The sequence below is a fragment of the Peribacillus suis genome (assembly GCF_059384845.1).
Window position 1 is genome coordinate 4,151,075 of record NZ_CM182019.1, and the last position, 57,671, is coordinate 4,208,745.

The following is a 57,671-nucleotide window of genomic DNA, read 5'->3' on the forward strand; positions in this document are numbered from 1 at the left end:
TTCTTAAGCCCGAATGTCTGGTCTCCGGATGGGAATGCCATCTTTGTAGGGAATCCGCTCTTTCCTCTTGAAAATCCAGGAATCATCTCCATCCCGATTGGCTTTATCGCTGCAATCGTAGGAACCTTGTTGTCCAGTAAAAAAGCGGATGCCAAGAAATATGATGAAATATTAGTCAAGGCTAATACGGGGATGAAGGATTCAATTTAACCCAAATAGGAAAAGAGGGGGATCATTTTTCCCCTCTTTTCCTATTTGGTAACATTCCAGCTATTTCTATATCTTATTTAGCCTCTTTAATTTTCTTTTATTGTATTTATTCACTAACTGATTCATAACCTCAGCAAAAATCAAACCCATGGCAATCGCCCCTGCTAGCATAAATGCTTTTGCTGCCAGCTGGACGGCCATATTGAAATCATTTTCCACAAAATGCTTCATCGCATCATAGGATAGTCCCCCAGGCACGAGTGGGATAATCCCTGACACATTAAAGATTGTAATCGGTGTTTTATACCTCTTCGCAAAATATTGGCTGATAACTGCTACGAGGAATGCCGCTGCCAATGTAGCAGCAATGCTATTTATCTCATTTTCGACCAGATAATAATAGAGAAACCAACCTACCATTCCAACCGTACCACATTGAATCAACGATTTTTTTGGCACATTGAAAATGACTCCAAATGCAGCAGAGGCAATAAAACTTGTAATTAACTGTGCAATCATTTTTCTACCTCCCCAACATCATAGGAAAACAAAGGCAACCGCAATCCCAGTACCAATGGCCAAGGCGGTCAAACCTGCATCTGCTCCTTTGGACAGCCCTGAAACTAAATGCCCTGCAATTAAATCCCTTGCTGCATTCGTAATTAATAATCCCGGCACAAGTGGCATCACGGCTCCAATAATGATCTTATCCAACTGACTACCCAAACCGAATTGCACAAATAACATAGCGGCCATGCCCACAACTAACGAAGCGATAAACTCGGCAAAAAAACGGACCTCCAATAACCAATGCAAATACAGCAGGCAAGAAAACCCTAACCCTCCGGCGATACACGACCAGATAAAATCACTCCACTGTCCTTGGAACATAATTAAAAAACAACCACTTGATATGAAGGCTGCAAAAATCTGTACCCACACGGAATACCCCATGCCTTCCTTTTCTATTTCCTTCAGACGGGAATAAGCTTGCCGTGGCGTCATTTCCCGACTTGATATGCTACGGGAAATGCTGTTCACTAACGTCACCTTGTGTAAATCAGTGGACCTTTGGGAAACCCTGATTAGCTTAGAGGCGGGGTGTTCTCCATCCAAGGAGAAGATAATTCCTGTCGGCGTTGAAAAGCTATGCGATTCATCACAACCAAAAGCGGCCGCTATCCTAACCATCGTATCTTCCACCCTGGAGGTTTCCGCGCCGTTTTGGAGCATGATTTTCCCTGCAAGCAAACAAACATCTATAATTTCATTCGTCTGAAACTGACTTTCCATCTTATCCTCTCCATTACTTCCTATATAGGAAATGCTTGCTTTATAAGTAAAAACTAACCCTTCCAAATTCATTCCATGATAGCCTAATTTTCGAAAAAAGGATATAGCTAACCCTTCCTAAATAAGCCGATTATTCTAACATATCGCTCCCTATTATTTATATTCCTCATTACGCTAATCGACGGGTACCCCCTTTTCCACCTAGTAACCTCATCAAGCCTTCTACATCCTGAAAGGGCTGGTTCTTAAAGACTGGAATCCCACTAAACTTTCAACTGCCCCAACATCCACGGTACTTGGTAACAGGCATATCCGCCTCGTTGGCCAATTGAACATGTCTCTTATTTCAGTAATTTTATCGGATTCACCTTTTCTAATCCCTCATGGTCAACCAAATTGCCCCCTAGTCCTACCGATTTTTTCAAAGATTCTGATATTAATTGTTGCATAACACATGAGAGATTTCTCAAATGCAAACTGCTAACTCACCGCACTATTTTTATCTGATTATTCTTTTAACTAAACTTCCTTTAATTAATTATTGTCAAACTACGCTCTAAAGTTGATAATTGAGCGTGTAATTATTGTTAGCCACATCCTGAAAGGAAGGAATATTTCATGAAAAGCTTCTTTAAAAACTATCGATCCTCTTTAATATTGCTGACGGCAATTATTATTGGCGGTATAGCTGGTCTGATATTTGGAGAGAAGACCTCCATCATCCAGCCGCTGGGGGACTTATTTCTAAATTTAATGTTCACAATAATTGTGCCACTGGTATTTTTCAGTATCTCTTCGGCCATCGCCAATATGAATGGGATGAATCGTCTAGGGAAAATCATGGGCAGCATCGTCTTCGTTTTCTTAGCAACAGCTGCGCTGGCTGCCGTAATTGGCTTCGTTGGGACAACTATCATCAATCCATTGGAAGGCACAGATACCACTGCGATTAAAGAACTAATGGAAAATGGTGGTTCACAGGAGCCTGTTGAGGAGGTTTCATTACTTAGCCAGCTCGTTCAAACGGTTACGGTCTCCGACTTTCCCGAACTGTTCTCAAGAAGCAATATGCTACAGTTAATTGTCTTCTCTGTTTTAATTGGACTTTCCACCGCATTAGTCGGCGAAAAAGCCAAACCGATTACTGTGTTTTTATCAGCTGGTACGGCTGTGATGATGAAAGTCGTTAAAATTGTCATGTATTATGCACCGATTGGTCTAGGCGCTTACTTCGCTTCCATCATCGGTCAGCTTGGACCACAAATTTTAGAAGGTTATGCACGTACATTCGTTCTTTATCTCATTTTGACCGTGATCTATTATTTTGGGTTCTTCACTCTATATGCCTTTCTTGCTGGTGGCAAAGAGGGTATTAAATTGTTCTGGAAAAACGCATTCACGCCTTCCATTACAGCCATCGCTACCTGCTCGAGTGCGGCTTCGATTCCAGTCAACTTGGAATACGTCCGAAAAATGGGTGTACCAAAGGATATTGCCGAAACAATCATCCCACTTGGAGCCAACACACATAAAGATGGTTCTGTATTTGGTGGTGTCTTGAAGATTGTTTTCCTTTTCACCCTATTCGGCAAAGATATGACGAGTATTTCCAGCATTCTAAGCATCCTTGCCGTGGCCTTTTTAGTCGGTGCGGTCATGGGCGCCATTCCTGGAGGTGGCATGATTGGGGAAATGTTGATTCTAAGCGTGTTTGGCTTCCCTATCGAAGTCTTACCAATTATTGCTGTCATCTCTACCATTATCGATGCACCCGCTACACTTCTAAACTCAACAGGGAATACCGTGTGCGCTATGCTTGTCACACGGCTTGTCGAGGGTAAGAACTGGGTAAAACAGGCCTTTGTAAAAGAGGATCCTACTATATAAGCTTCGTATGAAATAGACTCCAAGAGATTTGGAGTCTATTTTTTTATTCCTTAATTATCTTCTAACAAGTTTTCAGCAGAAAAGGATTTTCCCTTCCTTAAATCGAATTAAAGGAGAAAGAACGCGAGGAGGGATAGAATATTGAATAAGTGGCTGCCTGCTGGAATTCTTATCATGGGCTTACTCTATATATTTTTCATACCTGAAGAACCGTTAGCTATAAAGATTCTATTCAAGATTATCCCCATGATATTGATCCTGTTTTATGCCTACACCAAAAATATGGATCGTATGACCCGCTATCAACAACTTGTATTACTTGGTCTATTCTTTTGCATGCTAGGTGACGGCTTATTAATCTGGTTTGTTATTGGCCTAACGGCTTTCTTGATTGGACACATCTTCTATATTGCCGCATTCTTGAACCAGTGGAATTTTTCATGGCTGCGCATGGCAAGCATTCTTCCCATTGGGGTCTATTCCACTTGGATTGGCCGGGAAATAGTCCTTTCTTTGACTGAGAAGGGGGAGAGCAGTTTGATCATTCCCGTCATTTGCTATATAACCGTGATTTCCATCATGGGCTGGACCGCATTCATGACTGGGAAGGCTGCCGCCATTATCGGTGGTGTGCTGTTTGTCATTTCAGACTCCATTTTATCCTGGAATAAATTCGTCGAAGATATTACCTTTGCCGGTCCCCTGATCATGCTTACCTACTATACAGCTCAATTCTTCATCGCTTCTAGCATTCGGCCAAAATATGCTTATCCTTCATTGATAAACAGAAAGTATGATGAACCGACTATATACGACTAATTTCATTCCTATTCGATACATAAAAAAGGTATGCACAGTCTTATTCCAGACCGTTGCATACCTACATAGGGATTTCATCCTTTGATTTTCTTGATAAATGCCACTTTTAAATAATTGCCCTCTTTGAAGTTCGAATTTGTTCTAAAATCGGTGGGGAGCGTGAACTCTTCCATCAATTCATATTTTCCATTCATTTCTCTAAATGCCGCGTCAATGAAGCTTTTGAATTTTTTCATATCAAAGGTGCTACAGTTCGTAGATGCAATAATCACTCCATTGTCCTCTGTAATGGCAATAGCATCTTTCAATAAGTTCGTATAGTCTTTACCAGCACTAAAGGTAAACTTCTTTGATTTGGCAAAACTCGGCGGATCCAGGATGACTATATCAAATTTCAGAGCTTTCTTCATCGCATACTTAAAGTAATTAAATACATCCATTACGACGATGTTCTGCGCTTCTGGATCAATTCCATTCACGTTAAATTGTTCAGTCGTTTTAGGCAAACTGCGGTTAGCCAAGTCCACACTTGTCGTTTTAATGGCACCGCCTAAAGCTGCAAATACAGAGAAGGCACCGGTGTAAGAGAACATATTCAAGACAGTTTTCCCTTTTGCATACTTATCCCTGATGGTCCTTCTAACATCACGTTGATCGAGGAAAACGCCTACCATTGCTCCATCGTTCAGGTAAACCGCAAATTGAACACCATTTTCCTTGACGATAAGTGGAAATTCCGGCTGCACACCCATGACAAAGTCATCTTCCTCTACATATTGTCCCTTTGTATCAAAGCGTTTCTTCTGATAGATGGATTTGACATTGACCGTATTCTGCAAGGCTTTAATAATATAGTCTTTAAATGAATAGATTCCCTTGCTATACCAGTTGATGACATAGTTGCCCTCGTAGTGATCAATGATTATCCCACCAACTCCATCTCCCTCACCATTGAAGAAGCGGAATGCCGTCGTTTCGTTATCTTTGAAGAAAGGCTTTCGATAGTCATAAGCAGCCTGGATTTTTTGATTGAAAAACTCCTGGTCAATGTTTTCGCCCTCTTTGTGCGTCAACACCCATCCATAGCCTTTATTCTGTCTTCCATAATAGCCCTTGGCAAGAAAGCGATTGTTTTCGTCGACCAATCGCAACAAGCATCCTTCTTCCTGAAGGTCATTGAGGTTGCCAATCGCCTCCTTGGCAATCAGAGGATAGCCTTTTGCGATTTTACTTACGAATTTAGTTTTAACTTTTACATCTATTTCTTTTATCAAATATATCATCCTATCTTTGGTATTGCTTTCCTCCCCATTTTACCCTAATCCCCACATAAATAAAAACCAGCTTGGTTCCCTGACCAAGCTGGTTTCTAAAACTCTATCGATTCATGAGATTTTCAAGTGAAGGTCCCCGGCATGGGCTTTCCCCATCACTTTCAAGGCCCGGTGTAAAACGATGGTAATTAAGGCAGGCAGCACCATCCCTACTGCCACATAGATAAGAAACGTATACAACCCTTGACCCGTCAGTACGGCAATCGGAGCGATTAAGGAGCTTAGCCCCATTCCTCCAAGCTCATAAGACACTTGAAAATCAAAGACCATCGTGGCAATTGGAGCACAGACAATAGCTGCCACGAATGGCGGAATGACGTATAACGGATTCTTTATTAAGTTGGGAAATTGAACCTTTGGAGTCACGACCATCTGGGCTAGAAAACCGCCCATATCATTATCTTTATAAGACATAACAGTAAAGCCAACAAACTGAACAGTGCACCCAATTAACGCTGCCGCACTAGAAACGGGATCCAACTGGAGCGCAATTGCTAAAGCAGCGGAAGAAGCCGGTGTCATCAATAAAATGCTAAAGACTAACGCAATGACCATGGAACCAATTAAAGGAGAACCGGAAACAGCGGCGGTAATTTGACCGCTTAACCAAGTCAGTAACGGTGTCGTAACAAGCGCAAGTCCATAACCTGACACCCCTCCGACAAGGACAGCAGCCAACGGGATGGCCATGATATCCAACTTGGTTTTCCCTATCAAACGTTTACCGACATACGTGGCAATCAATGCAGCCAGAACAGCACTGATCGGCTGACCGGTGACAATCGTAAAAGCCCCCTCTGCCGTTCGGTTAATTGCAGCTCCACCGACCGCACTTGAAGCCATCGCACTAAAGATGACCAACGAATTACCCCCGAGTTGGTATGCTATTCCAGCTCCTAAAGCTGGTGCCAACAAGACCTTAGTAGCCCCGCCGATTGCAAGGAAGACTTCCCAGTCTAAATACCCTCCTATTGATTCAAACAATAAACCGATCCCTAATGTTACCAATACAGCATTGGCGATTCCCGTTGAAGCCTTATACATTCGTTCTGTGATGTATTCTTTTCTGCTCACTGGATTCCACTCCTATTTTTTAAATATTCTAATATTAAATATCAAATAAAAAACTGACTACGCTAAGCCTATATAAAAGGTAGAATATACCCCAAACTATCCATCGTAAGATAGAGGTTAGACAATTAATTTTCTCCTTCATTAATTGAGCTTGTTCGTATAGTAACACGAATATTCTGAAAATGTAAACAGGATTTATATTCTAATAAAATAAAAACGCTTACAAAAAGGAATGATTTCTTCATTTAGCACTAACCATTTCGCTTCCACTTATTATCTTCATGACTATTTGGCACAAGGTTTATGGTTAAATTATCCATATAATCAATCCCTTCACTCCTCCGATTCCTTAGTTATTTTACTATAATAGACGATTTTTTCTTTCCTAACAAAAAAGAGAACCACTTTACAGCGGATTCTCCTTCTTTAGGTTTATGTCCTTACCTTTCCTACTATTGAAAGCCTTCAAGGGTAGCAAAGGTTTCTCTAAGAAATTTATAAAATAACTTTTCCGTTGGCATTAATTCTCTTTCAGTAGGAATGATAACACCAACTGCACGTGTTACGGAAGGTTCCTCTAAAGGCAATCTCACCGTGAAGCGAGGCAGGCTATCAATCAAAGAAATTTCAGGTATCAGCGTGACGCCAAGCCCGGCTGCCACCAACCCTTTAATAGCATCGGTGTCTTTCCCTTCGAAGGCAACCTCCGGCTCAAAGCCGTTAAGCTTACACGCCTTCATGACCAGTTCCCGCAGAACATATCCCTTAGGGTAGACAATGAATGGGTTTCCCTGTAATTCATTTAACTTGATGGACTTCCTCTTTGCCAATGGATGATTTTCCGATAGAAGGGCAACTAGCTGTTCAATAAATAACGTTTCTCCATGAATTTTCTTCTCATTGGGTGGTAACGGACCGATCAAGGCCATATTGATATTTCCTTTTATTACAGAATCTATTAAGTAGCGATAGGATCCTTGTTTTAATGTGAATTTAGCTTGCGGGTATATTTCCCTGAAGTCAGAAATGACCTTTGGCAATATATAGGAAGCTAAACTACTCGGAAAACCGATCCGAATCGTTCCCTTTTCCGGATCCAAGCTTTCAGCCATCTCCCGTTTTGCCCGTTCAATCATGTCGACTGCCTTCTGCATATGTATGAGAAAGGTATTTCCTATGGGGGTCAGCTTGATTTTCCGTCCTTCACGGATAAATAACTGCACACCCAGTTCTTCTTCTAAATTATATATTTGACGACTAACCGCAGATTGGGCCACATGCAACGCCACGGCTGCTTCAGTCATATGTTCTCGTTTTGCCACTTCAATGAAGTACTCGATTTGTCTTAATTCCAATGTTGGTTCCTTCTTTCATATCAAAACAGCATGTAATTTATCTAATATTCAGATTGTTCTTTTAGAATTTAAATTATATCATGAAACTATCACATAAGAACCCATCGATAATACTACTTATAATTATTTTACTAAATAACAAAAAAAAGGGAGCTAAATGAAGATGATAACATCCCAAGAAATCCAGCAAGATGAATTGCAAGTTGCAAAAGAATACGTAAGCGACGTATATGCAAAAGTGAAAGAACGCAATCCCCACGAAAGTGAATTCCAACAAGCTGTAAAGGAAATCTTCCTTTCGTTGGTACCGGTATTTGCACAACATCCGGATTATATGAAAAACGGGATACTAGAGCGGATCGTTGAACCAGAGAGAATGATCACCTTCCGTGTCCCTTGGGTCGATGACCTAGGTAATGTACACGTGAATCGAGGTTTCCGCGTACAATTCAATAACGCAATCGGACCCTATAAAGGCGGCCTACGTTTCCATCCAACGGTAAATGCAAGCATCATCAAGTTTCTAGGATTTGAACAAATCTTTAAAAACTCTTTAACAGGTCAACCGATCGGCGGAGGTAAAGGTGGCGCCGACTTTGATCCAAAAGGAAAATCAGATGGTGAAATCATGCGTTTCTGCCAAAGCTTCATGTCAGAACTTGGATTACATATAGGACCAGACACCGACGTACCGGCTGGGGATATCGGAGTGGGAGCCAGAGAGATCGGGTATCTGTTCGGTCAGTATAAGAAAATGCAGGGAAGCTACCATGCCGGCGTTTTAACCGGTAAAGGCATTAGTTACGGAGGCAGTCTAGCACGTACAGAAGCAACCGGCTATGGAACGGTTTACTTCGTTGAAGAAATGCTAAAAGATAAAGGACTACAATTCAACGGCAGTACTGTTGTCATCTCGGGATCTGGTAATGTTTCCATCTATGCGATTGAAAAAGCAACACAATTAGGTGCCAGAGTAGTCGCTTGCAGTGATTCCAATGGATACATTTATGATAAAAACGGTCTAAACCTAGATACGATTAAGCGACTAAAAGAAGTAGAACGGAAACGCCTATGTGATTATGTTAGTGTTCATCCTGAAGCGGAATACACTGAAGGCAGTTACGGAATTTGGTCTATCCCATGCGACATCGCCCTTCCTTGTGCAACACAGAATGAAATTGATGAAGATGCAGCAAAACTGCTGATCAAAAACAATGTAAAAGCGGTCGGCGAAGGTGCTAACATGCCTTCTACCCTTGAAGCGATTGACGTATTCCTTAACAATGGTGTCCTCTTTGGTCCAGCTAAAGCTGCCAATGCAGGTGGCGTAGCTGTTTCAGCCCTTGAAATGGCACAAAATAGTGCCAGAATGCCTTGGACGTTTGAAGAAGTCGACGAAAAACTGCATGGCATCATGAAAAATATTTACAAAAATAGTATAGAAGCAGCTGAAGCATATGGTGTTCCAGGCAACTTAGTTGTCGGTGCCAACATTGCAGGATTCCTTAAAGTAGCAGACGCTATGATGACTCAGGGAATACTCTAAGAGCTAGTGAAGGAGGCGGTCCAAATGGACCGCCTCCTCTTCATTGTAACATCCCACAACAAAGGAGAGTGCCGGACAAAATACCGGCACTCTCCTTTATTACATACACTTTTATTCCTTAGTCACTAGCTTCAATGGAACAGAAATCGTACTATCCACTTTTTCGCCTTTCAGGACTTTTTCAGCCGCATGAACTGCTTCTTCACCGATAAGGACCGGTTGTTGAGCAACGGTTGCTTGTAATTCACCGTTTTCAACCGCTTTTAGAGCATCCTCGTTTCCATCAAAACCAACGACAATGACGTCTTTTCCGGCCGCTTTGATTGCCTCTACTGCTCCTAATGCCATTTCATCATTATGAGCAAAGACCGCTTGGATGTCTTTTTTCCCTTGCAGGATGTTTTCCATAACGTTAAGCCCTTTTGTACGGTCAAATTCAGCCGTTTGGCTTGTCAGAACATCTAATTGCTCATCTGCGATGTTATGGAACCCTTTCCCCCGCTCACGCGTTGCAGATGCTCCAGAAACCCCTTCTAATTCCACAACTTTTGCCTGTTCTCCAAGTTGTTTAACAAGATATTCAGCCGCTGTCTCTCCGCCGGCTACATTATCTGAAGCAATGAACGTTTCAATGTCGCCTTCCTCGGAAGAACGGTCAATTGTTATGACGGGAATGCCCGCTTCATTAGCCGATTGAACCGCTGATGAAATCGCAGCCGAATCCGTAGGGTTGACGAGTAGTATATCGACGTTTTGAAGAATTAAATCTTCAATCCCGCTTATTTGCTTCGCTGTATCATCTTGTGCATCGACCACTGACACTTTCATGCCTTTTGCCTTTGCTTCTTTTTCAATCCCATCTTTCAACGCAACGAAGAAAGGATTATTTAACGTAGAAATGCTGACTCCAACCTTCACGTCTTTCATGGACTCTTTTATTTCTTTTTTATTATCGTTGAATCCCGATTCCATTGAACATGCTGCTAATACCACTAAAGACAGAACCATGAATAACGAAAGAACCTTTTTCATTTTGATACACCTCTACTTATGATTTTTTACGATCAAGTAAAACAGCAACCAATATAACTGCGCCCTTTACGACTTGCTGGTAGAAAGAGGACACATCAAGTAAATTCATTCCGTTGTTCAATGTACCGATAATCAAGACACCGACTAGCGTACCGAACATCCGGCCCTTTCCTCCTGATAGGCTTGTCCCGCCTAATACAACGGCAGCAATGGCATCCATTTCGTAGGATTGACCGGCAGTCGGCTGTGCTGAATTCAAACGAGATGTTAGAATAGCACCGGCAAGCGCTGCCATTGTGCCTGCAAGCCCATAAATAGCTACCTTGACCCGGTCCACTTTAATTCCAGAGATACGTGAAGCCTTCTCGTTTCCACCTATTGCATACGTCTTACGTCCAAATGATGTTTTATGGAGCAAGAACCAGAGAATGATGAAAGCGATGATCATCACAACCGCTGGAACAGGAATTCCAAAGAAATATCCCCTACCAAACAATTGGAACATCAAAGAGTCACCAATACCCGTAATCGGCTTACCATCTGTATACACAAGCGTTAATCCACGGAAAATGGTCATCGTTGCCAATGTGACAATGAAAGGCGCCATTTTTCCTTTCGAGATAAGAATCCCATTAATTACACCCATTATGGTACCTAATAAAACACCTACTAATATAGCTAAAATAGGGTCCAATCCTGAAACCATCATGCCAGCCATAAGTGCACTGGATAGAGCTAGAATGGAGCCGACCGACAGATCAATTCCGCCAGTCAAAATAATGAAGGTCATCCCAAACGCAATCAATGCATTAATGGAGGTTTGACGCAATAGATTCAAGATGTTACTCGGTTCCATGAATGATGGGTTTAAAACGGTTATTACGATAAATAAAAGAATCAAAGCAAGTAATGGACCAAATTTCTGCCAGATTCCAGTTTTCCCTGCAGCCTCAAGTTTCATCCTAGTTTCCTCCTGTTGCCAATGCCATAATTTTTTCTTGTGTTGCTTCCTTATTCTTCAATTCCCCGGCAATTTTACCTTCGTGTACAACAAGAACTCTGTCACTCATTCCCACAATTTCAGGAAGTTCTGATGAAACCATAATGATGGCGATGCCTCGTTCTGTTAATTCATTCATCAATTCATATATTTCACGTTTCGCTCCGACATCGATTCCCCTTGTCGGCTCATCCATGATCAACACTTTAGGAGAAGTTCCAATCCATTTGGCAATGACCACTTTTTGTTGATTTCCTCCAGACAAGTTGCCAATAATCGCTTCTGTAGACGATGTTTTCACGTGAAGACGCTTGACCATCATCTCCGCAAATTTTTTCTCATCAGCTGTCTTTACAATTCCATTAGGGGCAAAGCTCTTTAGGTTTGGAAGACCGATATTTTCGCGGATAGAAAAGTCCAGGATCAACCCTTCTTCTTTACGATTTTCCGTGATGAAGGCTAAACCATGCCGTACTGCATCTGTAGGTTTACGTATGGCTACCTTTTTACCCTCTATCTTTAACTCTCCACTACCTATTTGATCAATTCCGAAAATGGCACGCATGATTTCCGTTCTTCCTGCTCCCATTAACCCGGCTACACCCACAATTTCACCTTGACGGACAGCAAAATGAATATCTTCAAAGAGTCCCTTTTTAGTGAGTGCTTTCACTTCAAGTACCACTTCTCCAGGGGATGCCTCACGATGAGGGAAACGGTCCTCTAGCTCACGACCGACCATCTTCTGGACCACTTCATCAAAATTGGTATCTATGATTCTTTTGGTATCCACTGTTTTACCGTCACGCATGACTGTGATCCGGTCACAAATGGCAAAAATCTCTTCCATTCGATGAGAAATATAAACAAGTGATACTCCTTTTTTTATAAGGCCTTTCATCACTTCAAACAACTTCTCAATTTCCCGATCGGTCAAGGCGGCGGTTGGTTCATCCATGATGATGACCTCAGCATCCGTCATCAGCGCTTTAGCAATCTCTATCATCTGCTGTTCGCCAACCGAGCAAAGACCGGCTTCTTTATCAAAAGGAAGCGAAATATTAAGCGTCTTAAAAATCTCATTGGCTTTAGCCTTCATTTGTTTGTTTTTCAACACACCGAAAGCATTGACCATTTCCTTACCGATGAATAGGTTTTCTAATACCGTCATTTCTGGCCAGATATTCAACTCTTGTCGGATAAAGGCCAATCCTGCTTTTTCCGCTTCCTTCGAGTCCTTGAAGGAAACCTCTTTGCCATTGATTGTGATTGTTCCCTGGTCGTGTTTATGGAGTCCGGTCAAAATATTCATCAAGGTTGACTTTCCAGCTCCGTTTTCCCCCATAAGTGCGTGGACTTCCCCTGCCTCTAAAGAAAACTGTACGCCCTCTAATACCTTGTTCTGGCCAAATGCCTTATAGATATTACTCATTTCAATTTGCATACTTTTCACCTCATTTCGTTAAAAGAATACGCCAGACTGCAAAATGCAATTGGAATACGGCGTCGTTTCTCCGGTACGGATGACTGCCTTTGCTTTACGCGTCAACACTTTGAATTCCTCGTGGGAAATATAATCAATCGATTCTCCGAATTCTTGTTTCATGAAAAGATGCTGTTCTGGATTTTTTTCTATGATTTCATTAGCCGCGATTACCTTTTCAATAACCATATCGTCGTGAACGGCACGAACGACATCTTGAAAAGAAGGTGTTCCCGGTGTTAATGCTACATCTATTTTGAGCACTCCCTCTGGAACTGGCAGGCCTGCATCTCCAATGACGATATAATCTGTATGTCCAAGATCGACTAGTACCTTGGCGATTGAACTATTGATGATTCCATGACGCTTCATGAATTAAAGCTCCCTTCGACTTCTTCCCTTGTCGGCATACCGCCCTGTGCGCCAAACTTCGTTACTGAAATAGAGGCTGCTCGGTTAGCAAAGAGCAAACACTCTTCGAAACCTTTCCCTTCTGCAACAGCCACAGCAAATGCGGCATTAAACGTATCTCCGGCCCCTGTTGTATCGACTGCCTCGACCACGAAACTTGGAACCACTCTCTCTTGTTCCCCATCGAAATAGCGCACGCCGTCTTTCCCTTCTGTGATAAATAATTTATTAGGGTATTCGGCCAAAACTTCACTCCGATTCCTTCCCTTGAAAAGAATGTCGAATTCGTGCTCATTCGGGGTGATGAAGGATGAGCGCTGAATAACAAGCTCACTAATCTCACGTGCAGGTGCAGGGTTCAACAGTAATTTTTTCTGGAGCTTATCGCATAATTCAGCAAGAAATTCCACAGTTTCCTCCGGTATTTCTTGTTGAACCAGAACGATATCGCTCCCTTCTATAATTTTCATTGCCTTTTTGACATAATCGGGGGTGATGGAATCATTAGCACCTTTAACAACTATAATGCTATTATCTCCCTCTGAAAGCGTTATATGGGCAGTTCCGGAAGCTTCACCTGCAACCGGTTCCACATAATTGGTAAAAACACCGTTGTTTTTTAAATTTTCGAGGATAATTTCTCCATAGAAATCATCTCCTACACAACCGATCATCGTTACTTCAGCACCCAAACGGGCTGCTGCAACGGCTTGATTGGCTCCTTTTCCACCTGGCACTGTTACAAAGGAATCCCCAAGCACCGTTTCACCTGCGATCGGACGCTTAGGCGATGTAACGACTAAGTCCATGGAGGAACTTCCGACTACCGCTATTTTTATCATGACTCCGCCTTCTTTCTCGTAGTTAGTCTTTCAACAAATGTAACTGGAAGCTTTCTATGTGTCTCTTCTATTACTTCTTGATTGATTCTTTTAATCAATAACTCTGCTGCCTGTTTTCCCATCTCATAAGCTGGCTGCCGAATAGTCGACAGAGGCGGGTGTAATAATGCTGTGAAGGCAATATCATCGTACCCGATCAATTGGATGTCATCAGGGATTCGTTTTTCACTTTTTAAGATTTCCTGCAAGACCGCTGCCGCAACAATATCATTACAAGCAATGACCCCATCTGCTTGTGGATATTTTTCAAATAATTCTTGCGCACAGACCTGACCACCTTGAATGGTAAGCGGCGAGTCCACAACATGGAACTTCACCTTTGCAAGCCTTAACTCTTCCATTGCCGCTACATACCGGTCATACACAGGTTTTATTTCAACAGGACCCCTGATTAAAACGATGTCCTTACTTCCTCTATCTATCAATATTCGGGCCGCCAGTTGGCCACCCGCCCTTTGGTCGGAATAAACCGCGGGCAGTCCCTCTACCATCCGGTCCAGCAAGACGACGGGGATTTCCAGGTTGCTAAAACTTTCATTTCCTATCTCACTTGTAGAAGCAATCATTCCCACTACATTGTTTTGCAAAAAAGTATCTATATATTCCATTTCCTTACTTCTCTTCTCATCACTATTGCCAAAGATTAACCGATATCCATATTGTTGGAGATAATCTTCTACCCCCCTTGCCATCTCAGGAAAGAAGGGGTTCGTAATGTCAGGTAAAATAAGGCCTATCAATTTAGATTTACGTTTATAGAGGGATCTAGCCACTTCATTCGGCTTGTAATTCAATTTTTCCACAGCTAACATGACGGCTTTTCTTGTATCTTCATGTGCGTACCCGCTGTCATTTATCACTCTAGAAACCGTCGCTACGGAAAATCCTGCTTCCTTTGCAACATCCCGAATAGTCGCCAATACATTCACCTCAATGTGTTATCTGTAACCGTTTCCACATTAGCTTATCATCATTTTATATGAACGGCAAGTCCTATTATCTTAGCAATTAGTAGGTATAAATAACTAAAAAGTGTAACACAATCCACCATCCTTTAAAATTTACACTGATAAAATGTGATTACCTTTCTAAATCCTGTCCTAGGATGCATATCGATGATCTTTTTCTTTCGCTGTTTTCATAACAAACTCGTCGGTTTCTCACTCGATTGGGTGGGATATATGAATCATTTATGAACTGTGCGGTGCCGCTCCTAACATGGGAGATGGGGAAAATGGTATAGCCATGCAGCCTCCTGGTATGAATCGAGATTTGGATTCACGTGGTGGAATTAACAGCAGCTATTCCAAGGAAACCATCATTCTATCATCTGCCCTCCTTTTATTACTATTCGGTGCGATAGCCTTTGCTCTCTCCTTTAGACGCAGAGGAAGAAAGGGATAATCGTTTATAACTTCATCACAATCAGGTATCCCGAGTTTGGGATGCCTTTTTCCAAGTTGCAAACATACGACAATAGGGAGAAACCCAATCTCTATAACTTCGCCTTATTTTTTTTCAAGCCGAAACGCTATATCCATTTTTATTACAAGGTAGTAAAATAATAGGAGGATGAATTTTATTTTCATCTAAACATTTTCAGTTGTTTATTATTTTTCTATAAAGGGTAAAGATTTCCATTATCACTTTTCCGATCGTTCTATATGTATCTTGTCAAACGTGTCGGTGTCAGGGGGGAAAGAATGAAAAGAAATCATACGATGATGCAATTTTTCGAGTGGCATTTAGAAGCGGATGGAAAGCACTGGGAAAGATTGAAATACGCGGCCCTGAAATTGAAGGATACAGGAATTGACTGTATATGGCTTCCACCTGTTACAAAGGGCCAATCCCTAGAGGATAATGGGTATGGTATTTATGACGGGTACGATTTGGGTGAATTCGACCAAAAAGGAACCGTGCGTACAAAATACGGGACAAAGGAAGAATTGCATCAGGCGATTGCCGCCTGTCATAACTACGGGCTATGCGTATATATCGACCTGGTCATGAACCATAAAGCTGGGGCTGATGGCACTGAAAAGTTCGAAGTCATCGAAGTCAATCCAGAGAACAGGATGGAAGACATATCGGAACCATTTGAAATAGAGGGATGGACAACATTCGATTTTCCCGGACGTAATAATCAGTACTCCTCTTTTAAATGGGACCATACTCATTTTAATGGAACAGACTATGACGCCAAACATGACAAAATGGGCGTTTACCGGATAACAGGCGAAAATAAGCATTGGAGTAAGCATGTCATTAATGAATTTGGGAACTACGATTACCTGATGTTTGCCAACATTGACTACAGTCTTCCAGAAGTTCGGCAGGAGATGATCACCTGGGGAAAATGGATGGTCGACACATTGAAATGCGATGGTTTTCGTTTAGATGCTGTAAAGCACATTGATTATGAATTCATCAATGAATTTTTACAAGAACTCATCCCTTACACAAAGGAACATTTCTTTATGGTGGGTGAATTCTGGAAGGCAGACGTAAATGCCTGTCAAACTTTTTTAGACCAAACGAATCATGACCTCAACCTATTCGATGTTTCCTTGCATTATAAATTTCACGAAGCCTCAAAAGCAGGATCTGACTTCGATCTCTCAACCATCTTTGATCATACCCTCGTTCAAACTAATCCGGCACAAGCCGTCACTTTTGTCGATAATCATGACTCTCAGCCCCATGAATCACTTGAATCATGGGTTAAGGATTGGTTCAAACCCTCGGCATATGCCCTAATCCTGCTTAGACTTTGTGGTTACCCTTGTGTCTTTTATGGAGATTACTATGGAATTGGCGGTCCTTCCCCGGTTCCCGGTAAAAAAGACATTATCGACCGGCTCCTGCATGCAAGGTATGAAAAAGCCTATGGTGAGCAAAAGGATTATTTCGATGATCCCCATACAATCGGTTGGGTACGCCTAGGCGTAGAAGAGCTAGAAGGATCGGGATGTGCAGTCGTCGTCTCCAACAGCGATCAAAACAGTGAGAAAAGGATGTTTGTTGGCGAGCACCGCGCCGGTGAAATCTGGACCGACCTAACCTTCCATAGAGATGATCACATTACGATAGAGGAAGATGGGTATGCAACGTTTCCCGTTCATGGAAAAAGCGTATCCGTATGGGCACTCAATCAATAAGTGATTTGCCTCCTACAGCAAAAACAGTAAGGTTCATCATCATCCTACTGTTTTTGCTGTTGTTTCTCATGGAAAAAGAAACCCCCATTACACCATTTCAAGCATGCACGAAGATTTCTCCATCCACAGCAACCATGGTAAGATAAGGGAAAAGGAGTTGGATGAATCATGAAAGATAAAATCATTGAGAGGTTTACATCTTATGTGAAGGTGGATACACAATCAAACGAGGATGTTTCCAGTTGTCCTTCCACAGCTGGGCAACTGCATTTAGCCCAACAGTTGGTGGAGGAGTTACAAGCTATCGGAATGTCCGATGTCACCATTGATGAAAATGGTTATGTCATGGCAACTTTGCCTGCCAATTCAGAAAAGCAGGTTCCGACAATCGGCTTCCTGGCCCATGTGGATACGGCAACGGATTTCACAGGGAAAGATGTGAAACCTCAGATCACTGAAGCCTATGATGGTAGTGACCTCCTATTACATAGAACATTGAATGTCATTCTATCACCTGATGACTTTCCCTCCCTTCATGACTACAAAGGACACACATTAATCACGACGGATGGAACAACCCTTCTTGGGGCGGATAATAAAGCAGGCATCGCTGAGATCATGACGGCTATGGACTATTTACTTCAACATCCAGAAATCAAGCATGGAAAAATCCGCGTGGCCTTCACTCCCGATGAGGAAATTGGAAGAGGTCCCCATAAATTTGACGTGGAAGCCTTCAATGCCCAATTTGCTTACACAGTGGACGGTGGCCCGCTTGGTGAACTCGAATATGAAAGCTTTAATGCTGCGTCTGCCAAGATTACCATAAAGGGCACGAACATCCACCCGGGCACAGCCAAGGGAAAAATGGTCAACTCCGCTAAAATAGCCATGGAGCTACATAGCAAACTGCCTGTTAACGAAGCACCGGAATACACAGAAGGATATGAAGGCTTTTATCATCTTAGCTCATTCCATGGAGACGTAGAAGAAACTAAACTATCCTATATCATCCGGGATTTCGATAAGCAAAAATTTAATGATCGTAAAAACTTCATCAAGCAAATTGTCGCCGAGTTAAGTGATAAGTATGGACATGAACAAGTCAAACTGGAATTGACTGACCAATACTACAATATGAAAGAAAAAATAGAACCGGTCAAAGAAATCGTCGATATCGCATACGAAGCCATGGAAAGGCTCGGGATTGAACCAAAAATCTCTCCAATCCGTGGAGGGACAGATGGGTCTCAGCTCTCTTATATGGGACTGCCTACCCCTAATATCTTTACAGGCGGCGAAAACTTCCATGGAAAATATGAATTCATCTCCGTCGATAATATGGTGAAAGCAACAAATGTCATTATTGGAATTGCTTCAATCTTTGAGGAAAAGGCGGTTTAATCGCTTTAACCACACGCGAAAAGCCCAGACTCTATACAGTCTGGGCTTTTGCATGTGGAGTATTCTTATAGTGCACGTGACCAATGTCGATGTTGGGCAATCGCCTCAATGAAACTAGCAGTGGATTTACCCTCTGCATCTGCAGTAATCGTGACAACTCCTGTAATAGGATCACCTGCTGGTATTCCTGCCTGGATCAGAATATCGGCTGCTTCTGTCCCTGCCCCAATCGCTTTGAAATGGTTATAAGCTTCGTCAACAAAATAGATGGCATCTTTTACAGCTTTCAATTGCTCAATGCTTTTCTTGCCACCCGCCACATAAACGGCATCATATAAAACCGAGTCTGCAGTCAGGAAGCTTTGACTCACCTCTAGTTGTTGCCCTTCTTCACTCGTAATCATTCCGCGATTCGTACTGATGATTTCAGCCATGATTCCAGCTGTTTTAAATGCGTCCATGACTTGGTCCATTTCAGAGCCCTTAAATCCATCGGCAGCCAATACAGCCACTTTACGCGTTGCAGGCGTAATGATCTTATTTTGCTCCTGGCTTAAAGCCGGTGAAGCCAATTCTACTTCCGATTCATTTTTATTGGTAGGAGGGTTTACACCGACTCCTTCCGCAATTTTTTCAGCCAATTTCAAGTCCACATTGCTGAACATCTCAACAATTTGTTGTTGGAGATCTTTACTTTTCACTTTACCCACTTCAAAATGGAAAGCTTCGATTATATGTTCTTTTTCCACGTCCGTCATACTATTCCAGAATAGTTTCGCTTGGCTGTAATGATCTTTAAAGCTTTCACTACGCTGACGCACTTTTCGGCCATCTACCTTCTCTTGGTAGTGAGCATATCCACCTTCCGCTTCCGATGCAGGTTCGGGAGAGTTATTGGCTAGCCCATTTTTATGGTAGCTGACTTGTCCTTGGTTGATCGTCATGCGATGCATACCATCACGTTGATTATTGTTAACCGGTGCTACTGAGCGGTTAATCGGAATCTCATGGAAATTCGGTCCACCCAAACGTGAAAGCTGGGTATCTGTATACGAGAATAGTCGTCCTTGAAGCAACGGATCATTGGAGAAATCAATGCCCGGTACGACATGCCCAGGGTGAAAAGCGATTTGTTCCGTCTCGGCGAAGAAATTATCCGTATTTTGGTTCAATACCATTTTCCCGATAATTTTCACTGGAATCTGTTCTTCCGGCCATAGTTTCGTAGGATCTAGGATGTCGAAGTCGAAGTTGAATTCATCTTCCTCCTTAATCATTTGCACACCAAATTCGAACTCGGGGTAATTTCCTGCTTCAATCGCTTCCCACAAGTCTTGACGGTGGAAATCAGAATTTTTCCCGGCAATCTTCTGAGCCTCGTCCCATACAAGGGATTTCACACCAAGAACAGGCTTCCAATGGAACTTGACGAAATGGGAGACGCCTTCTGCATTCACAAAACGGAAAGTATGGACACCGAATCCTTCCATCATGCGAAAGCTTCTAGGAATGGCTCTATCCGACAAATGCCACATTACCATGTGGGCTGTTTCTTCATTGTTCGCAACAAAATCCCAAAATGTATCATGGGCGCTTGCAGCTTGAGGTATTTCATTATGGGGTTCTGGTTTAACAGCATGGATCAAATCGGGGAATTTAATCGCATCCTGTATGAAAAATACCGGGATATTATTCCCAACCAGGTCATAGTTCCCCTCTTCGGTGTAAAACTTCGTTGAAAATCCACGGACATCCCGGACGGAATCTGCTGAGCCGCGTGAACCCGCTACAGTCGAGTAACGTACGAATACTGGTGTCTTAACAGAAGGGTCTTGTAGAAATTTTGCCTTTGTAAATTCCTTCATTGACTCATACACCTGGAAATAACCATGTGCGCCTGATCCACGTGCATGTACAATTCGCTCAGGAATACGCTCATGGTCAAAATGAGTCATTTTTTCACGGAAATGAAAGTCCTCCATCAACGTCGGACCACGGTCACCCGCCTTCAAAGAATGCTCATCTTCGGAAACCCGCAAACCTTGATTGGTTGTCATCTTTTTCCCGTTATCATCCACTCTATATTGTTCCAACTGTTGGTTCTTGCTTTGTTCATTATCTTTTTTCATCCTTGTCTTTCCCTCCAGTACCTTGTCGATAAAAGTCGATGTATAGTCCATTTCATGATGTATGTATGCTAAATAAGTATCTTATTCTTTAATACCACCCTAATTTCATCGATAAACAGGAATCACAAAAGTTATAGGACAAGAGTTCTTTAAAAGCTTAAGACAAATGACGACCTAGAGATGTATCCGCTACTCCTTCCATGTTTTTTTATAAAAAAATGGCTACGGAGATGCTGTTCTCCATAGCCATTACTCATGATAATCTTTTTGCTTCTTACACTTCGCCTTCCGCAAGCCAAGGGAAAAATCCATCTAGGAATTTCTCGGTCGCAGGCATGAAGTATGAGCCGTAATGATAGTCGGGGTCAAGTGTCATGATTACCCAAGTACCTTTTGTACTAACCTTGTCGATGTATAGGACAGCTCCGCCATCTTCCGTTGAAACCAGGATATCTGTCCCTGCCGGAGGCCAATACACCCCGTGTTGGTGCCATGTCGCATCGGCAAGTGTAAGATAGCGACTGAATAAATCATGATCGGGACGTTGCAACACTAAACCACTTTTGGCATCCTTATCAAGCCACCACCAAAAGTTCGTTTCTCTGAATTCCCAATTATGGCCTGGTAGCCATTCATTTAACTGTGGTCCAAAGGAAACGATGATCCCTCCCTCATCAGCAAAATCCATAATTTTCTTCATGGATTTCATGAGTAGGCCCATATGCAACTGGGAAGGAAGAAGGATTACATCAAATTCATCTATAGACGTTTTTTCTAAATCGGGAAGATAAATAAGTTTCTCAATGTATTTTCTGTATTTCGGTTCGGTATATGTCCGATTATGTTGCGAACTGCCTCCATCGATGACTGCAATTTTTCTCATCCCATTTCACCTCTCTCCTGAAGCGTTGAATACTCATCCCGTACCCATTGTATGAGTTGTGGACCAATGCGCTTTTTCGTTCCACTCGCATTCATCGCACCAAATAGGTCACTACCTGCATGAACCAAAATAGTGCCCTTTGTACTATTCCTGTCAATATACGTGATAGGTTCTCCGCCAGGTAAGGTCAACAGAACTTCCGCTCCTTCGGGAATTGGATGGTGCCCCCTTGCGAAAAATCCCGAAACTCCTTTATTATAAGTCATATCATCTTCCTCTACCCCGTCAAAGATTGGATGGCGATGATCGATTGAAACCTCATAATCCTTGTAACTATGAATGGTTTTAGGGATGAAGGAAGAACCTCCAGGTAACCAGTCCAAAAACAAATTCCCACTGAAAACGACAATCTTCTTATCATCCAAAAACTCACGAATGACTTCTTTATGTCTAAATAAGAATTTCTGATCGATTAACCCTTGAACGACCAAGCATTTATAAGGTTTTAAGTCTATATTGGGCAGTTCATATGTATCAACAAAGGTAAAGTCATCCTGATATTGCGGGTCATTCACCCTTGCCTTTCCAAAGTAACTTCCTGTGTCAAGCATCAGAAAGTCCGTTCTATTCTTATTCACTTTTTTTCCTCCTTCGTGTTGCTCTAACTCTAACAATGCTGTTGTGAGACTTTGTGTGAATAGATCCTTAAGGGGTACAAGATTGGGATGTTCCCCTGTACTTTACTGGAAAACCCTATCCGCCAAAGAAGGGACTAAAAGGACTTCCCTATAAGCATGATACGGACTATACAGTAATCGTACTTTAAATTTATCATCGTTGATAATCATTATCAATGGAAGTATTTTTTCCTTTTATAAAAAACCTCCAATTATAAAGGTTTCATGTCGATTATTATATTCTAGAATCGATTTATTTATTTTTTGAATAATAAAATTTGTGACTTTAGCAAGAAAGGATCTTAATTCTATAAAGCCATTTCCTTTGGAACCAAAGAAAAAGGATTTCTCCCCATGGAAGAAACCCTTTTTCTTTATTCCCGCTTTGCACACTCTTACAAGCCCTTGCTACTGTCTTTGCGATTCCATTTGAGCAGTTTTGGATCTTTAATTTTCATTTCCTTTTTATTCTCCCAATCCTCTTCCGTTCCGTCAGCCTCATACTCCTTAATTTCTTCAATAATCCATTTCTTCTTATCGGCATTATAAATCATGGAAAAGTCACGCACCGCTTTATAAGAAAGGTCATCCATTTTCTTTTTGTTTTTGAGTTTCATTTTGCTGTTATAGGACACTACAGCTACCGCTTCCGCTCTCCACTGATTATCAAAGTAACTGATATCCAAATCATCCAGATTAATGACGGCCCCTAAATATTGTGAATGTACTTCATCGACATAATTTTTGACCTGTTCAAAGTTTTCCGCAACAATGGAGGTATCATCTTTAATGTCATCTGAAACATTGGTAAGCTTCTTGGTATCAAAACTGCTGGTTTCAAATACGGCCCAGTCATGATTGAAAACATCGACAGCGGACATGACCGATTTTTGTACATCTTTATCATTTCTAGCCAAGGAATCAGGATCCACTACAAGCGTGACTTCCTTAGATCCACCCCAGACATCTATCTTATCCTTTTTCATGAAAGTACCCAGTTTGTTCTTTACTGTAGTGACCGTGTTATACGTCCCAGGCAAAAATGGACCATACGTGCCCTTCTTACTCTCTTTTACGGATTCCTTCAAGTCATCTACAGAAAGGGATAGTTGATCTTCATCATTTTGTCCCGTCACTTTAATGAATCCGGTTTTGACTCTCATTTTGTATTCCTTGAAAATGCCCCATTTTTTCCCCGACTCCACCAAGCTGACTTGCTGGTTGGTTGCCGAAAAATCCTTATCTTCTACTTGTTCATCCAATCCGTCCTTGATGGCATCAAAACTCGAGTCATTTTTGTTTAAGTACGTAGCAAATGCCTTAATGGATGCATTATTTACCACCGTTCCCTTTTTATCAGGATCGAGTAACTCCTTAAGTTGGTCCGTATCTTTCTTTTCAACTGCTTCTGTAAAGGATGCCACTACTTTTTTGGGTTTATTGTTTTGTTGAACGAAAAGCATGGTGACCAAGACCACGGCAATTAAGGCAACAGCGGAGACCCCACTTATAATCCAAGCTTTTTTCGACATATCTCACTGCTCCTTTAATATTTTGATCCTGCAGCAAAAATATTCGTTAATCTTTCTTGACCATCTTGTGATGAATTAACGTTCCACTTTCCATCCTCTTCTATCATATGAATCTTTAAATCTTCGCCTTCTTCTACTTCTTGGTTATTTATGATTTTATCGAATTTAGATATTAAATACTTTTTGGTACCTTTTTCATCGTATTTTTTCGTTTTTTCTCTATATTCATATTGGTATTCTGAAAGGTCTTCATATATGTTTCGCAATGAAACCGTTGAGAATTCATTTAGCACCACGGCTTTTCCATTTGCCTTGGCAGATGTGACCGTTTTAAACTCGGCCTTTTGTGACTGAGCCGATTTATAAGCAGCATAAAGTTTATCTACTTCTTCATCAGTCAATTTCCCCACAAAGTACCTTTTAATTTTCTCTTTGAATACCTTTTTCGCTTCTTCCTGTATAACCGCTTTATCAGCAGATACTAGTTTTTCATAATCACTATTGTCTTTATCCAGGTATATCGAATCAATATAAGCAGCTAACGCTTTCGCCGGGTCTTGAAGGGCATCAAAACTTTCAGCATAATCTGCCGTATTCACCTTAATGATCACTTCTTCAATTTTCTTTTCATAGTCTTCTGAAGCCGCTTTTATCCCTATTTCATACTCTTTATCTTTTTCTACTTCAAAAAAGCCTGTGGTCGTTTTCGTTTTGCCGGCACCCAAATCGCCACTAGACTCAAACTCAATCCCTACGTTGGTGTTATATGCATCTGAAATGGCATTTGTCTCTTCATCGCCATCGTATAACTTAAATCCATCTCTTGTTGAGAGTCGAATGCCATCCTTTGATTTATTACTCAACTTAAATTTAACAGCCAGGACTCCTTTTTCTGTACCTTCTTCAGCCACACCATCATCTTTTCCAAGTAGCACAAAAGATGCATCCTCAATGGATACCTCTAAATCCTTATTCTTACTCTTGCTATCGCTCTTTTTTTCCGAAGATCCACTAGAACTGCTGCATGCAGATAACAACAGCATACAAATAAACAATAGCGAAATACCCCTTAACTTAGACACCATCAAAATTCCCCCCTATAAATAAGTAAAAGACCGCACACTTTCCAGCGAGATCTTTGGATAGGGAAAAAGAATACCGAGAACCATTAGTTAATGCAGATCAATGATTTAGACTGGTATGTATTGGATTCTTTTTCCACTTATCTTTATTTACCTCTAATCGACCTACCACAAACCCAAAAACAACCTATTTTATGAATATTTTGGTATAATTTTTATAGTTGAACAGGCATAAAGTATATAGGTCATATCCACTTCTTTACTTTCATGAGCCATTTTAACCATTCCCCTATTAAACCAGAAAGCCCGCTACGATTTTTTCCCATAAATTAAAACTGCACACAAAAAAAGATCATCCCTTAGGACGACCTTTATATCAATTGCTAACACTATGTAACTCACGGTAATAAGGTTCTTTGTATCTTCGCACATGTTTTTCGCGGGAAAACCAAGGATAGGATGTCCAGTGAAGTCTCCGGGTAGCTTCTGATGTGCCACTCCGTAAGAAAGGTGAATGTTTCCGTTGTTTCACTAGTATTAGAGCGAACCTGGCCTTACAAGAATCAGAAAAGATATATGTACGTCTTTTCCGATTCTTCCTGCCATTTATCGTTTATTTGCCTCGGAAACCTTCAAAACCTTGCCTTTGACTTTCGTATTCTTCATCACTTTCAAGACCAGCGGACCTTTTCCATTCAATATCTCTACATAGGAAACATTATCCTGAATGGTTATAATGCCGATGTCCTCTGCATTTACTCCATCTATTTTTGCAATGGTACCCACGAAATCTACGGCCCTGATTTTCTTTTTCTTGCCGCCATTAAAATACAGCTTCATAATTTGTCTGTTAAGCTGTTCACTTTTACTTTTTTTAATTTTTGGCCGTGTCTTTAGCTTCGCTTCAAAATCATTCTTCATGTCCAAGATATATTCTTTTGATGGAGCCGGCATGGTAGGGATCGTAAATCCGATATAGCTTTGAATCTCGGTGAGGAACTTACCTTCGAATGGAGTCACAAATGTGATTGCCTTCCCCTGTTTACCCGCACGTCCTGTTCTACCTGTACGATGGACATAGCTTTCCTTTTCAAGTGGTAGGTCATAATTGATGACATGGGTAATATTATCAATATCAATTCCACGTGCCGCTACATCGGTCGCGACTAGATAGCGGAATTCACCTCTTCTGAACTCGTCCATCACTGCCAGGCGGTCCTCCTGAAGCATCCCTCCATGAATCATATCGCATGGATACTCTAATTCCACTAACTGCTCACATACTTGGTCGACCTTGTCTTTTGTGCGACAGAAAATGATGCAGCTATCTGGATTTTCGACAATCGTAACATCTCTAAGCAGGGTAAACTTGTCATCTTCCTTGACTTCAATAACAGCATGTTCGATTTTTTCAGTCGTTAAGCCGGTTGCCTTTATTTCAATATCCAAAGGTTCCTTCATATATTTATGGCACAGTTTTTTAATGCTATCTGGTAAAGTAGCGGAAAACAGCATCGTCACACGATCCTGCGGCAGTACTTTAATGATGGCTTCCACTTGCTCGATGAATCCCATATTTAACATTTCATCGGCTTCATCGATTACCAAATGGGATAATCGGTCTAAAGCGAATGTACCTCTTTCAATATGATCAAGGACACGTCCAGGCGTACCCACAACCACGTGGCTCTTTTGCTTCAACTCCGCTTTTTGCTGGGCAAAGGGAGACTTCCCATATACCGCAGTTGCTTTAATCCGTTTAAATCGACCAATATTCGTAATGTCCTCCTTAATCTGTACGGCAAGCTCTCGCGTTGGTGTTAAAATGAGCGCCTGTGGCTTATTCTCCTGCCAATCGACCATATCACAGAGCGGTATGCCGAATGCAGCCGTTTTTCCGCTTCCCGTTTGCGACTTCACGACCAGGTCCCTTTTTTGCAAAGCAACAGGAATCACTTCACGTTGCACTTCCGTTGGATGCTGATAGCCTAGGCTTTCCAACGCCCGAACTATTTCATCACTTAATTTATAATCAATAAACTTAATTTCCGTCATATAACAGCCTCTTTTATTGTTTAGTATCTTGCTTTATTGTTTCCGTAATTGTTATTTCCTTATACTAAATTCTATTATACGCGATATGCATCAATAAACCTTATAATTCCTAAACCAATTCCCGCTTAAAAAGACTTCCCTTCATGCCATCCGGGTATAATACTTTTTGAAAGACAAATAATAAGATGGTTCGATATATACTCAAAACAGCAAATCCAGTATAGAATTCATTATCAACAGTTATTGATTAATCAAAATGGATTATAAGCTTAATAATGTGCTAAAATATGTATGTAATGAATCAGTTAAATAACCTTAAAAGGAGAGATTAATGATGATAATCGTAGCAAATAAAATCAAAGTAAAAAAAGGAATGGGAGCAGTAATGGCACCAGGCTTTACGGCACCAGGCCCTCTAGATACGACAGAAGGCTTCGTTAAAGTTGAAGTATTGTTAACACAAAACTTAACGGACTACGACGAACTAAACGTGAATATGTACTGGGAAAACATGGACAGCTTTACTGCATGGAGAAACAGTGACGCGTTTAAAGCTGCACATAAACGTCCAGAACCTTCTTCAGATGAAGCTAAAAAAGAATCACCAATTATCGGTAGCGAAATTGTCACATATGAAATCGCTTCTGTAAAAGAAATCGCTAAATAATCAACTTCTCATTTAAATGAGGCTGTATCCTTACAGCCCCATTTTTCTTGTTTTTAGAAGCATGGCCGTTCATCTTTCAGCATAAAAAAACAGTATGTGTGCAAAAACATACTGTTTTTTCTATACATGGGGCCTTTCTCAGTTGGCCTCTGCTTTTTTGATTTGTTTACTTCTTAACTGACCACAGGCAGCATCTATATCCGTACCATGTTCCTGACGGATTTTACAATTCACGCCTCGTTTTTTCAGCGTATCATAAAATGCTAGCACTGACTCCTTCTCGCTTCTTTGATATTGACTGTGTTCATCTACAGGGTTATATGGAATCAAGTTTACATATAAACGATGTTTCTTGTCATCAAGCAATTCGGCAAGTTGTTCGGCTTCTTCTCGATGATCGTTGACGTCCCTCAATAGGATATACTCAATCGTAATTCTACGATTCGTTTTTTCCAAGTAATAATCCAATGACTTCATTAATTTTTCGATTGGAATGCCACGATTTATTTTCATGATTCTCGTTCTTAGTTCATTATTCGGGGCATGTAAAGAAATGGCCAAATTAACCTGTAATTGAGTATCGGTGAATTCATAGATTTTATTAGCCAGCCCACTCGTGGAAACAGTAATGCGTCTTGCTGCAATAGCCAACCCTTTATGGTCCATGATGACCTTCAAAAAGTCGATCATATTATCGAAATTATCAAAAGGCTCGCCAATCCCCATTACGACTACATGACTGACGATATCCCCTTGTCCCAACTGATCAAGATGGAGTTGAACATTCATGATCTGTTCCACTATTTCTCCAGCAGTTAAGTCACGGCTCTTCGCTAATAAACCGCTTGCGCAAAAACTACAGCCTATATTACAGCCTACTTGGGTAGTGACACAAACGGATATCCCATACTTATGGCGCATCATGACCGTTTCAATCAGGTTACCATCCAGTAATTTGAATAGAAACTTGATTGTCCCATCCGCCGACTCCTGTTTAACATGTTCAGTCAAAGTCTGGATGACAAAGTTTTCTTCCAGCAGTTGAATGCACTCTTTATTAACATCTGTCATATCAGAGAAATCCGTAACGCGCGTCCGATAAAGCCATTCCCAGACTTGGGTTGCCCGGAATTTTTTATGGCCATGCTCCAAAAGCCAAGCTGTCAATTGTTCAAATGTTAATCCATAAATGGACTCTTTATTCATATGGTTACCCTCTTTTCATAACGTTAAGATTAAATTCTTTACCTAGCTAACGCTACCACCCATCATCGATTGGGTGATTATTTATGGTATGGCTCATTTCTATTTATCCGAAACGCCCGATAGATCTGTTCCAACAAAACTAACTTCATGAGTTGATGCGGAAAGGTCATTTTAGAAAAAGAAAGGGCATAATCGCTTCTAGAAATCACATCGGCACTAAGCCCCAGTGAACCACCAATAATAAAGGCAAGTTTGCTTTTTCCATAAGTGGCAAGTTGGTCAATATGGGTCGCAAGTTGCTCAGAAGTGAGCTGTTTCCCATTGATTTCAAGCGTAATCACATAAGTATCCTGGCTAATTTTCGCCAAGATCCGTTCACCTTCTCTTTGCTTGACGATATCCATATCCGCTGCACTCAAGTTTTCTGGTGCCTTTTCATCAGGCACTTCTATAAAATCTATATTAGCATAGGCTCCTAGCCGTTTTGTATATTCGGCCATTCCTTGCTTTAAGTATTTTTCTTTGAGCTTGCCAACCGTAATGATCGTTATCTTCATATATATCCTCTGACTTTCCATATGTTTTTAGTTCAATTGTTGGAAGTACCTCCTATTATCATACCTTAGAGAGACCCATAAACAAAACAAGCAAATCCTTTCCAAATCCAAAAGTTAAGATTTAAGAGACTTACCTATAAAGAATATTGGACTATATTTGCTTCCTAAATAACAAAAAACCAGCCCTTCTAAAAGAAAGTGCCGGTGGTTTTTTGTTATGACTTTTTCCAGTATTTTAGTCTTTCAAAATAGGTTACGAACAGGTTATCCACAAAACTTATCCACATATCCACAATTTCTATCCACATCTTGTATGGGAATATTAGTTCCCTACTAGATATATTGCCACGTTTCGACAATATTCACAGGTTGTTGATAACTTATTTTCTTCTGAAACCAGCGTTAATAACGGATACGTTTCACACTCATATACAACTTCATCGAGCGCCATATCAACGTGTTCCTGACAACAATATAGGTTCATTCCTCATTCTCCTTTTCATTTTTTATTGGCCAATCTTTTGATGCCACTTATCCACAATTCGTTTAGTATTCATCATATTCGGCAAAATATCCACAAGTAATGGTATCAAACGATAATAAAAACACAAGCAAAAAAACAGGGAAAGCAAAACTCCCCTGCTTTATTGCTTTTAGATTTCTCCACTTGAAAGCTTAATTTCTGCGGTTTCCTTTTTCCCATCTCGGTAATAAGTGATTTTTACAGTGTCGCCAATTTTCTTTTCATTGTACAGGTACTTCCTCAATTCAACGATATCATGAATTTTTTCATTATCCATACCAACAATTACATCAAATTCCTCTAGGCCTGCTTTTGCCGCTGGTGAGTTACTTTGAACGCCAGTCACAGCCACACCAGATGTTACTTTGTTTGGCAATTTTAATGTATTCTGCTGATGATACTGTGAAATTTCCTCCACTGATGCCAGGTTGACGCCTAAGTAGGCACGTTTCACTTCACCATATTTCTCAATATCACTGATAATAGGAATCGCTGAATCAATCGGGATGGATAGACCAATGCCTTCTACAGCATTTTCCGCAATCTTCATGGAATTGATCCCAATGACCTGACCGGACATGTTCACGAGGGCCCCGCCACTATTTCCTGGGTTAATTGCCGCATCGGTTTGGATAACTTCTGCATTCCAGTCTACCTGCCCGTCCTCATCGATATCCACTTCAATGGTACGCTCTACTCCTGAGATGATTCCTTGTGTAACGGATCCAGAGAATTGAAGTCCTAATGGGTTACCGATCGCTATGACTGGTTCACCTGGCTTTAATTTTTCGGTTGTGCCAAACTCTGCTACCGTCTTAACTTTATCCGCTTCCACTACCACGACAGCTAAATCCGTCCAAGGGTCACTTCCTTGTAGCTCGGCAGGTAGCTTGGTTCCATCACTTAACGTGACCTCTAACTCATTAGCATTCTCGATAACATGATTGTTCGTGACAATATAGGCTTTGCCACCATCCTTTTTATATACGACTCCAGATCCAGTACCCGCTTCGGCTGAACTGCTTTCGTTGCCTTTTCCGCCCCAGAAGGAAGTTTCCTGAATATTGGAGATGCCAACAACTGCATCGCTTGCCTTATCAACCGCACCCGTGACAGCACTTGTGACCTCTACGGAAACTTTCTGCTGAATTGGCTTGGCCTCTTCACCATCCGTTGAATTTTCCGTCTGGTTTGGGTTTGTTTCATCATTTAATACCCCACCGCCCGGGAATGCTAATAAAATCAGCAGAGCCCCAATGATGGCGCCTCCTAAGCCTGACAGAAAATAACCTGTACGGCTTCCTTTTTTCTGTTTATTTTGGTTCTCTTCGTTCTCCAAGACCGCTCCATCCTCTCTTTTTAGGAATGAATTATAGCAATTACTAGTGTTTGATATCCACCCTTAATTATACTCAATTAACAAGAAATATCTAAAAAAATGTATGCCATATTTAGCTTTCTGGTATTATCCCCTACAGGTAGACGGAGTAAAAAGAGAACATGATAAAATGTTCTTAACAGTCTATCTGGGAGGGGATTTTTCTATGGCAAAAAAGGGGCAAATCTTTCAAACATATACAGAAGAATTAAAGCGAGAAGTTGTTCGTTTGAAGTTAGAGGAAGGCTGGTCATATCGTCGGCTTCGTGAGCGATTTGGTATCAAAAGTGATGCACAAATAGCGAATTGGGTAAAGAAAGTGCAGAATAATGAGCCTTTTGAAGACCAACGTGGTGTATGGAACCGTAAGAATTTTACTAGTGTAGAAGAAGAAAATGCTTATCTGAAAGCGCAGGTGGACTATTTAAAAAAGCGCAATCCAAATCTACATGGGAAGGAATGGTCCTGAAAGCCGAAAGGTTTCAAGTGATTGATGAATTGAGGAAAGTACACCCACTCACGTGGCTAATAAAAATCGGTGAAGTTTCAAGATCTGGTTATTATAAATGGCGGAAGACTCAGTCTAAACGATCTCTAAGACTTGAGAAAAACCTATGGATAAAAGAACATATATTAGCCATTCATAAGATACATCCATACTACGGATATAAGCGAATGACTCGAGCTTTATTTAGAGAGGGAATCGTTGTAAATCATAAGCGTGTGCGTCGCTTGATGAGAGAATTGGGAGTTACATCTGTAATTCGAAAGAAACGCCCTTTCTATGGTAGAAGAGGATCCGTAGTATTTAAGAATGTTTTAAACCGTGAGTTCTATGCAGAGTCCATGTTTCAAAAGTTAGTAACAGATATAACCTATGTGCGGATTGGAGACACGTTTGCCTACTTATCTGCCGTTTTAGATTTGTATAATAATGAAATTGTCGCATGGGAAGTTTCTTCTCGAAACGATCTTGAATTGGTTCATAATACGTTGAATCAGTTAAGGGATAAGTCATTCGAAAAGGGTGCCCTTCTTCACTCTGATCAAGGATTCCAATATACGACGAAATCATACGAAAAGCAGATAAAAGAACTCGGTATCCAAGGAAGCCACTCTCGTCGTGGCAATTGTCATGATAACGCTTGTATAGAAAGTTTCTTCTCGCATTTAAAAACAGAGAAGTTATATTTGGTAAGCCTAAAAACAACAGAGGAAGCTTATATAGCTATTCAGGAGTATATAGAATTCTACAATACGGATCGCTTCCAAGAAAAATTTAACGGCCTTTCCCCGATTGAATATCGAGAAAAGGCCGCAGCTTGAAATACTCTTTTTTTATTGTCTACTTGACAGGGTTATGTGCATTCTGCCTCTTTTTTTATCATCATTTTTCTATTCATTCAGTACTAACCAACCAATACCCTTTTTAATCCCCTTACTAACTAACCCATTAAAAATAAAAAAGGAATGAAGCAGGTTTCCCCACTCATTCCTTTACTCATTATAGTGTAACAAGCTCTGTTGGTCTTTTGGGATCCGTATCGTAGAGCGAAAACTGCTCGCCAACAATAATCCCTTTCGTTTTTAAGGTTTGCTCCACTGACATTCTTGCAAGGTCTTTCATATTATTATCCATACTTAAATGGGCTAAGTATATCCGTTTCGTCTTGTCCCCTGCCACTTCACTCATGGCAAGAGCAGCATCTTCATTGCATACATGTCCAACATCGCTTAAAATCCGGCGTTTGATGCTCCATGGATATCGACCCATCCGAAGCATGGACACATCATGGTTGCTCTCAAACACATAGGCATCGGCATTCGTGATGATGCCTTTCATCCGATCGCTGACATAACCTGTGTCGGTTATGACCACAAGTTTTTTTCCTCCCTGATGGAACACATAAAACATCGGCTCGGCGGCATCATGAGATACACCAAAGGATTCAATATCAAGGCTTCCAAAGGTTTTGACTTGTTCCATTTCAAAGGCGAATTTCTGTTCAGGAGAAATCTCCCCGATGGAACGCTCCATTGCTTGCCATGTCTTTGTATTCGCATATATGGGGAGCTTATGTTTTCTAGCGACGACTCCCAGACCTTTAATGTGGTCGCTATGTTCATGCGTAACCAGGATTCCAGAAAGCTTGGACATATCTCGGCCGATATCCTGAAATAATCCTTCCAAGGCTTTCCCACTCAATCCCGCATCGACAAGGAAAGATTGGTCCTCCGTCTCCACGAACAAGGCATTTCCCGTACTCCCACTTGCGAGTACACTAAAATGCATAGTCATCTATACTCACTCCAGTATTTTTTCTTCTGTATTTAACTCAATCACTTCGCCATCGAACGCATTTACGAATAAATCCGTTTCATCGTTCACGACTACCCACCATGTCGGTACAAGAAGATGTGAGAACGATGTGGTTTGCAACGAATTATAAAATCCAAGCTTTACGTCCGTAACTTCGTCTTTTGATACGATATCACCATGACTATATAAGGCATAAACAGCATCCAGGTCGGAATACAGCTCTTTCGGTTTATTGAACTTTTCAATTCCCACTAAATATGTCTGCTCATAGGAGGTCACTTCGGCTTCCTTATTCAGATACAAAGTGACCTTTCCTTTACTGTTGTTAAAAAACATCTTATTGTCGGAAACCTGATAGCAAATGATGGTTTGATTATCCTTATCATAGCTCCAAAACCCATATTCACTTCCGTATAAAATGTGATCCTTCAGGAATATGGTAACATCCGCGGGATGAATTTCTTTGCCTAAACTGATGGGCGTTTTTAATGAACCGACCAGCTTATTCCCATCTATAATATTTACTTTCTGGTTGTTTAGATTCTTTAGTTCTTTCTTATCAAATGTTTTACTTTTTGCAATTAAGAATTGATCCTTTACCTTTTGCTTCGAGAGCGGAATGGTTTTGATCTCGTCTTCTTTTAGAACTTCCTCATAGGAAGACTCTGCAATGAATTCATATTGGTTATCATTGATTTTCTCAAGAAACTGATACAGTAAAAATATATTCAATATGAAAAATACCATTATGAATATGGATTTTGTATTATTCCAATCCATCGTTATCGCCTCCTGCATTTTCGTCAACAGGCGCAATCAACCACTTTTCACCGGAACGGTAATACCAAGTTGGTTCCAATGTAACGAGAGTAACGAGTTTAGAGTCCAACGATTTGTTTAACTTATAACCTATTGAAATATCTTGCACACTATCGAGGTCGATGTTCCCGTTCTCTTCCAGCTGGTTCAACACTTCATTTCCTGTAGGCAAGGTCACTACAGATCCTTCTGATGGCAAGACGGAAGCCAATGAGAAGTAGGGACGTTGATAACTATAAATATCTTCCTTCCCCCAAATCTGCTCGATTTCAGTCATTCCATATTCGTTGAAAGCTGGATAACCATCTATAAATAAACGGAATACCACACGCTGCTCATTTTCCGACATATAATCAAATCGGTAATTACTACCTTCCCACCCGGCATGATCATTGATGAAATCAATGCTTTTTTCCAACAGCTCACTAGAACTGCCGAACACTTTACTCTTTTGGGCAGGGTTTATATACGAGAGAATATAATTTTCATTGTTGACTGACAACAGTCTTGTTCCGTCGGAGTATTCCTCGCCTCGGGTGACCGTTTCTTGACGAACATATTTAGGATTACTGAATAAGGCATCTTTCAGATTCTTAACGTCCAGATAATCTATATAATATTGATATCGGTTGACTTCCACGGGCTTTTCCGGAACAAAAATCGTCCTTTTATCATGTAACGTATGAGCTGTATAGGTAGGATAACTTTTATTATAGAACTTCTCACTGAACTTTCTAAGGTCCTTAGTAGGGACCATTCCTTGATGGATTTGTTCATGTTCATAAGAAACGAAATAAACGGCTGATTGGTCACCGCTGATATCCTTCTGCTTGATCACGATCCGGTCAAAGGTAAAGCTCGCCATATCTTCGTCCTTTACATCCAGTACCGTTTTATATAAAGACATCGGTACATCATCGGAAAAGTTGATCTCGATTGATCTATCCTCATGGACGAAATCATCGAAGTCCCTTTGAATCATCTTCAATGACATCTGCTTTATATCACTAAACGTCCATTGGGAAAACTCTTTCTCCATTCTTTCGATTTTTTCGGGATCGATTGTCTGGAAATGCTGTCCGTTACGATGAAAAAGAACACTGACGGGTTTTATGACATCACTGACAATTTGTTCATCACTCTTGATTTTAATCAGATCGGATTCATCGATTTTTTTATATTCAGGCTCGTACGTCCAAATACTCCATGTCAAGAAAACGCTTGTCCCAACTAAAATAATCAGTATGATACTTTTCGCACGTTCAAAATTCATGCCCAATCATCCTCTTCTTCCTGTTCGTAAGGAAGTGTAAAGAACACCGTAGTTCCTTTTCCATCCACACTTTCCGCCCAAATTTTGCCTCCATGGGCAACGACCATTTCCTTTGCAATCGCCAGCCCAAGTCCAGTCCCTCCAAGATTCCTTGCCCGCGCTTTATCCACTCGGTAAAATCGGTCAAAAATCTTATCGATCACTTTCTTAGGGATACCGACACCTTGATCGGTTACGCTAATCACGATAAAGTTTTCCTTTGGCCTGATACGGAATGTCACTTGACCTCCTTCAGGAGAATACTTCAAGGAATTCGAGATGATATTATAAAGAACCTGGGTGATCTTGTCTTCATCAATGTCGACAAAATACGCGTCCTTTGGTATGTCTCTTTTAAAAGTAATATCGTCATTTTTCGTCATTTCAAAACGATCGATAATATGGTCATAGAACTTATTCAGATTCACCCATCCGGTTTTAAGCCGGTAATCTTTACTGTCCATTTTTGAAAGCTGTAACAGGTCATTTACAAGCCTGATCATCCGCTCCGTTTCATTTTGTGTGACACTTAAAAAGGCAGGGGCAATCTCTTCATCTTTCCAGGCACCTTCAGCCAATGCCTCGAGATAGCTTCTCATCGTCGTGAGTGGCGTACGCAACTCATGGGATACATTAGCGACAAACTCTCTTCGCTCCCCTTCTATCTTTTCCTGCTCCGTAATATCATGGAGCACTGTAATCAAACCATTAACGAAGCCCGTTTCCTTTTGGATGACGGAAAAATTCCCTCTTAAAATAAACGGTTGACCCTTTTTGCTGTAATCAAGGATGATGGACTCCCTTTCTTCCAGTAAATCTTCGAATTTATATTCTTCCTCAAGTCCCAACAATTCGATGATTGGTTGGTTCATGACGGCTTCACGTGAGACATTCAAAAGCTGTGCGGCAGGTTCATTTATCAAATTCACCCGGCCACGCCTATCCGTCGATATAACGCCATCCGTCATGTTGGTGAGAACAGATGAAAGCTTCCGTCTCTCCCCTTCCGTACTCGATTGCGACTCTTGAAGTTTCTTAGTCAAGTTATTGAAGGTAACGGCTAGCTGCCCTATTTCGTCATCGCCATATACTTTTACCTTTCGTGAGAAATTCCCTTTGGCCATCACCAACGCCTGTTTCCTCATATCAGACATTGGCCGTGTGATGGTCCGCGCAAGCAGAATCCCCAAAATGGCTGTTATGGCCAGAGCGATGGCCGTGCCAGTCATGAAAATGGCGTTGATTTCATCCATTTGTTCGAAGACATTCTCCATCTCCGCAATGACATAGACCGCTCCTATCACCGTACCATTCGCTTCAATGGGTGTTGAAAGGACCCATACACGCCTGCCAGTATTCGGATCTCTATATATTTCATGATCCTCGCCACCATAAGTCAACGTGTTCTTGATGATCGGCAGTGTCGTTTTCTTTCCTACAATCTCTTGGTTACCGGGATCGGACGTCCCAATCACCCGCCTGCTGCGGGTATCGATAACGCGCACTTCCGAAATATCATTCGTTGAGTTGTCGCGATCTTTCAATACCGTATTAATGGCTTCTTCGAGGGTAGGGTCTTCCTCCCCCCTCGATTTCTCCATTTCTTCCCCAATGCTATAGGTAAGCAGGTTAACATGGCCCTTGATCGACTTTGTGAAATTCCCGACGAGATTTTCTTCCAATTCCCCGACAAAATACACCCCAATTATTTGCATGGCTACGAAAATAAGCAACACATAAATCAGGACGAATTTAAAATGAATTGAACGAAAAAAACCAACCTTTTTCATAGATATTACTCCTGTTCAGGGTTACGCAGGTAATAACCGACCCCTCGTCTAGTTACGATCCAACCTGGGTGACTTGGGTTATCCTCAATCTTTTCACGGAGGCGTCTAACGGTTACATCGACAGTTCGGACATCGCCAAAGTAATCATATCCCCACACAGTTTGCAATAAGTGCTCCCTTGTCATGACCTGGCCAATATGTTTAGCTAAATAATGAAGCAGCTCGAATTCTCGGTGCGTTAACTCGATCGTCTCTCCACGCTTAGACACGACATATGCATCAGGATGGATGGTAAGATTGCCTATTGTAATTTCTTTTGGCTCATTTTCTTGATCTGGCACCGGAACGGCTTGTTGACGTCTTAAGTTTGCCTTTACCCGAGCAATTATTTCCCGGGTACTAAACGGCTTCGTCACATAATCGTCCGCACCAAGCTCTAATCCTAAGACTTTATCGATTTCCGAATCTTTTGCTGTTAACATGATGATTGGCGTTTCATATTTCTTTCTTACTTCTCTGCAAACTTCCATCCCATCACGCTGTGGAAGCATGATATCGAGTAAAATCAAATCAGGTTGAAGCTCTTCCACCATTTTTAGAGCTTCATTGCCATCATATGCACAGGAAACATCGTACCCTTCCTTTTTTAAATTGAATTGTAAAATATCTGCAATCGGCTTTTCATCGTCCACTACTAGAATTTTCTTATCCATCTACCTATCTCCTTTTAAAGCTAACTTTACTCTATAAAAAACATGTCCTTATCCGGGACGTTTATTCGTATTGTCCTGATGTTCATACTGACCTTCGTACTAGTAATGCAAATCCTCACACTATATATTCCCTAAAAAACGGTCAAAACACCTAAATCGAGCACATTGTACCTCTTCTACTTTATCATTTTACAGGCATTAAATCATCTTTTACCTATTATTCTCATCTATGAAGATAGCAGAAGAAGTCTTCGAAAAATGTCTCGAAGACTTCTATTGGCTTATATAATCTAACGGGTTTGCGAGAACACCATTTTTATAGATTTCAAAATGAAGGTGAACGCCAGTGGAGTTGCCTGTCGAGCCCATTCTACCAATAGGCATTCCTTTTTCAATCTTCTGTCCTGCTTCGATGTCTATTGATTCTAAGTGAGCATAATCCGTCTTGTACCCATTGTTATGGTTGATGGTCACCTTATTACCATAACCCCCGGCGTTACCGGCAAACTCAACAGTGCCATGATCAGCTGCCGTAATAGTTCTGGTGGTTGGCCTAGCAATATCTATTCCCTTATGAAGCTTGCCCCAACGATGTCCTTGTTTGCTTGAAATATAGCCCCCATCAGCAGGCCATGCAAAGGTTCCGCTCCCTTCTGAAGGAATGATTTTCGTGCCTTTTCTAGTTATCTCATTTTGTGTTGCCGCGGTAATTTCCTTTTTCACGATCGTTTCACTTAAGAGCTCACCGTTTGTTTCAGTGAGTTTATACGTGAATGCCTGAACGCCTTCCTGTCCTTCTTGCTCAACGACAGATTCTTCCTTCAATAGGTTCTTATCCTTTATTACTTTTCTCTCGAAAGGAATTTCAGTTTCTTTCAATACTTCTCTTTCTACCAGCACATTCACAAAAGGAGCTACCTCCGTCACACGGACCTTTTGCCCTTTATGAAGCCTCTTGCCCTCTTCTAGTTCTGAATTAAGCTGTAAAAGCTGTCCTAGGGACATATCATACTGATCGGCAATCTCCTCAAGTTCTTCATCTCCAGTTGCCTCATAGATGACTTTTTCCTTCTTTCCTTTTTCTATCAAGGAAATGGCATCCTTCACAGTCATGAGCTTATCCGGTTCCATAATCGTTTCCTTCCAGGAGATCGGCTTTGAGTATTCAATGGACATTATCCTGCTTCCTTGCTCGTATAGAGCCATGGGCTGATTTAAAACTCCAGCTTCCTGACTCTCTTCATATTCGGCCAATTCACCCTCATCTATATATAATAGGTGAATCTCTTTTAAAACCTCCTGTGCATCCTCCTTGGAGGGAACGTAAGCAACTACTTGATTATCAATGGCGATTTCATAAGCCTCCGCTTTTACAGCAAACTCTTCCTCGAGTACCTTTAAGGTTTCTTCATCATCTATTTCTGCATTAAATACATTCTCTTGCACATATGTCATCTGTGCTTCCTTATCGAATGTGTATTCGGGATAATCCGCCTCTGCTTCGACTATTTTAGCTAGTATCATTTTTTCTATTTCGGATTCATCACTCACGCTGCCAATGAACTCGTCATCAACATATACATGCTGAATGGAGGAGATTTTTTGAATTTCCGCAGCCGTAGCACGATTCCCTGCAAGCAATAAGATGATGGAAACCATCAACAGGAAACTTCCTTTGCCTTTTGAGCTGAACATTTATTGTCCCCCTTAACGGCCCGTGGGCCCCTTAAGAAACTAATCAAAAAATTAAGATAAATTACCTTGTTTTCAAAATTTATATACACATGATTAATTTCTTTTTTTCCACTCATAACTTTACCATAATGAAAAAAAAATCAAGAAATAGACTTCGTATTGTAATATAAATGTATAAATAGTGACAACAAGTGCCAAATCGCTCTTTTTGCAAAAGAGCAGCGAAGGTATGGTTTCCACGTGGAAAGTAGGTCCTGGTTGGGGTGACGAGTCGATGGTTACTAAGGGTGGCATTAACATTGTTACAATCTAATAACAAACACTTAACAGAAGTGCCATCAAAGAGATTTCCTTTAAAGGGCTAAGACAGTTTAATTTTAAAGCAAACAAAAAAAGCGCCCTAGGGCACTTTACAAAAGAATGGCTCAGGACGGAATCGAACCGCCGACACAAGGATTTTCAGTCCTTTGCTCTACCGACTGAGCTACTGAGCCAAATATTCCATTTTTCATTATGAAAGAATCATGTAAAAAATAAAATGGCGGTCCCGACGGGAATCGAACCCGCGATCTCCTGCGTGACAGGCAGGCATGTTAACCGCTACACCACGGGACCATCAAACATATAATTAAGAAGAAAAGTGACCCATACGGGATTCGAACCCGTGTTACCGCCGTGAAAGGGCGGTGTCTTAACCGCTTGACCAATGGGCCGAGAAAAATGGTGAGCCATGAAGGATTCGAACCTTCGACCCTCTGATTAAAAGTCAGATGCTCTACCAACTGAGCTAATGGCTCGTACTAATGAATGTAATCCGTATGTCTTGCAATGTCGCTTAACGTTGTTCTACTGTGACGACGCTTTTTATATTATCATAGTATTTATGGTTTGTGCAATAGTATTTTAAAATAAATTTAAATTCATATATTTTTATATATATCTAACTCCAATTAAACAGGTCTTTTTTTACCAACTAAGTAAAAAAAGAAGCCGCACTTAGTCGACTTCTTTATACCTCTTATGCTAAACGCCAAGGGCTTCTTACGATGTTTGTTTGATTGCGGTCAGGACCGACGGAGAATGTAGTCAACGGAATGCCTACTAATTGAGATACGCGCTCCACATAGTGACGGGCGTTAGCAGGTAATTCATCCAATGATTTGCATCCTGTGATGTCTTCTGACCAACCTGGTAGCTCTTCATAAACGGGCTTACATTCTCCGATTGCTTTCAAAGTAGCCGGCACTTCATGAATGATTTCACCTTTATAATCATAAGCTACACAAATTTTCACCGTTTCAAGTCCTGAAAGCACGTCAATGGAATTTAACGATAAATCAGTGATTCCACTTACACGACGGGCATGGCGAACGACTACGGCATCAAACCAACCGACACGACGTGGTCTACCCGTAGTTGTTCCGTACTCACGTCCAACTTCACGGATTTGATTGCCAATTTCGTCTTGTAGTTCTGTCGGGAAAGGACCATCGCCAACACGGCTTGTATAAGCTTTACACACACCGACAACATGGTTGATTTTCGTTGGTCCAACACCTGAACCAATTGTTACTCCACCTGCGACTGGATTCGAGGAAGTAACGAAAGGATATGTTCCTTGATCGATATCAAGCATGACTCCTTGAGCCCCTTCAAACAAGACGCGTTTCCCTTCATCAAGTGCATCATTCAATACAACGGAAGTATCACAAACATACTTTTGCACTTGTTGTCCGTACTCATAATATTCTTCAAGAATATCCTCGATTTTAAAACCTTCCGTTTCGTAAAAACGTTCAAACATGCGGTTTTTCTCCACAAGATTTTGATTCAGTTTTTCCTCGAAAATTTCACGGTCCAAAAGATCTGCCATACGGATACCATTACGAGCGGCTTTATCCATGTAAGCAGGGCCGATTCCTTTTTTCGTCGTTCCAATTTTATTTGCACCCTTGCGATCTTCTTCCACTTCATCCAATTTAATATGGTAAGGAAGGATGACATGAGCACGGTTCGAGATGCGAAGATTATCCGTGCTTACACCATGACTATGTAAATAAGCAAGCTCTTCTACAAGTGCTTTCGGATCGACTACCATTCCGTTCCCGATGACACAAATCTTATCACTATAAAAAATTCCAGAAGGAATTAAATGCAGTTTATATGTTACTCCGTTAAATTTAATCGTATGTCCTGCATTATTACCACCTTGGTAACGAGCTATGGCTTCTGCATTCTGGGATAAAAAGTCCGTTATCTTACCTTTACCTTCGTCTCCCCATTGTGTACCAACTACTACAACTGATGACATCTGAAAAAAGCACCTCCAAAGGTTCACGTAATACCGATTCTTAACCGGTTCTTATCAAACAAACCTATTTTATCAATAATCCCAAAGGGAAGTCAACATAAAATACGAACATTACATAAATTAATAATAAATTTGTTCGTTATTAAGTGACTTTCATACTTTACTTATACACTTTTTCATCCCCAAATAAGGAATCCGTGCAACTTTAGCAAGGACTCACTTTCTCCCCTGGCGGTTCTCCTTATTCTTTGCCCAAACTCCTTTAAACTTTCACCTTATTGTAAAAAAAGCCCACCAGAGATAGTGGGCTTTGTTCCAAACAATATAGAAAGTCAATTAGGCTCCTGGAGACATCGAATCATCATCGAATCGCCGTTCGAGGTTCACGAATTTATTGTACTCTTTGACGAATGCCAGTGAAACCGTGCCAACTGGGCCATTCCTTTGTTTTGCAATGATAATCTCAATGATATTTTTATTCTCGGACTCTTTATCATAATAATCATCACGGTACAGGAATGCTACGATGTCGGCATCCTGCTCTATACTTCCTGATTCCCTAATATCCGACATCATCGGACGTTTATCCTGCCGTTGTTCCACTCCACGGGATAATTGGGAAAGGGCAATGACAGGCACTTGAAGTTCACGGGCCAGGGCCTTCAGTGAACGGGAAATTTCCGATACTTCCTGCTGTCGGTTATCGCCTGAACGACCATCTCCTTGAATCAATTGTAGATAGTCGATCAATATCATCCCAAGACCATGTTCCTGCTTCAAACGACGGCTTTTAGAGCGGATTTCCCCAATACGGACTCCTGGGGTGTCATCAATATAGATACCGGCATTCGACAAACTTCCCATTGCCATAGTCAGCTTGCGCCAGTCTTCATCTGTTAAGGCACCAGTCCTTAAATTTTGAGCATTGATATTTCCTTCGGCACAAAGCATACGCATGACGAGCTGTTCGGAACCCATCTCCAGACTGAAAATCGCGACGTTTTCATCCGTTTTGGTTGCGACATTTTGGGCAATGTTCAAAGCGAAAGCCGTTTTACCAACAGAAGGACGGGCTCCAACAATGATGAGGTCATTCCGCTGGAATCCCGCCGTCATTCTGTCCAGTTCAGCAAAACCCGTCGGGATTCCAGTTACATCCCCTTTGCGGTTGGTCAGGATCTCGATGTTATCATAGGTTCGAACCAAAACGTCCTTAATATTTTGAAAGGAACCGGCGTTTTTACGCTGTGCCACTTCCATGATCGTCTTTTCCGCTTCCCCGAGCAGCTCCTCGACTTCATCCTCACGGCTATAGCCTTCCTGGGCGATGTTCGTTGCTGTCCTGATCAAACGACGGAGCAATGACTTTTCTTCCACGATTCGAGCATAATATTCGATATTGGCTGCAGTAGGGACCGATCCAGCCAGTTCGCTTAAATAAGACACTCCACCCACTTCTTCAAGATTCTTCGTGGCGGAAAGTTCTTCCGTTACCGTAATCAAGTCAACGGCTTTACCTTCGTCATTCAACTTGATCATGACGTTAAAGATTTTTTGATGCGAACTTCTATAAAAATCCTCTGGAATCAACAATTCCGAAGTAACGGTCAGCGAAGATGGCTCCAAGAAGATGGCCCCTAGCACCGCTTGTTCCGCTTCTATATTTTGAGGGGGAATTCTATCCTGAAATTGCTCTATCATATCTTAAAACCTCCCAATCTAAGAGGATATATTTTCATTAATTAATTCGTAGATTTAGTTGAAAAAGAAAAAAAGTGACAGGACAACATAGCCCAATCACATTTTTTTCGTCTCTCTCTATTCTATCAATTTTTTTCAGATATGAAACCACTAAAATTAGTTAATTTCTTTCACTTGCACAGTTAAAGTCGCTGTAACCTCTGGATGTAGCTTCACAGGAACCTTCGTATGCCCCAATGAGCGAATTCCTTCGGCAAGCTCCATTTTACGTTTATCGATTTTAATACCATGCTTTTTCTGAAGTTCTGAAGCTATTTGCTTCGTCGTGATAGAACCGAATAAACGCCCGCCTTCACCGGCTTTAGCGGATAATTCGACAGTCAATTTTTCAATTTCCACCTGCAAGTCTTTTGCATGCTGAAGTTCTTCGGCAGCCAGGGAATCTTCTTTGTTTTTCTGAGCTTCCAAAGTTTTTACATTGGAGTTATTCGCCTCGATTGCCAATCCTTGCTTAATCAGGAAGTTATGGGCATACCCATCCGCAACGTTTTTGACTTCCCCTTTTTTCCCTTTACCTTTAACGTCTTTTAAAAATATAACTTTCATTCTTTTCGTCCTCCTTCTAAATATTCATCAATTGCTGCTTTCAACTGGCTCTCCGCTTCTTCAATGGAGCAGACCATCTGTGTGGCGGCATTCGTTAAATGACCGCCGCCATTCAATGTTTCCATGATAACCTGTACGTTGACATCACCTAGGGAACGGGCACTTATGCCAACTGTATCCTCAGACCGTTTAGCCACAACGAAGGAAGCGGTAACACCATCCATCATCAGAAGCGTATCAGCGGCCTGGGCGATCAGGACCTGATTATGGGTCTGTTCGGATTTTGCGGAAGCAATCGCAAGACCCTTTTTATAAAACGCAACTTCTTTAATTAAATTGGATCGCTTGATATACGTGTCCACATCTTCCCTTAGGAATTTCTGTACCAGTACCGTGTCCGCTCCATGGGCCCGTAAATAAGAAGCTGCATCGAAGGTACGTGAACCGGTTCGTAAAGTGAAACTTTTCGTATCGACAATGATCCCAGCAAGTAGCGCCGTCGACTCCAGCATATCAATTTTACTGCGTTTTGGCTGATATTCAAGTAGCTCCGTCACCAGCTCAGCTGTCGAAGATGCATAGGGCTCCATATAGACAAGCAGGGAGTTTTTGATGAATTCCTCACCACGACGATGGTGATCAATGACGACCACCTTATCAATCCGATTCAATAATCGTTCTTCTATCACCATTGTAGGCTTGTGGGTATCGACGACGACGAGTAGCGTCTCGTCCGTGACCATCTCGAGTGCATCGTCAGGGCTTATAAATCGCCCATATAAATCCTCTTTATTTTTGATTTCTTCCATCAAACGCAAGACGCTACTGTCTAGCTCGTTTGTATTGATTACTATATACCCTTCACGTTCATTCATCTGAGCCACTTTCAAAATGCCTATGGCAGAACCTATGGCATCCATATCGGGATTTTTATGGCCCATGACAATGACTTTATCGCTATCTAGGACGATATCCTTTAAGGCATGAGAAATGACGCGTGCACGCACCCTCGTACGCTTTTCCATAGGGTTGGTTTTACCGCCATAGAATTTCACTTTCCCGCTTGCCTGTTTAATCGCTACTTGGTCCCCACCGCGGCCCAGGGCCAGATCGAGGCTAGATTGAGCAAGCGTCCCCAGCTCTGGAAGGGAGGAAACAGCAGATCCCACTCCAATGCTAAGCGTCAAAGGGACATTCTGTTTAGCGGTCGTTTCCCTGATTTCATCCAGGATTGAAAATTTATCATTTTCCAGCTGCTGCAGGATATGTTCATTAAAGACCGCAATAAACCGTTCAGAAGAAACCCTCTTGAAAAATACCCCATTATCCCTTGCCCACTTATCCAGCAACGAGGTAACCAAGCTATTTATACTACTTTTACGTTGGTCTTCCATTCCCTGCGTCAAATCATCGTAATTATCCAGCAGAATGATCGCAATGGCCGTTCTCTCTTCTTCATATTGTTTTTCGATTTCCACTTGCTCCGTTACATCGAAAAAGTAAAGAAGGCGTTCCTCGCGTTTATGGACCACTTTGAATTTCCGGTCATAAAGCGTAATGGTCTCTGTTTCAATCTCCTGCTTAATGAGCGGGACAAGTGAATCCGCCATATCATAAAGAGACCTTCCTGCCAGTGAGTCTTCACTAAAGCATGAGGCGAGGAATGGATTGGTCCACTCAATATAAAAATCATCATTAAAGAGCATGATCCCGATCGGCATTTCCAATAAGGCTTCCTCTCCCACCTTTTTTAACCGGTAGGATAACGTCGTGATGTATTCTTCGGTCTTAATTTGTTTTCTTTTTTCCATTTTCAATATTAAATAAAACAAACCGGCTTGAATCAACAATCCAATTAGTGCAATAACCCAATTATAGTAAGCCAGTACGCCCAAAAATATCAATCCTGCAACGAGCAACCCGTATAGCAGGGCCTTAACCGAATAATCCTTTAAATAAGATGGCATATTTTCAGCTCCTAAAAGCATCTGTTTAACAGACTATTCCTTTTTCTTGATCGTCTCCCGAAAAGGGAATCCTAAATCTATTATACCTAAAAAACGGATGAGGATTGCGAATATCGGCAGCAACAATGAGGCAACCACTATCAAAACGGGTATAGCCTTAGCCCAGCCTTTGACATCGCTGAAATAAAATATGAGTGAGTAGCCTTGAATCATGATGAAAAATTGAAGAATGAAAAATAGGTTCGTTATGGCCATATATACAAAATCTTTGTTGTCCATATTCACAAAAAGAGCCAAAAGCATTGTAATTAAATAATACCATAAAAGGCTTTTTGGAAGGCGAAGATCTTGGAAACGAGGCCAATTCAGGGATTTATCACTGAACCTTTTAAGTATGGGGTGGGCCGCTAAGAATATCAATAATACCATGATGATAGATGTAATCACGAGCAAGCTCGGAATCAGCGTAGTCAAGGTACTTATCGAGTCGTGCATGCCTTGGATTATCTTTTCAGTTGGGGCCTGACCAAATGATTCCATGATTTTCGCAGAAGAATCAATGGATTCCTCCATTACCGTCATGGTTTCTTCTATGTAATTAACTCCAAATAACACTACTGTGGCAGCATAGGTCACTAATATCCCACCTAGGAACGTAAGGACAGCACTGATGAACATAGGGGTCATCGGTTTATCCCTTTTCAGGAAGGAACCAATCACAATGCCCGTCGCCCCCATTAGCAAGGTCATTGGCAAGGATAAGACGCTACCGATTAAAATGGTTAATAACGATCCAACAAACAAGAATCCAACTGACCACGAAAGCTTTTGCTTACTGGTCACCAGAATGAAAGGAATCGGCAAAAAGAAAAAAGTTATAAATCCCAACAAAGGAATATATATTGTAATGAGTAATAATATACAATATAACGCTAAAAGAGCACCGCCCTCAGCGATTTTTCTACCACTATTCAACCGAATCCCCCCTATCATAAAATCATGAAGTATCTTTCTCTACATATTGTATCCGTTAAGCCCAGGATATTTCAAACTTCCCATTCTTTTTTCCAGATAAATCAGCTTTAAAAATAGGAGTTCTCTTCATTGTTAGTTAAATTTTTTTTGCAAAACAGGCCGATCACGAATTTTAAATACAATAACTAGCTGAAATGGAGCAAATCACGTAGAAACTGTAGAACGAAGATGAAGGAAGTTGGGGCTCGCATCGTTTTTTCAAATAAAAAAGGACCATTTGGGCAAATATACAAAAAAGCACATCAAGGATTTCTCCTCAATGCGCTCCGTTGTTATTATTCACCTGATACGTATGGAAGTAATGCCATAGTACGTGAGCGTTTAATAGCAATCGTTAATTTACGTTGATATTTAGCGCTAGTGCCAGTCACACGACGTGGTAAGATTTTACCGCGTTCTGAGACGAATTTTTTAAGAAGGTCTGTATCTTTGTAATCAATTTTAGTGATACCGTTTGATGTGAAATAACAAACCTTTTTACGCTTACCGCGTCCTTTACGTCCACCCATTGCCATAATAATTTCCCTCCCTGCTTTAGGATTTTCGTTTTAAACAGCTGTTTAAAACGGAAGATCGTCATCTGAAATGTCGATGGTTTTACCGTCATTTGCAAATGGATCATCATCTACACGAGTGTAGTTGTTGTTACTCCGTTGATTCTGATTAGGATTTTGTCCATACGAATTTTGATCATTGCTGCCATTATTGTTGTTATAGCTTTTTTGACCGCCACCGTAAGAACCGCCATCATTTCTTTCACCCGCTGAACTGCTTCGTGGTTCAAGGAACTGAACACTCTCAGCCAGAATCTCCGTCACATACACGCGTTTGCCGTCTTGTCCTTCATAATTACGCGTTTGGACACGTCCATCCACGCCAGCTAAACTACCTTTTTTCAAGAAGTTAGCCACATTTTCTGCCGGTTTACGCCAAACTACACAATTAATGAAGTCCGCTTCACGTTCACCTTGTGCATTCGTAAAAGTACGATTCACTGCTAAAGTAAAGGTAGCCACTGCAACTCCATTAGGTGTATATCGTAATTCAGGATCTTTAGTTAAGCGTCCTACCAAAACTACGCGATTCATCATCAGAATCAACCCCTAGTTTTCAACCTTGCTTACAAGAAGCTAGATTAGAATTTATATTAAATATTGAATTAAACGTCTTCTCTAGTAGCCATATGACGGATAATGTCTTCACTGATTTTAGCAAGACGATCGAATTCTTGGATCGCAGCACTTTCAGCGTTAACTTTAAGAAGCATGTAGTAACCATCACGGAAATCATTGATTTCGTATGCAAGACGGCGTTTACCCCATTCTTTTGCTTCTACTTCCGCACCATTATCAGTAAGGATTGTGTTGAAACGTTCAACTAAAGCTTTTTTAGCTTCTTCCTCAATGTTTGGACGGATGATATACATAATTTCGTATTTTCTCATCACTGTCACCTCCTTTTGGTCTAAGCGGCCCATTTGGGCAAGGAGCAATTTTTTATAATTACTCACAAGAATAAATTATAGCATAGTTAAACTAGGTTTGCAACGAGCGTCGAATGTATCTTCCTAGAGTATAAAGAGACTCCGCAGAATGAATCTGCGGAGTCCTTTTATATTATACGTTAAAGCGGAAGTGGACAACGTCTCCGTCGTTCACTATATATTCTTTACCTTCTAGTCGTACTTTTCCTGCTTCTTTTGCTGCACTATGGCTACCTGCTTCTAGCAAATCATCATAAGCGACGACTTCGGCACGAATGAAGCCACGTTCGAAGTCTGTATGGATGACACCCGCACATTGAGGAGCCTTCATACCTTTACGGAACGTCCAGGCACGCACTTCCTGCACTCCAGCCGTAAAGTAAGTGGCCAGCCCTAATAGATTGTATGAAGCACGGATCAATTTATCAAGACCTGACTCTTCGATGCCTAGCTCAGATAAGAACATTTCCTTTTCTTCACCTTCAAGCTCGGCTATTTCCTCTTCGATTTTGGCGCAAATTACGATAACTTCTGCATTTTCCGTCGCGGCGTATTCCCGGACTTGTTGCACGAACTCATTATCAGTCGCATTTGCCACTTCATCCTCACTTACATTTGCCACGTAAAGCATTGGTTTCGCTGTTAGGAGGTGCATGCCTTTCACGATTTTCAACTGTTCCTCAGTGAAATCGACTGAGCGGGCAGGCTTTTCAGCTTCTAAAGCTTCTTTCAATGCAACAAGAATCTCATGTTCGGCCACGGCACCCTTATCTTTTTGTTTAGCCATCTTTCCAACACGATCGATGCGCTTGTCCACAGATTCAAGGTCAGCAAGAATCAATTCAAGATTGATGACTTCGATATCATCAATCGGATTTACTTTTCCTGAAACGTGAGTGATGTTATCATCAGCGAAGCAACGAACAACCTGACAAATCGCATCTACTTGGCGGATATGCGATAGGAATTTATTGCCTAGACCTTCCCCTTTACTCGCTCCCTTTACAATCCCAGCAATATCTGTAAACTCAAATGCTGTTGGCACGGTTTTTTTCGGTTGGACCAGTTCAGTCAATTTTTGCAGACGATAATCGGGTACTTCTACAATTCCGACGTTTGGGTCGATTGTACAGAAAGGGTAATTCGCCGATTCCGCACCTGCCTGAGTAATTGCATTAAACAAAGTGGATTTACCTACGTTAGGCAAACCGACTATACCAGCTGTTAAAGCCATTTATATTTCACTCCTTCAAGATAATTCGTTCATAGTGTTACTAGATAAATCATTACTAAAGATACACCCAATACCTAAACCTTTCCCAATTATAGATTTCACTTCCTGAAAAGACAAGTAAATCATTGAGAGACAGAAATGCCATCTATACATGGAAAAAGCATGATCACTCCTCATGCTTTAGTAAAACTTTTTTCATTTTCTTGGAAAACTCACGCCGGGGCAACATTACGCTGTGTCCACAACCTTCACATTTAATCCGGATATCCATGCCCAATCGGATGATTTTCCACTTATTGATTCCACATGGGTGTGGCTTTTTCATTTCGACAACATCATTCAATGCAAATTCTTTTTCTTCCATAAACATGTGGCCCCCCAGCTTTTATGACTCACTGCCTTTGTAAGTAGATTGGATTCCACTTTCTTCAAGGGCAGTACTGATTTCTTTCCTCAATATCCTACTCATTTCAGAATGGCGCATTGGCTTTGTTTCAGCCGTCACACGCAATACGATTTCTTCTGGAGTAATTGTCTCGATTCCCAGTAACTCAGGGTTTCTGACTAAATCATCATATTTTTTCGCTAAACCACCTAAGTGTCGGATTAATACCTTTTCAGCAAGTTCAACGGATCCGTCATGAGGGATGGTCACGTCCACCACAGCCTTACTGTTCAATATGGAGTAGTTTGTTACTTGCGTGATGCTCCCATTCGGTATGAGATGCAATTCCCCTTTACTACTCTTAATCTTGGTTGTGCGTAGCCCAATTTCAAGGACTTCACCCTCAAAAGTATTGATTTTAATATAATCACCGACAGAGAAATGATCCTCGAAAATGACGAAGAATCCTGTAATAATATCCTTGACCAAACTTTGGGCTCCAAACCCTACTGCGAGTCCAATAATTCCAGCCCCAGCAAGTAAAGCCTTCACATCGAGTCCGCAAATTTCAAGGATCATAATCAAGGATATGAAATTCACAACATATGTAATGACGTTCTCGAGTAACTTAATGAGCGTCGTTTCTCTCCGCTCCGAGACACGGAGGGGGGTTCTGGTTCGGACCAGAAAAAATTTATTTAGCACCGTCTTTCCTATTCTTATAATAATACGCGATAAGAGGAGAACAAGGAAGATTTTAATAATCCCCTCACCTAACATCAGCCATACTTTTTCATCCAAAATTTCTTCTGTAATTTTACTATATGTAGCGTTTTCCATGCTTTCCTCCTACTCTATCTTTTGCAAATTACTAAAGGGCCCACCGTTTTTCCTGTTGAACTTATTCTCTCTACCCTACGGCCGAGGATGTAATCCAGTATAGGAGAAGTTTTGTTTGTAATATCATTAAATTAAAGGTTTCTGTATAAAAATAACATGGGTATATAGTAAAGAAATTAGAAATTTTTTTCCATTTCAAAACATGATCTTTTTACTATAAATCGCTATGCAACTAGCAACGAGGTAGAGGAAAGGACAGATTCACATTTGCCCTTCAGCCAATTAGCTGTTCTTAATAATTAATTCCCCCCTCAATTTAACCTATATCCCGTATATTTTTTCCTTTTCAACCGTATACTGTTAACACAAAACAAAGTAAAGGAGTGGAGCCGATGAATCTTAATTCTAATCTATTTAATAACAAAACTAGATTAAGTCGTATCCTGCATGAAGATGCGGACGCAACCAATCAAATTTCCCAGGAATTACTCAATCTCTTGCCTTCAGGAAAGCTTCAGCCTATCGTTTTTGTCTGCATTGGCACAGATCGTTCTACTGGTGATTCCCTCGGTCCACTTGTCGGTACCCTACTTCAAGAAAAGTCCGAACTAGGTGCTTCTTCATTCCATGTGTATGGGACACTCGATAGCCCTATACATGCGATGAACCTGCAGGAAAAGTTAGATGAAATCAAAAAAGTCCATGTGAATGCATTTATCGTTGGCATAGATGCCTGCTTAGGTAAACTAAAGAGCGTGGGGATTGTCCAACTCGGTAAAGGACCAGTGAAACCTGGTGCGGGTGTCAATAAAGACCTACCAGCCGTTGGGCATGCCCATATTACAGGCATCGTGAATGTCAGTGGGTTCATGGAATTCATGGTCCTACAGAACACACGGCTTAACCTGGTTTTAAAAATGGCCAAAACTATAGCCGAGGGCATTCATGAAGCACAACGACATTATCCTGCCAAGCCATCCATCACCCCATTTACCTGGTCATTCAAAAAGGAAAAAACACTTTAATAATGATACTTATAAAAAATAAAGGAAGGGACATCCCTTCCTTTATTTTTTATGCATACATAGTGGGACAAGAAACATTAGAATCCATGGTTCCTATGAGGAGATGTTTTCTTGGTCGATTAAGTCTAGTATTCTATCTAAATCTTCTTTTGAAAAGAATTCTATTTCTATCTTCCCTTTTTTCTTGCTTTGTTTTATGGTCACGCTGGTCCCAAGTTTCTCCCGTAGTATGGACTCTCTTTGTTTGATGAATATATCTTTTTTTGGTTGTTTGGCATTCTTCGTTTCACGTGAAACAGTATCATTCAACTGATGGATATAATTCTCCAGCTGCCGAACGTTCATCGTTTCTTTGAGGATTTTATCTATGACAGACTTAAGCAGCTCTTTTTTCTTTAATCCTAGCAATGCACGCCCATGCCCCATGGAGATCGTGCCCTCTGATATATAGTTCCTGATCTCTTCAGGCAAAGAGAGCAAGCGGACATAGTTAGCTATGTGAGGCCGGCTTTTTCCGAGACGGTGTGCTAATTGCTCTTGAGTGAAATTTAACTTTTCGAGCAACGTTTGATAAGCTGCCGCTTCCTCAATCGGATTCAAATCTTCCCTCTGTAGGTTTTCCAATATCGCCAGTTCCATCATCTGCTGTTCATTTAACTCCCTGACAACGACAGGAACCGTTTTTAAACCGGCTTCCTTAGCCGCACGGCATCGTCTTTCTCCAGCTACAATTTCAAATCCTCTAATACTTTTCCGGGCAATAATCGGTTGAAGGATCCCATGCTCCAAAATTGACTGCTTAAGTTCTTCAATCGCTTCGGGGCGGAAGTTTTTTCGCGGCTGATGGGGATTGGGCCTTAATTCCCTCAATTTGATTTCCTGAACAGTTTCATCCTTGCTGACTTCCACATTAGGAAAGAGTGCGTCGAGTCCCTTTCCAAGTCCTTTAGCCATTTGAGACCACTTCCTTTGCCAATTGTAGATAGACCTCCGCACCGCGTGATTTCGGATCGTAAATGATAATCGGTTCCCCATGACTCGGTGCTTCACTCAGACGAACATTTCGGGGAATGATAGTTTGATATACCTTATCCTGAAAGTATTTTTTCACTTCCTCAATCACTTGAAGACCTAGATTCGTTCTGGCGTCCAACATCGTCAGCAAAACACCTTCGATCTTTAAATCATGATTTAAATGCTTCTGCACGAGACGGACCGTATTCAACAGCTGGCTCAATCCCTCCAATGCGTAATATTCACATTGTACTGGAATCAAAACGGCATCTGCTGCCGTCAAGGCATTCAGTGTGAGCAAGCCCAGTGAAGGTGGACAATCGATGACGATATAATCGAACTGACTTTGCACCTCTTCTAATGCACGCTTCAATCGAATTTCCCTGGAGATGGTAGGTACCAACTCAATTTCCGCACCCGCTAATTGGATTGTGGCAGGTATGGCATATAAGTTTTCAACTTTTGTTTCCAAGATTACGGTACTGGCTTCGACATCATCTACCAATACATCATAAATACACTGTTCCACATCTGCTTTATCAATACCAGTGCCGCTAGTCGCATTACCCTGAGGGTCTATATCGACCAACAAGACTTTCTTTCCTATATATGCAAGGCAAGCACTGAGGCTGACCGAAGTTGTCGTTTTTCCAACACCGCCCTTTTGATTGGCAATGGCAAGAATCTTCCCCACGAATTCACCTGCTTTCAACAATCTCATCTATCTTAAACGTACTATATTTCTTCTATTTTATCATGAATAATGATGAAGGAACTCGAATTCTTAAATTCGACGAAAAATTCGGTATTCTTTTAAATTAGTCAAAAAATGCAGTTCTTGGAGATGAATATTTCGTTTTTTTCACTGCGAATCACAAGAAAAAAGCTTGGTAATCGATGACTACCAAGCGGGGGATGATACCAGATTAAGACTTTTTCTTTGGAATTTTTATCGTAAACTGATAATATTCCTCGAATTCCTCTTCTTCTGCATCCAGGTTTATGCCATTATCCGTTACCATGGTCAGCGATTGGCGAATCGTGTTAACCGCAATCCTCATGTCCCTACTAAATGCCTTGCGTTTCGGCTTTGGCTTTGAATGATCCTTTGTACCAGTAAGAAGCTTGACAACCAGCTCTTCCGTCTGCTTGACGTTTAAACCTCTTTCAATGACTTCTTGAAGCAGCTTGACTTGATTTTCCGGGTTTTTCAACGGAATCAGCGAACGGGCATGACGTTCCGTAATCTGTTTTTGAAGCAGTGCTTCTTGGACTTCCTGTGGCAATTTTAACAACCGAAGTTTATTGGCAACCGTCGATTGGCCAATTCCCAATCTTTGAGCGAGTGCTTCCTGCGTTAAATTATGGAGCTCAATTAATTTCCCATATGCTAATGCTTCTTCAATCGGTGTCAATTCTTCACGCTGAAGGTTCTCTATCAACGCTACTGAAGCCGTTTCTGTATCCGTGAAATCTTTTATTATGGCTGGTGCCAACTCCCAACCAAGCTTTTGCATAGCACGAAAACGACGCTCACCTGCAATGATTTCATACTTTCCTTGACCATATGCCCTAACTACAATCGGTTGAATGATACCATGTGTATGAATCGTCTGAGCTAGTTCCGAGATTTTATCGTCGTTAAATACAGTCCTTGGTTGAAATCGATTTGGCACAATATCAGAAATGGAAATTTTCCTTATTTCTTCATTATTATTGCTTGGTGCCTCCATCTCAAGTTGCTGTTCTTCTTTTTCGCCAAACCTTAAGAAACGCGAAAAAGGATGCTTCATCTTCCTACACCACCTTTTAAAACTCCCAAATAACATATTCTCTATGGAAAGAACAAGTCCTCCATACATTTCCCGACATGAAAATACATATCGACCATTGCTGTATAACCATGTCGACTGGCGTCACCAATGCATTTCCATAGCCTAAATGTCTTGCTATTATTAATAGTAGACGCCTGTCTAAGATTATTTCCCCGCCGATTTAAGAGTCCCCAACTTTTTCCCACCAAACTGGTTCACTGGGACAGCTTACATTAAATAAAATGGAAATTATATTATTTATAGTAAAGGAAAGGATCGTAAAGTGCTAGTCGTGTATGAATCGTGATAAACAGACTATTCACGTACCGGTCATTCTATAGGTTGTTTATTCGGTGTACCTGGTTTTCTTGGATATTTTTTTGGAGTCTTCTTCACTTTTTTCACCGTAATGATATTTCGCTCACTATTCTCTTCTGGCAATATGAACGGGTGGATTTCCTCAATTTTCCCACCTAATGTGAAGATTGCCTTTTTTCCTGTATCCATCTCATCATGGGCACTGGCCGCTTTCATCGCAATGAATGTCCCATCCGTTTTAACAAGGGGTAAACATAGCTCGCTCAAAACAGACATTCTTGCCACCGCTCTTGCCATAACAACATCATAGGTTTCACGATGTTCCGGTTTCTGAGCAAATGTTTCGGCACGGTCATGATAAAACGATACACCTGACAATTGTAAAGAGTCAGCAAGATGGTTTAAAAAAGAGATGCGCTTATTCAAAGAATCAACGATTGATACATGAATATCCGGGAAACAGATCTTCAAAGGGATACTCGGGAAACCAGCTCCGGCACCCACATCGCAAATACGATGAGGCTTGTTGAAATCGAAGTAAAAAGCTGCGCTGATCGAATCATAAAAATGCTTTAAATAGACTTCTTCTTTATCGGTTATGGCCGTTAGGTTCATCTTTTCGTTCCATTCCACCAATAAATGATAGTACATATCAAATTGCTCAAGCTGGCGTGGAGAAAGTTCAATGCCTTTCTCCTGCAGCGCTTGTTGGAATTGCTCAATATTCATGATTACTTCAATCCTTTTCGGGTATTTCCGTTTACTTAGAAATTCTAGCGATCTTTCCTTGTTCTAAATAAACTAGCAAAATAGAGACATCAGCAGGGTTCACACCTGAAATCCGTGAAGCTTGGGCAACGGATAGAGGGTGTACCTGTTTTAATTTTTGGCGAGCTTCCGTAGCCAATCCATTGATTGCATCGTAATCGATGTTTTCTGGGATTTTTTTATTCTCCATTTTCTTGAGGCGGTCAACCTGCTGTAAGGATTTTTCAATATATCCTTCATACTTGACCTGGATTTCGACTTGTTCCTTCACTTCATCACTTAGGTCGACATCACTTGGAGCAAGCTTTTGAATGTGGGAATAATCCATTTCTGTCCGCTTCAATAAATCCGAAGCGCGAATCCCATCTTTTAGTTCGCTCCCACCACTTGCGATGATAATCTCCTGCACCTCTTGAGTAGGTTTAATGAAGGTGGATTTCAACCGTTCTCGTTCTGCCTCCACGGCCTCTCTCTTTATAAGGAAACGATTATATCGCTCTTCTTTGATCATTCCAATTTTAAAACCGATTTCGGTCAGGCGTAAGTCTGCATTATCATGACGTAACAGTAAGCGGTATTCTGCACGTGAAGTCAGCAGGCGATAAGGCTCATTCGTACCTTTTGTCACAAGATCATCGATTAAAACGCCAATATATGCATCTGACCGGCTTAGAATCAGTTCTTCTTTTCCCAATGCTTTCAAGCCAGCGTTAATACCAGCCATTAATCCTTGGCCCGCCGCTTCTTCATAACCTGATGTCCCATTGATTTGACCTGCTGTATACAGGTTTTTCACTTTTTTCGTTTCCAATGTTGGCCAAAGTTGTGTCGGCACGATCGCATCATATTCAATCGCATATCCTGCACGCATCATCTCAGCCTTTTCAAGACCTGGTATGGTCTGAAGGATCCTAATTTGGA

General features: G+C 41.2%; 53 protein-coding genes and 4 tRNA genes (2 of these 57 running past the window's edge). 10 read left to right on the forward strand and 47 right to left on the reverse strand.

Annotated features, from left to right (window positions below; genetic code table 11):
- On the forward strand, nucleotides 1-210 hold the 3' end of the coding sequence (locus AC503W_RS20320) for a solute symporter family protein (protein ID WP_402870058.1). Its footprint begins 1,326 nt before the window's first position; only the last 210 of its 1,536 coding nucleotides appear in the window; its start codon lies beyond the left edge, outside the window; the stop codon is at nucleotides 208-210.
- A 66-nt stretch (nucleotides 211-276) separates the two neighbouring features.
- Here the strand turns inward: AC503W_RS20320 and AC503W_RS20325 are convergent, their stop codons facing one another.
- Both AC503W_RS20325 and AC503W_RS20330 read right to left on the reverse strand, forming a co-directional pair.
- Nucleotides 277-729, reverse strand: a complete 453-nt coding sequence (locus AC503W_RS20325; RefSeq protein WP_402870056.1) for a threonine/serine exporter family protein — start codon at nucleotides 727-729, stop codon at nucleotides 277-279.
- 18 nt (nucleotides 730-747) lie between these two features.
- On the reverse strand, nucleotides 748-1,503 hold the full coding sequence (locus AC503W_RS20330) for a threonine/serine exporter family protein (protein ID WP_402991159.1): 756 nt from the start codon (nucleotides 1,501-1,503) through the stop codon (nucleotides 748-750).
- A 618-nt stretch (nucleotides 1,504-2,121) separates the two neighbouring features.
- Here AC503W_RS20330 and AC503W_RS20335 point away from each other — a divergent pair.
- Both AC503W_RS20335 and AC503W_RS20340 read left to right on the forward strand, forming a co-directional pair.
- A complete protein-coding gene (locus AC503W_RS20335; RefSeq protein ID WP_402870052.1) occupies nucleotides 2,122-3,390 on the forward strand; it encodes a dicarboxylate/amino acid:cation symporter in 1,269 nt (422 codons plus the stop codon).
- 141 nt (nucleotides 3,391-3,531) lie between these two features.
- Nucleotides 3,532-4,209 carry a lysoplasmalogenase gene (locus AC503W_RS20340; RefSeq protein ID WP_494915598.1) on the forward strand — a complete coding sequence of 226 codons (678 nt, stop codon included), beginning with the start codon at nucleotides 3,532-3,534 and terminating at the stop codon, nucleotides 4,207-4,209.
- Between the two features lie 74 nt (nucleotides 4,210-4,283).
- Here the strand turns inward: AC503W_RS20340 and AC503W_RS20345 are convergent, their stop codons facing one another.
- From AC503W_RS20345 to gltC, 3 genes are all read right to left on the reverse strand, one after another.
- Nucleotides 4,284-5,483: a class I SAM-dependent rRNA methyltransferase gene (locus AC503W_RS20345; RefSeq protein ID WP_402955030.1), complete on the reverse strand. Its 1,200-nt coding sequence runs from the start codon at nucleotides 5,481-5,483 to the stop codon at nucleotides 4,284-4,286.
- 111 nt (nucleotides 5,484-5,594) lie between these two features.
- Nucleotides 5,595-6,587, reverse strand: coding sequence for a PTS sugar transporter subunit IIC (locus AC503W_RS20350; protein WP_402871292.1), 993 nt, complete (start codon nucleotides 6,585-6,587; stop codon nucleotides 5,595-5,597).
- Nucleotides 6,588-7,069: 482 nt separating this feature from the next.
- Nucleotides 7,070-7,972 (reverse strand): glutamate biosynthesis transcriptional regulator GltC, encoded by a 903-nt coding sequence (gene gltC / locus AC503W_RS20355; protein ID WP_402870044.1) that lies wholly within the window; start codon nucleotides 7,970-7,972, stop codon nucleotides 7,070-7,072.
- Nucleotides 7,973-8,135: 163 nt separating this feature from the next.
- Here gltC and gdhA point away from each other — a divergent pair, with 163 nt between their 5' ends.
- Nucleotides 8,136-9,518 carry an NADP-specific glutamate dehydrogenase gene (gene gdhA / locus AC503W_RS20360; protein WP_402870042.1) on the forward strand — a complete coding sequence of 461 codons (1,383 nt, stop codon included), beginning with the start codon at nucleotides 8,136-8,138 and terminating at the stop codon, nucleotides 9,516-9,518.
- Nucleotides 9,519-9,629: 111 nt separating this feature from the next.
- Here gdhA and rbsB read toward each other — a convergent pair whose 3' ends face one another.
- The 6 genes from rbsB to AC503W_RS20390 are packed head-to-tail and all read right to left on the reverse strand — an operon-like array spanning nucleotide 9,630 to nucleotide 15,266.
- Nucleotides 9,630-10,550, reverse strand: coding sequence for a ribose ABC transporter substrate-binding protein RbsB (gene rbsB / locus AC503W_RS20365; protein WP_402955033.1), 921 nt, complete (start codon nucleotides 10,548-10,550; stop codon nucleotides 9,630-9,632).
- A 16-nt stretch (nucleotides 10,551-10,566) separates the two neighbouring features.
- Nucleotides 10,567-11,511 (reverse strand): ABC transporter permease, encoded by a 945-nt coding sequence (locus tag AC503W_RS20370; protein WP_494915606.1) that lies wholly within the window; start codon nucleotides 11,509-11,511, stop codon nucleotides 10,567-10,569.
- A 1-nt stretch (nucleotide 11,512) separates the two neighbouring features.
- Nucleotides 11,513-12,994: a sugar ABC transporter ATP-binding protein gene (locus AC503W_RS20375; protein ID WP_494915608.1), complete on the reverse strand. Its 1,482-nt coding sequence runs from the start codon at nucleotides 12,992-12,994 to the stop codon at nucleotides 11,513-11,515.
- A gap of 18 nt (nucleotides 12,995-13,012) precedes the next feature.
- Nucleotides 13,013-13,405, reverse strand: a complete 393-nt coding sequence (rbsD, locus tag AC503W_RS20380; protein WP_402870030.1) for a D-ribose pyranase — start codon at nucleotides 13,403-13,405, stop codon at nucleotides 13,013-13,015.
- Nucleotides 13,402-14,286: a ribokinase gene (rbsK, locus tag AC503W_RS20385; protein ID WP_494915610.1), complete on the reverse strand. Its 885-nt coding sequence runs from the start codon at nucleotides 14,284-14,286 to the stop codon at nucleotides 13,402-13,404. The genes rbsD and rbsK overlap by 4 nt, the downstream gene beginning before the upstream one ends.
- Nucleotides 14,283-15,266, reverse strand: coding sequence for a LacI family DNA-binding transcriptional regulator (locus tag AC503W_RS20390; protein ID WP_494915612.1), 984 nt, complete (start codon nucleotides 15,264-15,266; stop codon nucleotides 14,283-14,285). Before AC503W_RS20390 ends, rbsK begins: the two co-directional genes overlap by 4 nt.
- A 298-nt stretch (nucleotides 15,267-15,564) precedes the next feature.
- Here AC503W_RS20390 and AC503W_RS20395 point away from each other — a divergent pair, with 298 nt between their 5' ends.
- From AC503W_RS20395 to pepT, 3 genes are all read left to right on the forward strand, one after another.
- On the forward strand, nucleotides 15,565-15,750 hold the full coding sequence (locus AC503W_RS20395; protein ID WP_494915613.1) for a hypothetical protein: 186 nt from the start codon (nucleotides 15,565-15,567) through the stop codon (nucleotides 15,748-15,750).
- 299 nt (nucleotides 15,751-16,049) lie between these two features.
- Entirely contained in the window at nucleotides 16,050-17,507 is a 1,458-nt protein-coding gene (locus tag AC503W_RS20400; RefSeq protein ID WP_402870020.1) for an alpha-amylase, read from the forward strand.
- Nucleotides 17,508-17,675: 168 nt separating this feature from the next.
- Nucleotides 17,676-18,911, forward strand: coding sequence for a peptidase T (pepT, locus tag AC503W_RS20405; protein WP_427591672.1), 1,236 nt, complete (start codon nucleotides 17,676-17,678; stop codon nucleotides 18,909-18,911).
- Between the two features lie 65 nt (nucleotides 18,912-18,976).
- Here pepT and AC503W_RS20410 read toward each other — a convergent pair whose 3' ends face one another.
- The 6 genes from AC503W_RS20410 to AC503W_RS20435 form a co-directional block, all read right to left on the reverse strand.
- The gene (locus tag AC503W_RS20410) at nucleotides 18,977-21,040 is read right to left on the reverse strand and encodes a catalase (protein WP_402955050.1); all 2,064 of its coding nucleotides are present in this window, start codon (nucleotides 21,038-21,040) and stop codon (nucleotides 18,977-18,979) included.
- 274 nt (nucleotides 21,041-21,314) lie between these two features.
- Nucleotides 21,315-21,923 carry a hypothetical protein gene (locus tag AC503W_RS20415; RefSeq protein WP_402991141.1) on the reverse strand — a complete coding sequence of 203 codons (609 nt, stop codon included), beginning with the start codon at nucleotides 21,921-21,923 and terminating at the stop codon, nucleotides 21,315-21,317.
- Nucleotides 21,920-22,561, reverse strand: coding sequence for a phosphate starvation-inducible protein PhoH (locus tag AC503W_RS20420; RefSeq protein ID WP_402991138.1), 642 nt, complete (start codon nucleotides 22,559-22,561; stop codon nucleotides 21,920-21,922). The genes AC503W_RS20415 and AC503W_RS20420 overlap by 4 nt, the downstream gene beginning before the upstream one ends.
- A 434-nt stretch (nucleotides 22,562-22,995) precedes the next feature.
- A complete protein-coding gene (locus AC503W_RS20425; protein WP_494915616.1) occupies nucleotides 22,996-24,132 on the reverse strand; it encodes a TcaA second domain-containing protein in 1,137 nt (378 codons plus the stop codon).
- Between the two features lie 14 nt (nucleotides 24,133-24,146).
- Nucleotides 24,147-25,217 carry a DUF5105 domain-containing protein gene (locus AC503W_RS20430; RefSeq protein WP_494915618.1) on the reverse strand — a complete coding sequence of 357 codons (1,071 nt, stop codon included), beginning with the start codon at nucleotides 25,215-25,217 and terminating at the stop codon, nucleotides 24,147-24,149.
- 603 nt (nucleotides 25,218-25,820) lie between these two features.
- Entirely contained in the window at nucleotides 25,821-27,269 is a 1,449-nt protein-coding gene (locus AC503W_RS20435; protein WP_402991131.1) for a DEAD/DEAH box helicase, read from the reverse strand.
- Nucleotides 27,270-27,603: 334 nt separating this feature from the next.
- Between AC503W_RS20435 and AC503W_RS20440 the strand changes: the two genes are divergently transcribed.
- Entirely contained in the window at nucleotides 27,604-27,936 is a 333-nt protein-coding gene (locus AC503W_RS20440; RefSeq protein ID WP_402869999.1) for a heme oxygenase, read from the forward strand.
- A gap of 138 nt (nucleotides 27,937-28,074) precedes the next feature.
- On the opposite strand, the gene rlmN is transcribed toward AC503W_RS20440, so the two are convergent.
- The 4 genes from rlmN to AC503W_RS20460 all read right to left on the reverse strand — a co-directional run bounded on the left by rlmN (nucleotide 28,075) and on the right by AC503W_RS20460 (nucleotide 31,561).
- Nucleotides 28,075-29,142, reverse strand: a complete 1,068-nt coding sequence (rlmN, locus tag AC503W_RS20445) for a dual-specificity RNA methyltransferase RlmN (protein ID WP_402869997.1) — start codon at nucleotides 29,140-29,142, stop codon at nucleotides 28,075-28,077.
- 77 nt (nucleotides 29,143-29,219) lie between these two features.
- The gene (rlmH, locus tag AC503W_RS20450) at nucleotides 29,220-29,699 is read right to left on the reverse strand and encodes a 23S rRNA (pseudouridine(1915)-N(3))-methyltransferase RlmH (RefSeq protein WP_402955073.1); all 480 of its coding nucleotides are present in this window, start codon (nucleotides 29,697-29,699) and stop codon (nucleotides 29,220-29,222) included.
- Nucleotides 29,700-30,021: 322 nt separating this feature from the next.
- Nucleotides 30,022-30,183: a CxxH/CxxC protein gene (locus AC503W_RS20455; RefSeq protein ID WP_402869992.1), complete on the reverse strand. Its 162-nt coding sequence runs from the start codon at nucleotides 30,181-30,183 to the stop codon at nucleotides 30,022-30,024.
- Between the two features lie 169 nt (nucleotides 30,184-30,352).
- Complete coding sequence (locus tag AC503W_RS20460; RefSeq protein WP_402869987.1) at nucleotides 30,353-31,561, reverse strand: S1C family serine protease; 1,209 nt, start codon at nucleotides 31,559-31,561, stop codon at nucleotides 30,353-30,355.
- A 205-nt stretch (nucleotides 31,562-31,766) separates the two neighbouring features.
- Between AC503W_RS20460 and AC503W_RS20465 the strand changes: the two genes are divergently transcribed.
- Nucleotides 31,767-32,926, forward strand: a protein-coding gene (locus tag AC503W_RS20465; RefSeq protein WP_427689212.1) for an IS3 family transposase whose coding sequence is annotated in 2 segments (ribosomal slippage) — nucleotides 31,767-32,025 and nucleotides 32,025-32,926 — 1,161 coding nt in all. Because the reading frame shifts where the segments join, the coding sequence is not laid out codon by codon here.
- A gap of 178 nt (nucleotides 32,927-33,104) precedes the next feature.
- Here the strand turns inward: AC503W_RS20465 and AC503W_RS20470 are convergent.
- The 21 genes from AC503W_RS20470 to AC503W_RS20570 all read right to left on the reverse strand — a co-directional run bounded on the left by AC503W_RS20470 (nucleotide 33,105) and on the right by AC503W_RS20570 (nucleotide 51,811).
- A complete protein-coding gene (locus AC503W_RS20470; protein ID WP_402869984.1) occupies nucleotides 33,105-33,899 on the reverse strand; it encodes an MBL fold metallo-hydrolase in 795 nt (264 codons plus the stop codon).
- A gap of 6 nt (nucleotides 33,900-33,905) precedes the next feature.
- Nucleotides 33,906-34,700 (reverse strand): two-component system regulatory protein YycI, encoded by a 795-nt coding sequence (locus tag AC503W_RS20475; protein ID WP_402869982.1) that lies wholly within the window; start codon nucleotides 34,698-34,700, stop codon nucleotides 33,906-33,908.
- Entirely contained in the window at nucleotides 34,687-36,012 is a 1,326-nt protein-coding gene (locus tag AC503W_RS20480; RefSeq protein ID WP_402955079.1) for a YycH family regulatory protein, read from the reverse strand. The genes AC503W_RS20475 and AC503W_RS20480 overlap by 14 nt, the downstream gene beginning before the upstream one ends.
- Nucleotides 36,009-37,841, reverse strand: a complete 1,833-nt coding sequence (walK, locus tag AC503W_RS20485) for a cell wall metabolism sensor histidine kinase WalK (protein ID WP_402869978.1) — start codon at nucleotides 37,839-37,841, stop codon at nucleotides 36,009-36,011. Before walK ends, AC503W_RS20480 begins: the two co-directional genes overlap by 4 nt.
- 5 nt (nucleotides 37,842-37,846) lie before the next feature.
- The gene (gene yycF, locus AC503W_RS20490; protein WP_402869975.1) at nucleotides 37,847-38,554 is read right to left on the reverse strand and encodes a response regulator YycF; all 708 of its coding nucleotides are present in this window, start codon (nucleotides 38,552-38,554) and stop codon (nucleotides 37,847-37,849) included.
- Between the two features lie 273 nt (nucleotides 38,555-38,827).
- Nucleotides 38,828-40,249, reverse strand: a complete 1,422-nt coding sequence (locus AC503W_RS20495; RefSeq protein WP_494915622.1) for a peptidoglycan DD-metalloendopeptidase family protein — start codon at nucleotides 40,247-40,249, stop codon at nucleotides 38,828-38,830.
- A 421-nt stretch (nucleotides 40,250-40,670) separates the two neighbouring features.
- A tRNA-Phe gene (locus tag AC503W_RS20500) sits at nucleotides 40,671-40,743 on the reverse strand.
- 45 nt (nucleotides 40,744-40,788) lie between these two features.
- Nucleotides 40,789-40,864, reverse strand: a tRNA-Asp gene (locus AC503W_RS20505).
- Nucleotides 40,865-40,890: 26 nt separating this feature from the next.
- Nucleotides 40,891-40,962: transfer RNA gene (locus AC503W_RS20510), tRNA-Glu, on the reverse strand.
- 8 nt (nucleotides 40,963-40,970) lie between these two features.
- Nucleotides 40,971-41,046, reverse strand: a tRNA-Lys gene (locus tag AC503W_RS20515).
- Nucleotides 41,047-41,267: 221 nt separating this feature from the next.
- Entirely contained in the window at nucleotides 41,268-42,560 is a 1,293-nt protein-coding gene (locus tag AC503W_RS20520; protein ID WP_402869971.1) for an adenylosuccinate synthase, read from the reverse strand.
- A gap of 336 nt (nucleotides 42,561-42,896) precedes the next feature.
- Nucleotides 42,897-44,261: a replicative DNA helicase gene (dnaB, locus tag AC503W_RS20525; protein ID WP_402869969.1), complete on the reverse strand. Its 1,365-nt coding sequence runs from the start codon at nucleotides 44,259-44,261 to the stop codon at nucleotides 42,897-42,899.
- Nucleotides 44,262-44,417: 156 nt separating this feature from the next.
- Complete coding sequence (gene rplI / locus AC503W_RS20530) at nucleotides 44,418-44,867, reverse strand: 50S ribosomal protein L9 (RefSeq protein WP_402869967.1); 450 nt, start codon at nucleotides 44,865-44,867, stop codon at nucleotides 44,418-44,420.
- Nucleotides 44,864-46,834 (reverse strand): DHH family phosphoesterase, encoded by a 1,971-nt coding sequence (locus AC503W_RS20535; protein ID WP_402991116.1) that lies wholly within the window; start codon nucleotides 46,832-46,834, stop codon nucleotides 44,864-44,866. The genes rplI and AC503W_RS20535 overlap by 4 nt, the downstream gene beginning before the upstream one ends.
- A gap of 33 nt (nucleotides 46,835-46,867) precedes the next feature.
- On the reverse strand, nucleotides 46,868-47,809 hold the full coding sequence (locus tag AC503W_RS20540; protein ID WP_402955085.1) for a YybS family protein: 942 nt from the start codon (nucleotides 47,807-47,809) through the stop codon (nucleotides 46,868-46,870).
- A 335-nt stretch (nucleotides 47,810-48,144) separates the two neighbouring features.
- Nucleotides 48,145-48,384 carry a 30S ribosomal protein S18 gene (gene rpsR / locus AC503W_RS20545; RefSeq protein ID WP_053348323.1) on the reverse strand — a complete coding sequence of 80 codons (240 nt, stop codon included), beginning with the start codon at nucleotides 48,382-48,384 and terminating at the stop codon, nucleotides 48,145-48,147.
- 45 nt (nucleotides 48,385-48,429) lie between these two features.
- A complete protein-coding gene (gene ssb, locus AC503W_RS20550; RefSeq protein ID WP_494915626.1) occupies nucleotides 48,430-48,960 on the reverse strand; it encodes a single-stranded DNA-binding protein in 531 nt (176 codons plus the stop codon).
- Nucleotides 48,961-49,028: 68 nt separating this feature from the next.
- Complete coding sequence (gene rpsF / locus AC503W_RS20555; RefSeq protein WP_402869958.1) at nucleotides 49,029-49,313, reverse strand: 30S ribosomal protein S6; 285 nt, start codon at nucleotides 49,311-49,313, stop codon at nucleotides 49,029-49,031.
- A 172-nt stretch (nucleotides 49,314-49,485) separates the two neighbouring features.
- Entirely contained in the window at nucleotides 49,486-50,586 is a 1,101-nt protein-coding gene (ychF, locus tag AC503W_RS20560) for a redox-regulated ATPase YchF (protein WP_494915629.1), read from the reverse strand.
- 166 nt (nucleotides 50,587-50,752) lie between these two features.
- Nucleotides 50,753-50,950 carry a DUF951 domain-containing protein gene (locus tag AC503W_RS20565; protein WP_402869952.1) on the reverse strand — a complete coding sequence of 66 codons (198 nt, stop codon included), beginning with the start codon at nucleotides 50,948-50,950 and terminating at the stop codon, nucleotides 50,753-50,755.
- A gap of 21 nt (nucleotides 50,951-50,971) precedes the next feature.
- Nucleotides 50,972-51,811: a mechanosensitive ion channel family protein gene (locus tag AC503W_RS20570; RefSeq protein ID WP_402869949.1), complete on the reverse strand. Its 840-nt coding sequence runs from the start codon at nucleotides 51,809-51,811 to the stop codon at nucleotides 50,972-50,974.
- 392 nt (nucleotides 51,812-52,203) lie between these two features.
- Here AC503W_RS20570 and yyaC point away from each other — a divergent pair, with 392 nt between their 5' ends.
- Nucleotides 52,204-52,836 (forward strand): spore protease YyaC, encoded by a 633-nt coding sequence (gene yyaC / locus AC503W_RS20575; RefSeq protein ID WP_494915634.1) that lies wholly within the window; start codon nucleotides 52,204-52,206, stop codon nucleotides 52,834-52,836.
- A 93-nt stretch (nucleotides 52,837-52,929) separates the two neighbouring features.
- On the opposite strand, the gene AC503W_RS20580 is transcribed toward yyaC, so the two are convergent.
- The 5 genes from AC503W_RS20580 to mnmG form a co-directional block, all read right to left on the reverse strand.
- Entirely contained in the window at nucleotides 52,930-53,790 is an 861-nt protein-coding gene (locus AC503W_RS20580) for a ParB/RepB/Spo0J family partition protein (RefSeq protein WP_402869943.1), read from the reverse strand.
- Nucleotides 53,783-54,544, reverse strand: a complete 762-nt coding sequence (locus AC503W_RS20585) for a ParA family protein (RefSeq protein ID WP_402871289.1) — start codon at nucleotides 54,542-54,544, stop codon at nucleotides 53,783-53,785. The genes AC503W_RS20580 and AC503W_RS20585 overlap by 8 nt, the downstream gene beginning before the upstream one ends.
- A gap of 232 nt (nucleotides 54,545-54,776) precedes the next feature.
- Nucleotides 54,777-55,643, reverse strand: a complete 867-nt coding sequence (noc, locus tag AC503W_RS20590) for a nucleoid occlusion protein (RefSeq protein WP_402869940.1) — start codon at nucleotides 55,641-55,643, stop codon at nucleotides 54,777-54,779.
- A gap of 351 nt (nucleotides 55,644-55,994) precedes the next feature.
- Entirely contained in the window at nucleotides 55,995-56,711 is a 717-nt protein-coding gene (gene rsmG, locus AC503W_RS20595) for a 16S rRNA (guanine(527)-N(7))-methyltransferase RsmG (RefSeq protein ID WP_402869937.1), read from the reverse strand.
- A 31-nt stretch (nucleotides 56,712-56,742) separates the two neighbouring features.
- Nucleotides 56,743-57,671 carry the 3' portion of a tRNA uridine-5-carboxymethylaminomethyl(34) synthesis enzyme MnmG gene (gene mnmG, locus AC503W_RS20600; protein WP_402991108.1) on the reverse strand. It continues 958 nt past the right edge of the window, so only the last 929 of its 1,887 coding nucleotides appear in the window; its start codon lies off the right edge, out of view — the gene reads right to left on this strand; the stop codon is at nucleotides 56,743-56,745.

What these genes read in the sequence shown, in the direction of transcription:
- AC503W_RS20325 (WP_402870056.1), bottom strand. Translation starts at nt 729, where the DNA reads ATGATTGCACAGTTAATTACAAGTTTTATTGCCTCTGCTGCATTTGGA.
- AC503W_RS20330 (WP_402991159.1), bottom strand. Translation starts at nt 1,503, where the DNA reads ATGGAAAGTCAGTTTCAGACGAATGAAATTATAGATGTTTGTTTGCTT.
- AC503W_RS20335 (WP_402870052.1), top strand. Translation starts at nt 2,122, where the DNA reads ATGAAAAGCTTCTTTAAAAACTATCGATCCTCTTTAATATTGCTGACG.
- AC503W_RS20350 (WP_402871292.1), bottom strand. Translation starts at nt 6,587, where the DNA reads ATGTATAAGGCTTCAACGGGAATCGCCAATGCTGTATTGGTAACATTA.
- gdhA (WP_402870042.1), top strand. Translation starts at nt 8,136, where the DNA reads ATGATAACATCCCAAGAAATCCAGCAAGATGAATTGCAAGTTGCAAAA.
- rbsB (WP_402955033.1), bottom strand. Translation starts at nt 10,550, where the DNA reads ATGAAAAAGGTTCTTTCGTTATTCATGGTTCTGTCTTTAGTGGTATTA.
- AC503W_RS20370 (WP_494915606.1), bottom strand. Translation starts at nt 11,511, where the DNA reads ATGAAACTTGAGGCTGCAGGGAAAACTGGAATCTGGCAGAAATTTGGT.
- AC503W_RS20375 (WP_494915608.1), bottom strand. Translation starts at nt 12,994, where the DNA reads ATGCAAATTGAAATGAGTAATATCTATAAGGCATTTGGCCAGAACAAG.
- rbsD (WP_402870030.1), bottom strand. Translation starts at nt 13,405, where the DNA reads ATGAAGCGTCATGGAATCATCAATAGTTCAATCGCCAAGGTACTAGTC.
- rbsK (WP_494915610.1), bottom strand. Translation starts at nt 14,286, where the DNA reads ATGATAAAAATAGCGGTAGTCGGAAGTTCCTCCATGGACTTAGTCGTT.
- AC503W_RS20395 (WP_494915613.1), top strand. Translation starts at nt 15,565, where the DNA reads ATGGGAGATGGGGAAAATGGTATAGCCATGCAGCCTCCTGGTATGAAT.
- AC503W_RS20400 (WP_402870020.1), top strand. Translation starts at nt 16,050, where the DNA reads ATGAAAAGAAATCATACGATGATGCAATTTTTCGAGTGGCATTTAGAA.
- pepT (WP_427591672.1), top strand. Translation starts at nt 17,676, where the DNA reads ATGAAAGATAAAATCATTGAGAGGTTTACATCTTATGTGAAGGTGGAT.
- AC503W_RS20410 (WP_402955050.1), bottom strand. Translation starts at nt 21,040, where the DNA reads ATGAAAAAAGATAATGAACAAAGCAAGAACCAACAGTTGGAACAATAT.
- AC503W_RS20415 (WP_402991141.1), bottom strand. Translation starts at nt 21,923, where the DNA reads ATGAGAAAAATTGCAGTCATCGATGGAGGCAGTTCGCAACATAATCGG.
- AC503W_RS20425 (WP_494915616.1), bottom strand. Translation starts at nt 24,132, where the DNA reads ATGTCGAAAAAAGCTTGGATTATAAGTGGGGTCTCCGCTGTTGCCTTA.
- AC503W_RS20430 (WP_494915618.1), bottom strand. Translation starts at nt 25,217, where the DNA reads ATGGTGTCTAAGTTAAGGGGTATTTCGCTATTGTTTATTTGTATGCTG.
- AC503W_RS20435 (WP_402991131.1), bottom strand. Translation starts at nt 27,269, where the DNA reads ATGACGGAAATTAAGTTTATTGATTATAAATTAAGTGATGAAATAGTT.
- AC503W_RS20440 (WP_402869999.1), top strand. Translation starts at nt 27,604, where the DNA reads ATGATAATCGTAGCAAATAAAATCAAAGTAAAAAAAGGAATGGGAGCA.
- rlmN (WP_402869997.1), bottom strand. Translation starts at nt 29,142, where the DNA reads ATGAATAAAGAGTCCATTTATGGATTAACATTTGAACAATTGACAGCT.
- rlmH (WP_402955073.1), bottom strand. Translation starts at nt 29,699, where the DNA reads ATGAAGATAACGATCATTACGGTTGGCAAGCTCAAAGAAAAATACTTA.
- AC503W_RS20455 (WP_402869992.1), bottom strand. Translation starts at nt 30,183, where the DNA reads ATGAACCTATATTGTTGTCAGGAACACGTTGATATGGCGCTCGATGAA.
- AC503W_RS20470 (WP_402869984.1), bottom strand. Translation starts at nt 33,899, where the DNA reads ATGACTATGCATTTTAGTGTACTCGCAAGTGGGAGTACGGGAAATGCC.
- AC503W_RS20475 (WP_402869982.1), bottom strand. Translation starts at nt 34,700, where the DNA reads ATGGATTGGAATAATACAAAATCCATATTCATAATGGTATTTTTCATA.
- AC503W_RS20480 (WP_402955079.1), bottom strand. Translation starts at nt 36,012, where the DNA reads ATGAATTTTGAACGTGCGAAAAGTATCATACTGATTATTTTAGTTGGG.
- walK (WP_402869978.1), bottom strand. Translation starts at nt 37,841, where the DNA reads ATGAAAAAGGTTGGTTTTTTTCGTTCAATTCATTTTAAATTCGTCCTG.
- yycF (WP_402869975.1), bottom strand. Translation starts at nt 38,554, where the DNA reads ATGGATAAGAAAATTCTAGTAGTGGACGATGAAAAGCCGATTGCAGAT.
- AC503W_RS20495 (WP_494915622.1), bottom strand. Translation starts at nt 40,249, where the DNA reads ATGTTCAGCTCAAAAGGCAAAGGAAGTTTCCTGTTGATGGTTTCCATC.
- AC503W_RS20520 (WP_402869971.1), bottom strand. Translation starts at nt 42,560, where the DNA reads ATGTCATCAGTTGTAGTAGTTGGTACACAATGGGGAGACGAAGGTAAA.
- dnaB (WP_402869969.1), bottom strand. Translation starts at nt 44,261, where the DNA reads ATGATAGAGCAATTTCAGGATAGAATTCCCCCTCAAAATATAGAAGCG.
- rplI (WP_402869967.1), bottom strand. Translation starts at nt 44,867, where the DNA reads ATGAAAGTTATATTTTTAAAAGACGTTAAAGGTAAAGGGAAAAAAGGG.
- AC503W_RS20535 (WP_402991116.1), bottom strand. Translation starts at nt 46,834, where the DNA reads ATGCCATCTTATTTAAAGGATTATTCGGTTAAGGCCCTGCTATACGGG.
- rpsR (WP_053348323.1), bottom strand. Translation starts at nt 48,384, where the DNA reads ATGGCAATGGGTGGACGTAAAGGACGCGGTAAGCGTAAAAAGGTTTGT.
- ssb (WP_494915626.1), bottom strand. Translation starts at nt 48,960, where the DNA reads ATGATGAATCGCGTAGTTTTGGTAGGACGCTTAACTAAAGATCCTGAA.
- rpsF (WP_402869958.1), bottom strand. Translation starts at nt 49,313, where the DNA reads ATGAGAAAATACGAAATTATGTATATCATCCGTCCAAACATTGAGGAA.
- ychF (WP_494915629.1), bottom strand. Translation starts at nt 50,586, where the DNA reads ATGGCTTTAACAGCTGGTATAGTCGGTTTGCCTAACGTAGGTAAATCC.
- AC503W_RS20565 (WP_402869952.1), bottom strand. Translation starts at nt 50,950, where the DNA reads ATGGAAGAAAAAGAATTTGCATTGAATGATGTTGTCGAAATGAAAAAG.
- AC503W_RS20570 (WP_402869949.1), bottom strand. Translation starts at nt 51,811, where the DNA reads ATGGAAAACGCTACATATAGTAAAATTACAGAAGAAATTTTGGATGAA.
- yyaC (WP_494915634.1), top strand. Translation starts at nt 52,204, where the DNA reads ATGAATCTTAATTCTAATCTATTTAATAACAAAACTAGATTAAGTCGT.
- AC503W_RS20580 (WP_402869943.1), bottom strand. Translation starts at nt 53,790, where the DNA reads ATGGCTAAAGGACTTGGAAAGGGACTCGACGCACTCTTTCCTAATGTG.
- noc (WP_402869940.1), bottom strand. Translation starts at nt 55,643, where the DNA reads ATGAAGCATCCTTTTTCGCGTTTCTTAAGGTTTGGCGAAAAAGAAGAA.
- rsmG (WP_402869937.1), bottom strand. Translation starts at nt 56,711, where the DNA reads ATGAATATTGAGCAATTCCAACAAGCGCTGCAGGAGAAAGGCATTGAA.